Source organism: Vibrio sp. 10N.247.310.98 (genome assembly GCF_041467395.1).
In the GTDB taxonomy this organism is placed as follows: domain Bacteria; phylum Pseudomonadota; class Gammaproteobacteria; order Enterobacterales; family Vibrionaceae; genus Vibrio; species Vibrio crassostreae_C.
In genome coordinates, this window is the sequence record NZ_JBFSUL010000016.1 from 1 (window position 1) to 57,671 (window position 57,671).

At 44.6% G+C, this 57,671-nt stretch carries 47 protein-coding genes, 2 tRNA genes and 1 pseudogene; 22 read left to right on the plus strand and 28 right to left on the minus strand.

The window, feature by feature from the left end; all coding sequences use genetic code 11:
- Positions 1–94: 94 nt before the first annotated feature.
- The 3 genes from AB6E78_RS08595 to yejK all read right to left on the minus strand — a co-directional run bounded on the left by AB6E78_RS08595 (position 95) and on the right by yejK (position 3,863).
- On the minus strand, positions 95–1,273 hold the full coding sequence (locus AB6E78_RS08595) for a chemotaxis protein (protein WP_372051268.1): 1,179 nt from the start codon (positions 1,271–1,273) through the stop codon (positions 95–97).
- Between the two features lie 76 nt (positions 1,274–1,349).
- Positions 1,350–2,753, minus strand: a complete 1,404-nt coding sequence (locus tag AB6E78_RS08600) for an Hpt domain-containing protein (RefSeq protein WP_102398080.1) — start codon at positions 2,751–2,753, stop codon at positions 1,350–1,352.
- A 105-nt stretch (positions 2,754–2,858) separates the two neighbouring features.
- Positions 2,859–3,863: a nucleoid-associated protein YejK gene (yejK, locus tag AB6E78_RS08605; protein ID WP_017061190.1), complete on the minus strand. Its 1,005-nt coding sequence runs from the start codon at positions 3,861–3,863 to the stop codon at positions 2,859–2,861.
- 84 nt (positions 3,864–3,947) lie between these two features.
- Between yejK and AB6E78_RS08610 the strand changes: the two genes are divergently transcribed.
- The 4 genes from AB6E78_RS08610 (at position 3,948) to AB6E78_RS08625 (ending at position 6,747) form a co-directional block, all read left to right on the plus strand.
- Positions 3,948–4,175, plus strand: a complete 228-nt coding sequence (locus AB6E78_RS08610; RefSeq protein ID WP_004734063.1) for a YejL family protein — start codon at positions 3,948–3,950, stop codon at positions 4,173–4,175.
- A 28-nt stretch (positions 4,176–4,203) separates the two neighbouring features.
- Entirely contained in the window at positions 4,204–6,012 is a 1,809-nt protein-coding gene (locus AB6E78_RS08615) for a DUF3413 domain-containing protein (protein WP_017065981.1), read from the plus strand.
- A gap of 137 nt (positions 6,013–6,149) precedes the next feature.
- Positions 6,150–6,240: transfer RNA gene (locus AB6E78_RS08620), tRNA-Ser, on the plus strand.
- A gap of 416 nt (positions 6,241–6,656) precedes the next feature.
- Positions 6,657–6,747 (plus strand) — tRNA-Ser (locus AB6E78_RS08625).
- 75 nt (positions 6,748–6,822) lie between these two features.
- Here AB6E78_RS08625 and AB6E78_RS08630 read toward each other — a convergent pair.
- Together AB6E78_RS08630 and AB6E78_RS08635 are read right to left on the minus strand one after the other, a co-directional pair.
- Complete coding sequence (locus AB6E78_RS08630) at positions 6,823–8,949, minus strand: methyl-accepting chemotaxis protein (RefSeq protein WP_372133136.1); 2,127 nt, start codon at positions 8,947–8,949, stop codon at positions 6,823–6,825.
- A gap of 193 nt (positions 8,950–9,142) precedes the next feature.
- Complete coding sequence (locus AB6E78_RS08635) at positions 9,143–10,063, minus strand: histone deacetylase (RefSeq protein ID WP_136979093.1); 921 nt, start codon at positions 10,061–10,063, stop codon at positions 9,143–9,145.
- Positions 10,064–10,325: 262 nt separating this feature from the next.
- Between AB6E78_RS08635 and AB6E78_RS08640 the strand changes: the two genes are divergently transcribed.
- Positions 10,326–11,012: an SDR family oxidoreductase gene (locus AB6E78_RS08640; protein WP_136979094.1), complete on the plus strand. Its 687-nt coding sequence runs from the start codon at positions 10,326–10,328 to the stop codon at positions 11,010–11,012.
- Entirely contained in the window at positions 10,990–12,021 is a 1,032-nt protein-coding gene (locus AB6E78_RS08645) for a DUF3080 domain-containing protein (protein ID WP_372133133.1), read from the plus strand. The genes AB6E78_RS08640 and AB6E78_RS08645 overlap by 23 nt, the downstream gene beginning before the upstream one ends.
- A gap of 18 nt (positions 12,022–12,039) precedes the next feature.
- On the opposite strand, the gene AB6E78_RS08650 is transcribed toward AB6E78_RS08645, so the two are convergent.
- From AB6E78_RS08650 to AB6E78_RS08660, 3 genes are all read right to left on the minus strand, one after another.
- Positions 12,040–14,034: a DNA topoisomerase III gene (locus AB6E78_RS08650; RefSeq protein ID WP_017063444.1), complete on the minus strand. Its 1,995-nt coding sequence runs from the start codon at positions 14,032–14,034 to the stop codon at positions 12,040–12,042.
- 115 nt (positions 14,035–14,149) lie between these two features.
- On the minus strand, positions 14,150–14,698 hold the full coding sequence (locus AB6E78_RS08655; protein WP_017059376.1) for an NAD(P)H nitroreductase: 549 nt from the start codon (positions 14,696–14,698) through the stop codon (positions 14,150–14,152).
- 207 nt (positions 14,699–14,905) lie between these two features.
- Entirely contained in the window at positions 14,906–16,915 is a 2,010-nt protein-coding gene (locus AB6E78_RS08660; protein ID WP_017070327.1) for an NADPH-dependent 2,4-dienoyl-CoA reductase, read from the minus strand.
- A 279-nt stretch (positions 16,916–17,194) separates the two neighbouring features.
- Here AB6E78_RS08660 and sppA point away from each other — a divergent pair, with 279 nt between their 5' ends.
- Positions 17,195–19,045: a signal peptide peptidase SppA gene (gene sppA, locus AB6E78_RS08665; RefSeq protein WP_372133130.1), complete on the plus strand. Its 1,851-nt coding sequence runs from the start codon at positions 17,195–17,197 to the stop codon at positions 19,043–19,045.
- 118 nt (positions 19,046–19,163) lie between these two features.
- The gene (gene ansA, locus AB6E78_RS08670; protein ID WP_017063439.1) at positions 19,164–20,180 is read left to right on the plus strand and encodes an asparaginase; all 1,017 of its coding nucleotides are present in this window, start codon (positions 19,164–19,166) and stop codon (positions 20,178–20,180) included.
- 143 nt (positions 20,181–20,323) lie between these two features.
- Here the strand turns inward: ansA and AB6E78_RS08675 are convergent, their stop codons facing one another.
- Positions 20,324–20,605 (minus strand): YeaC family protein, encoded by a 282-nt coding sequence (locus AB6E78_RS08675; RefSeq protein WP_010437067.1) that lies wholly within the window; start codon positions 20,603–20,605, stop codon positions 20,324–20,326.
- A 113-nt stretch (positions 20,606–20,718) separates the two neighbouring features.
- On the opposite strand from AB6E78_RS08675, the gene AB6E78_RS08680 reads away from it, so the two are divergent.
- Entirely contained in the window at positions 20,719–21,525 is an 807-nt protein-coding gene (locus AB6E78_RS08680; RefSeq protein ID WP_017059380.1) for a DUF2989 domain-containing protein, read from the plus strand.
- A 175-nt stretch (positions 21,526–21,700) separates the two neighbouring features.
- Here AB6E78_RS08680 and msrB read toward each other — a convergent pair whose 3' ends face one another.
- Positions 21,701–22,138 carry a peptide-methionine (R)-S-oxide reductase MsrB gene (gene msrB, locus AB6E78_RS08685; protein WP_080582205.1) on the minus strand — a complete coding sequence of 146 codons (438 nt, stop codon included), beginning with the start codon at positions 22,136–22,138 and terminating at the stop codon, positions 21,701–21,703.
- Positions 22,139–22,457: 319 nt separating this feature from the next.
- On the opposite strand from msrB, the gene gap reads away from it, so the two are divergent.
- From gap to AB6E78_RS08715, 6 genes are all read left to right on the plus strand, one after another.
- Positions 22,458–23,453: a type I glyceraldehyde-3-phosphate dehydrogenase gene (gene gap / locus AB6E78_RS08690; RefSeq protein WP_017059382.1), complete on the plus strand. Its 996-nt coding sequence runs from the start codon at positions 22,458–22,460 to the stop codon at positions 23,451–23,453.
- 242 nt (positions 23,454–23,695) lie between these two features.
- A complete protein-coding gene (locus tag AB6E78_RS08695) occupies positions 23,696–24,580 on the plus strand; it encodes a D-hexose-6-phosphate mutarotase (protein ID WP_372133127.1) in 885 nt (294 codons plus the stop codon).
- A gap of 111 nt (positions 24,581–24,691) precedes the next feature.
- On the plus strand, positions 24,692–25,507 hold the full coding sequence (rlmA, locus tag AB6E78_RS08700; protein WP_372133124.1) for a 23S rRNA (guanine(745)-N(1))-methyltransferase: 816 nt from the start codon (positions 24,692–24,694) through the stop codon (positions 25,505–25,507).
- Between the two features lie 75 nt (positions 25,508–25,582).
- Positions 25,583–26,536, plus strand: coding sequence for a ChaN family lipoprotein (locus AB6E78_RS08705; RefSeq protein WP_017059385.1), 954 nt, complete (start codon positions 25,583–25,585; stop codon positions 26,534–26,536).
- A 275-nt stretch (positions 26,537–26,811) separates the two neighbouring features.
- Positions 26,812–27,165 (plus strand): hypothetical protein, encoded by a 354-nt coding sequence (locus AB6E78_RS08710; protein ID WP_017070749.1) that lies wholly within the window; start codon positions 26,812–26,814, stop codon positions 27,163–27,165.
- Positions 27,166–27,287: 122 nt separating this feature from the next.
- Positions 27,288–29,174: a BCCT family transporter gene (locus AB6E78_RS08715; RefSeq protein ID WP_017063436.1), complete on the plus strand. Its 1,887-nt coding sequence runs from the start codon at positions 27,288–27,290 to the stop codon at positions 29,172–29,174.
- A 106-nt stretch (positions 29,175–29,280) separates the two neighbouring features.
- On the opposite strand, the gene AB6E78_RS08720 is transcribed toward AB6E78_RS08715, so the two are convergent.
- The gene (locus AB6E78_RS08720) at positions 29,281–29,718 is read right to left on the minus strand and encodes a YcgN family cysteine cluster protein (RefSeq protein WP_017059388.1); all 438 of its coding nucleotides are present in this window, start codon (positions 29,716–29,718) and stop codon (positions 29,281–29,283) included.
- 159 nt (positions 29,719–29,877) lie between these two features.
- Between AB6E78_RS08720 and AB6E78_RS08725 the strand changes: the two genes are divergently transcribed.
- On the plus strand, positions 29,878–30,126 hold the full coding sequence (locus AB6E78_RS08725) for a YkgJ family cysteine cluster protein (protein ID WP_017059389.1): 249 nt from the start codon (positions 29,878–29,880) through the stop codon (positions 30,124–30,126).
- Positions 30,127–30,146: 20 nt separating this feature from the next.
- Here the strand turns inward: AB6E78_RS08725 and AB6E78_RS08730 are convergent.
- Positions 30,147–30,488: pseudogene (locus tag AB6E78_RS08730) on the minus strand (DDE-type integrase/transposase/recombinase); the annotation flags it as partial.
- Between the two features lie 140 nt (positions 30,489–30,628).
- Here AB6E78_RS08730 and AB6E78_RS08735 point away from each other — a divergent pair.
- From AB6E78_RS08735 to aqpZ, 5 genes are all read left to right on the plus strand, one after another.
- Positions 30,629–31,594, plus strand: a complete 966-nt coding sequence (locus AB6E78_RS08735; RefSeq protein ID WP_372133121.1) for a LacI family DNA-binding transcriptional regulator — start codon at positions 30,629–30,631, stop codon at positions 31,592–31,594.
- 68 nt (positions 31,595–31,662) lie between these two features.
- Positions 31,663–33,396: an alpha-glucosidase gene (locus AB6E78_RS08740; protein ID WP_102320046.1), complete on the plus strand. Its 1,734-nt coding sequence runs from the start codon at positions 31,663–31,665 to the stop codon at positions 33,394–33,396.
- Positions 33,397–33,455: 59 nt separating this feature from the next.
- Positions 33,456–35,084 (plus strand): PTS transporter subunit IIBC, encoded by a 1,629-nt coding sequence (locus AB6E78_RS08745; protein WP_017070319.1) that lies wholly within the window; start codon positions 33,456–33,458, stop codon positions 35,082–35,084.
- 79 nt (positions 35,085–35,163) lie between these two features.
- Complete coding sequence (locus AB6E78_RS08750) at positions 35,164–35,970, plus strand: endonuclease/exonuclease/phosphatase family protein (RefSeq protein WP_170962459.1); 807 nt, start codon at positions 35,164–35,166, stop codon at positions 35,968–35,970.
- A 242-nt stretch (positions 35,971–36,212) separates the two neighbouring features.
- Positions 36,213–36,902: an aquaporin Z gene (gene aqpZ, locus AB6E78_RS08755; protein WP_048610468.1), complete on the plus strand. Its 690-nt coding sequence runs from the start codon at positions 36,213–36,215 to the stop codon at positions 36,900–36,902.
- A gap of 66 nt (positions 36,903–36,968) precedes the next feature.
- Here aqpZ and recR read toward each other — a convergent pair whose 3' ends face one another.
- From recR to AB6E78_RS08790, 7 genes are all read right to left on the minus strand, one after another.
- The gene (gene recR / locus AB6E78_RS08760; RefSeq protein WP_019823189.1) at positions 36,969–37,568 is read right to left on the minus strand and encodes a recombination mediator RecR; all 600 of its coding nucleotides are present in this window, start codon (positions 37,566–37,568) and stop codon (positions 36,969–36,971) included.
- Between the two features lie 78 nt (positions 37,569–37,646).
- Complete coding sequence (locus AB6E78_RS08765) at positions 37,647–37,976, minus strand: YbaB/EbfC family nucleoid-associated protein (RefSeq protein ID WP_017062338.1); 330 nt, start codon at positions 37,974–37,976, stop codon at positions 37,647–37,649.
- 152 nt (positions 37,977–38,128) lie between these two features.
- Positions 38,129–40,345, minus strand: a complete 2,217-nt coding sequence (gene dnaX / locus AB6E78_RS08770) for a DNA polymerase III subunit gamma/tau (RefSeq protein ID WP_372133116.1) — start codon at positions 40,343–40,345, stop codon at positions 38,129–38,131.
- An 18-nt stretch (positions 40,346–40,363) separates the two neighbouring features.
- On the minus strand, positions 40,364–40,909 hold the full coding sequence (gene apt / locus AB6E78_RS08775; protein ID WP_017062340.1) for an adenine phosphoribosyltransferase: 546 nt from the start codon (positions 40,907–40,909) through the stop codon (positions 40,364–40,366).
- 161 nt (positions 40,910–41,070) lie between these two features.
- Entirely contained in the window at positions 41,071–41,442 is a 372-nt protein-coding gene (locus tag AB6E78_RS08780) for a YbaN family protein (RefSeq protein ID WP_029225617.1), read from the minus strand.
- Positions 41,443–41,516: 74 nt separating this feature from the next.
- Positions 41,517–41,654: a hypothetical protein gene (locus tag AB6E78_RS08785; protein ID WP_017067606.1), complete on the minus strand. Its 138-nt coding sequence runs from the start codon at positions 41,652–41,654 to the stop codon at positions 41,517–41,519.
- A gap of 148 nt (positions 41,655–41,802) precedes the next feature.
- Positions 41,803–42,906, minus strand: a complete 1,104-nt coding sequence (locus AB6E78_RS08790; protein ID WP_372133114.1) for a response regulator — start codon at positions 42,904–42,906, stop codon at positions 41,803–41,805.
- Between the two features lie 228 nt (positions 42,907–43,134).
- Between AB6E78_RS08790 and AB6E78_RS08795 the strand changes: the two genes are divergently transcribed.
- Positions 43,135–44,010, plus strand: coding sequence for a LysR family transcriptional regulator (locus AB6E78_RS08795; protein ID WP_017062344.1), 876 nt, complete (start codon positions 43,135–43,137; stop codon positions 44,008–44,010).
- Between the two features lie 100 nt (positions 44,011–44,110).
- On the opposite strand, the gene purF is transcribed toward AB6E78_RS08795, so the two are convergent.
- The 9 genes from purF to AB6E78_RS08840 all read right to left on the minus strand — a co-directional run bounded on the left by purF (position 44,111) and on the right by AB6E78_RS08840 (position 57,391).
- Positions 44,111–45,625 (minus strand): amidophosphoribosyltransferase, encoded by a 1,515-nt coding sequence (purF, locus tag AB6E78_RS08800; protein ID WP_017062345.1) that lies wholly within the window; start codon positions 45,623–45,625, stop codon positions 44,111–44,113.
- 34 nt (positions 45,626–45,659) lie between these two features.
- Positions 45,660–46,151 carry a CvpA family protein gene (locus AB6E78_RS08805; RefSeq protein ID WP_009848678.1) on the minus strand — a complete coding sequence of 164 codons (492 nt, stop codon included), beginning with the start codon at positions 46,149–46,151 and terminating at the stop codon, positions 45,660–45,662.
- A gap of 61 nt (positions 46,152–46,212) precedes the next feature.
- On the minus strand, positions 46,213–46,788 hold the full coding sequence (locus AB6E78_RS08810; RefSeq protein WP_017070741.1) for an SPOR domain-containing protein: 576 nt from the start codon (positions 46,786–46,788) through the stop codon (positions 46,213–46,215).
- Complete coding sequence (folC, locus tag AB6E78_RS08815; RefSeq protein WP_017062347.1) at positions 46,789–48,051, minus strand: bifunctional tetrahydrofolate synthase/dihydrofolate synthase; 1,263 nt, start codon at positions 48,049–48,051, stop codon at positions 46,789–46,791.
- A gap of 42 nt (positions 48,052–48,093) precedes the next feature.
- Positions 48,094–49,020: an acetyl-CoA carboxylase, carboxyltransferase subunit beta gene (accD, locus tag AB6E78_RS08820; protein WP_017062348.1), complete on the minus strand. Its 927-nt coding sequence runs from the start codon at positions 49,018–49,020 to the stop codon at positions 48,094–48,096.
- Between the two features lie 176 nt (positions 49,021–49,196).
- On the minus strand, positions 49,197–49,991 hold the full coding sequence (gene truA / locus AB6E78_RS08825) for a tRNA pseudouridine(38-40) synthase TruA (protein WP_004734161.1): 795 nt from the start codon (positions 49,989–49,991) through the stop codon (positions 49,197–49,199).
- Between the two features lie 194 nt (positions 49,992–50,185).
- Entirely contained in the window at positions 50,186–55,024 is a 4,839-nt protein-coding gene (locus AB6E78_RS08830; protein WP_372133110.1) for a FimV/HubP family polar landmark protein, read from the minus strand.
- 207 nt (positions 55,025–55,231) lie between these two features.
- The gene (locus tag AB6E78_RS08835; RefSeq protein ID WP_017062350.1) at positions 55,232–56,245 is read right to left on the minus strand and encodes an aspartate-semialdehyde dehydrogenase; all 1,014 of its coding nucleotides are present in this window, start codon (positions 56,243–56,245) and stop codon (positions 55,232–55,234) included.
- A gap of 12 nt (positions 56,246–56,257) precedes the next feature.
- Entirely contained in the window at positions 56,258–57,391 is a 1,134-nt protein-coding gene (locus AB6E78_RS08840; RefSeq protein ID WP_017066628.1) for a 4-phosphoerythronate dehydrogenase, read from the minus strand.
- Positions 57,392–57,671: the final 280 nt, after the last annotated feature.

The window sequence follows — 57,671 nt, forward strand, 5'->3', positions numbered from 1 at the left end:
AACGGTATGCTAAGAACAAAAATGCCGTTCACTCTTAAGTGAACGGCATTAGCCCTAGAGCGCTCTTTTTTGATCTGCTGATTTACTTATTTATCTATTTATTGGCGGTTCGTTTACCCAACCAGTAACCGATGCCTAACGGTGCAAAGAACACTACTAAGATAAACAGGATGAAGTAGATAATCACACCTTTGATTAACTCCATTAGCTTATCAATCGCCAGTACCACCACCTCTTGAGAGACGCGATCAAGGTCTTGCGTGAACAGTTCTCTTTCTGAAGTCACAATGCCGGCAATCTCGATGCGCTCTTTCGCAATCATCTCTACAAGTGCTTCTCTCTCACGTGTCACCATTTTTTCTAAAGCCACACGTTCATCGCTCAACATCGCCAGTTTTTGGTCTGTTTTGTCACTAAGATCATTGAGCAATGGCTGCATTTCTGTCGACATAATAGAGGCTAGCGTTTGCATGTATTCTGGGTTGTTCTCAATAAAGTCTTGCATGCTTGCTGATGTTTGACGAAGGCTTTCTAGCGTCATCGATAGGTCTTCACCCGTTAGCGAGCTATTCAATGCAACCAACTCAGCTTTCCACGTCATCAGTTTCGGTGTCTGGTCAGCCATTAAGCTTAAGCGGTCTGATGCATCGCTCATTGCTTCTGGCATGGTGCCTAAACTCTGGACGATTTGCGACTCGTCTTTACCAAGGTAACTTAGCCATTCACGGTAAGCAGGCGTGCTTCTGAATGTGAGATCTTTAAATGGGTGGCTAGCGGCAAACTGAGCAACGAACGCTTTGCTTTTTTTGAAATCACTGGAGTTCAATACACCCTTTGCCAATTTCTCTGCTTCTTGGTCAAGAAAACGAGCAGCCTCTACCGCATCATCCGTCGCGAATAGGTCCGCGCCATCGCCTTGGCTATAAAACTGATTCATTTGGGCAGTGAAAACCCACGAGTCAATTAACGCAGACATTGGGGAAGTTTGGTAAGCCGCTTGTTGTAATCCCTGCTCTGCATGGATCTTCCAAAGCAACACATAAGATTGATGTAAAGTGTCATCAGCAGGATAAAATTGCGCGATTAAATCAGCCGAGTCTTCTACTCGTGTAAAAAACATCTTGGCGTATTCACGCGTCATGAGCCGAGCATTTAACTCTTGTTGAGTGAGAGGCGTCGTTTGACTATCTAACTTAACTTCTAAGAGAGAACAACCACTTAGCACAATGCTAAGCACCAACACCATCCAACTTCGACTCGAAACTCGTAACATATAAACCTCTGACAAAGACTAAGGGCGCTGATTGTATGAGCGCTTCGTCAGAGTATTGTCAAAAATCCTGTAAAAGTTAACGCTGACTGTCTAAATATTCATGAGCAGAATCCACAGAGGCTTTTATAGCCTGCTCTAGTTCAGCTAAATCATGTTCACTGATCGCTCTGGACTGCTTCATTGTCATTTCAATGGTTGCGGCAATGATGGCTAACCGAGACGCTTTAATACTGCCAGCCACGCCTTTTAAGCTATGTACAATGCGAGCCGCGGAGGTTTCATCTTTGGTCAACAAAGACTTAAACTTCTCGTAGTCACCTGCGTGGTCTTGTACAAACACACCAAGCAAGAGTTCGACAGACTCAGCATCACCATCGAGCGTTTCTAACATGTCTTCGATATCAATCGCAGGCTTTGAATCTGTGACACTGGCAACGTGTTTCTCTACTACTGGCGCCTGTTCAGGGACTTGCTGAATAGAGTATTGCGGTACAACGGGTTGGCTTGTAACGTTAACGCTCTGCGGAGGTTGAGAGTCGGAAGACTGGCGCGTTGGCCTGTTCTCGGATACATAAGCGTCACTATCTGCTTGTTTCACTGCTGAGGAAACAACATCGCTATAAGAAGCGTCTTCCTTACTTGAATTAATTTCTAGTTCAGAGCTGAGTTCTTGGTCTGCTTCTTTCATCGTTTTTGTGGACCTAACGCCCCAAAACACTATCCCGCTCATCGCCACCAAGCTTAAGCCTAGCATCACCAACAATAGGTTGAATTGACGATCATGGAACTCAGCTTCGAGTTTTATGATCTGTTCATTTACTGAGTTTTTCTTAATCTTATCAACCAAATAGTTAAGCTGAGCGTAATCACTCAACAATGCTGACGCATCAGCCAGTAGTTGTTGGAGTGCATCTTGTTCTTCGTTTTCTAAGGAATAAGATTTTTCTAGAATGGAATCAAAGGCGCGATAAGTCGCTGACGAACTTTGATTTTCAGAATACATGGCTTCAAATACCACAACACCGAATTCGTTGAGGAGCGGTTTTAGCTGAGGGGAAAGCTCTTTATCAGCACGCAAGATCTTAATGTTATCAACGATGTCTTGAACTTGGCTTTCTATTGGAATGAACTCATCGAACTTTTCTAGGAACTGATCAGCTACGTACAACAGTTGGTTGACATCAGGACGAAACAAGGCGTGTTGGAAATCAGATTCAATCTGCAGTCGGATCGAATAAACCAACTGAGCATCGAGTGCGAGATCATTGATACGAGAGACTCGAAGCGGTTCTGAGAAATAAAGCGATTGCCTCAATTCGTTGACTCGAATACCGAGCTCTTCGATTTGAGCTAGAGAATTGGTGTAGGAACGGCTTAGATTAAGAAGAGCCAATGAAGGAAGTAACCACAGAGCCAAGAGCACAACCAAAAAGGTGGCTGGTTTTTTAAAGCGTTTGGGCTTTGCTACTGATTGTTCCATCTATATTCCTTGTGCGTGTTAACTTGAAGCCATGACCGTAGCTAAAAGATTAAGCACAAAATAAGCGACAACGTCCTGCTGCCGCTTTTATCCGTTAACTTCGGACTATGACTTATTGCGAGTCAGTTGGTCACGTAAGTTCGGTGGAGTGCCTTTAATCGTTAGCGTGTCTGTCTCCGGATCGTAAAAGATACGTTCGCCTAGAAGCAGACTATCAAAACTAACATTCAAACCGCCACCAGCACCAACAAATTTTGTTAGTTTACGCATAGTTGCGCGATCGGCTGGGAAGCTGTCTTCTAACTCGTAGCCTTGCTCACTAGTATAGTCAAAGAAGCTTGTGCCATCTGTGCTTGCTGGCAACTCACCAGAAAGTTCACGAACTTGTACTTCATCGCCCGCTTTAAGCTGCTCGTTACAGTAATCCGCAACCTGCTTTTTGTAGCTGATCGCTTCTTCTTTCTCTAATTTAGAGTCAGAAACGAAGTCTTCTACCGCTTGCATCAGTACTTGGTTCTGCTGTTTCGCATCCAAACCGACTTCAGCTTGTAAGAAATCTAAGAAGAAATCCGCGACTTTACGGCCAACACGTCCTTTAATATAAGTTAAGTAACGGTTTGACTCTTTATCAGTCTCATAAGTAGAAAGGTCTAGGCGAGCCGCGATATCCATTTTTGAGATATCAAGGTAGTCAGTCGCACTAATATCAAGCCCTTCAGTTACCTTTAGGCTTTGGTTTGAAGGCAATAAACCAATGAAAAGGTAATCTGTTGCAAGTGACTGATATTCAGCCATTACCAAGATACCTTCGTCAGCGAATGGGTACTTTGATAGTTCGTCTTTTAGACGTTGCGCACTCTTTTGAGAAAAATCGTAAAAGTTTGTCTCACCAGCACGAAGTTGATGCAACCACTGCTGGAATTCGCTGTCAGATTTGAAAGAACCAAACCCTTTGCCTGCTTTTGAATTAAAAACACGGTGAAGTTCAGCAACTAGGCTTTCAGATGAAGCATCGTTTTCTAGAGATTCAGCACGATAGTTAACAATCAGCTCATCCTGATCGTTCTTGCTCAGCTGGTGTAAAATTACGTTGGAAAGGTGAAGGCTCATAGTGAAAATATTACCGTTCAGGTTTCAGTTGTCGTGCATAGTAGGTTATCATAAGCCGCTTTTACTATCATTATTAGAGTCCTTATGCCGATTATATCTAAATACACAGATGATCAAGTTGAAAAAATCCTAGCTGAAGTAGGTGCTGTACTAACTAAGCACAAAGCTTCGCCAGAACTTTCACTGATGATCGCTGGAAATATCGCAACCAATGTCTTAAATCAGAATGTTGCTGCTTCACAACGCAAAGGAATTGCTGAAAAATTTGCCGAGGCTTTAATTTCTTCTCTTGAAGATAAAAAGTCTCACTAAATTTGATTGACGGATAAAAGAATTATAAATGGTAGACAGCGCAAACTCATATAGCGATCGTGTATCTCGACTGGTTGGTTGGGGTCACTGGTTTGCATTTTTCAACATCATTGCTGCGATGTTGATTGGTACTCGTTATATTACTCAATCTGCTTGGCCAGAAACCTTGCTAGGCCAATTCTATTTGGCTGCATCGTGGGTTGGTCATTTTGGCTTTTTAGTGTTCGCGCTCTATCTATTAGTGCTGTTCCCGCTCACTTTTATTCTTCCGTCGAGGAAGTTATTACGTTTGGTTGCCGTTATCTTCGCGACCATAGGTTTAACTGTCCTACTGATTGATACCCAAACGTATCAAAATATAAACCTCCACCTGACGCCTGTCGTGTGGGAGGTTTTATTCAGTGGAGAGGAATCTGCATTCACGTCTGATTTGCAGCACCTCTTCATTGTTATGCCGCTTATCTTCTTGCTGCAACTCGGTCTATCTGAGTGGGTTTGGCGTAAGCAGCGTAAACTGTCTCATAAACACATTGGACGTCCGATTACTGCCGTCTTCTTCTTGTGTTTCATCAGCAGCCACTTGACCTACATGTGGGCTGATGCGTACTTCTATAACCCAATTACTAGCCAGAAAGCGAACTTCCCACTGTCTTACCCAATGACAGCGAAAAGCTTTATGGAAAAACATGGCCTATTAGACCGTGAAGAGTACCTTGAGCGTTTAGAAGCGAACAAAGAGAATGTAAACCTAGTTAGCTACCCGCTAGAAAAAATTCAATACAACCGCCGCAGTGATGATCTTAATATCCTGATGGTGAGTGTGAACAACCTTCGCTCTGACGCTCTTAATGCGACAGCGATGCCAAACAGCTATGCCTACGCACAACAGTCGATCAACTTCACCAACCACTACAGTTCAAGTAACGATATGTTTGGTATTTTTGGCTTGTTCTACGGCCTACCGAGCAGCTACGCAAGCAGCATTGAAGCTCAGGGGTCAAGCGCAGTATTGCTCGATGTTTTAGAGAATCACGATTACAAGTTCGCTGCTTTCAGTGGCGACAACTTTAGTGATGCACTGTACTCGGATATCATCTTCCGAGGCCGTGATGTGATGCCAGAGCAAGCAACTTATGATGACCAGAGTGCCATAAAAGCTTGGTCTAACTGGATTCAATCACCGCAAGCTAAACGCCCTTGGTTTAACTTTATTGAATTAACCACACTGGATAACTTCGCCAGCTACGATTCAAGTTCAGAGTCGGACTCTACGCTAACGACAGCAGAGCGTTTTGCAGCAGACTATCAAAAGTCGGCGACAGCGGCCGATGCTCAGCTAGCAACTATCTACGCTGAACTGGAACGCTTAGAGCTTGCCGATAACACGGTGGTTATCATTACCTCTAACCACGGTACTGAGTTTAACGAAACCAAAACCAACAGCTGGGGTGCAAACTCCAACTACAGTCGTTATCAGTTACAAGTACCACTGTTTATCAGCTGGCCTGGCAAGTCTGCTTCTGAATACACCCACCGTTCTAGTCATCTAGACGTGTCAGTAACACTGATGCAAGAGCTATTGGGTGTATCTTCGAACCCAACAGATTTCAGTAGTGGTCGCAGCCTGTTTAATGAACGTAACAGAAAGTGGATTCTCGCGGGCGACTCTCGTGAACTTGCTCTTGTTACTGACCAGCAAACAACGGTGTTGGATAAATTTGGTAACTACAAATTGTACGACCAAAATTACAAGCGCCTGAAAAACGTAAGCCCTCGCTTACCTGTGTTGATGCAAGGCCTGACAGAGCTACAGCGTTTCTACACAAAAAATGACTAAATAATCAGCAAACAGCAAAGGGAAGCCAATGGCTTCCCTTTTTATTGCCGTGAATGATTAGAAAACAAGCAACAAAACAAAATTATGAAAATTAAGGGTTTACAAGATCCTCCACCCCTTATATTATTCACGCCACTGGAGGGATGGCTGAGTGGTCGAAAGCACCGGTCTTGAAAACCGGCAACCGTTAATAGCGGTTCTAGGGTTCAAATCCCTATCCCTCCACCACTTTAAAGAAAGCCGCTGAGAAATCAGCGGCTTTTTTGCATCTGAAGCTTTTTAAAATATAAAGCTCATCTAACAAAACTCTCTACAGTCCCAGTTTCAAACCCATTCACTTTATACCTAGTTTTAAATTCCGATCTCACCGTTCTAAACTAAAAGTTCATGCGCCTAAGCCACTCCCCTCATAACTTTACCTGCAAGCCAATTAGATACTTTTTTTTAATAGCACAGAAACACTTCACGTATAACAAAAGTTGGGAATACTTGGCTTATTGAATATTAGATTTTGTCGGCTTCTTAATAAACCGAACAATAAATAATCATTCAGAACAAAAACACCAAAAAGCGTTCATAAAAAAAGCAGTCAGTTAATAAGGGTATTTACAAGCGAAAGCCACCCTTATATTATACGCGCCATTGGAGGGATGGCTGAGTGGTCGAAAGCACCGGTCTTGAAAACCGGCAACCGTTAATAGCGGTTCTAGGGTTCAAATCCCTATCCCTCCACCACATTAAAGAAAGCCGCTGAGAAATCAGCGGCTTTTTTGTATCTGGCGTTTGCGTAAAGAACTTACGTATTTTCCACTACGCCACCTTTCGGCTCACTTCAAAACGCCCAATCAATTGGTCTAAACGGCTCAATGCATTGCCCATCAAGGACACTCGACGTGCGAGTTGCTTAGTAGACAGTTGTAAGTCAGATATTGAACGTTGGGCTTTATCTGCCGTTTGTCCATTTTTCTGACTGTTTTCATCTAAGTTAGACATCGTGGTAAAGAGGTCACTCACCGCTGATTGAATTTGCTCACTGCGAGCATTTGAGTCGACTGTTAAGTTTCCTTTACTCACATTCTCGACACCTCGCTCCATGGACTCAACAGCACTGCGAGACTTACTATGCAGCTCTTTCATTAGGTCACTAATATGGTTAGCAGCTTGTGAAGTTCGGTCAGCCAGAGTTCTTACTTCAGAAGCGACGACAGAGAACCCTCTCCCGTGTTCACCTGCTCTTGCCGACTCAATGGCGGCATTCAAGGCCAAAAGGTTAGTCTGCGCGGTAATGTCAGTAATGATATCTATAATGTCAGACACCTTAGTCATTTCATTATTCACCTCATTCACGCTATGCGCCGAGCTTTCTACGATATTGCGAACAATCTCCATGCCTTCGACGGACTGATTGTATTCCTTCTCCGCACTCAGAACGGCTTGTTTCATCACCGTGTCCATTTGCGTTGCTGAGACACTCGCATGAGTAATTTCGCTCTGTTGATACTGACTCAACTGAAGCATATTGCTTAACGCTTGTGATGCATCATCACTGGTTTGCTTCATCACGACACTGCGACGAAACATCGATTCCGAAACCTCTCTAACTTCGTGACTCGCATGGATCAACTCACTCACCGTGTTATCTAAATTGTCGATAAAACTATTAGTCCAACGCCCTAGGTTGCCAAGTTCATTATGACTGAATGTTGTGGGATCAAGCCTCCGACTTAAGTTGCCATCACCTTCGGCTAAGGTCTGCATTACCCCGGTCATTTCGTGAATCTTCTTCGCTAGTGGTTTGGCGCTAACTAAACGGAATAAGCCCAATGAGATCAACGCGCAAGCGAACATAATGCCACTCTGCATAAAAGGTGTGAGTGTATAAAGGTTGGCAAACAGTAATGGAATAAATAGAGGCAGTAGCATGCAGCTGATGAAGTGTTTAGATAAGGTATAACTTAGGCTTCGGTCTCTGTAGACCTCTTCTAAATCGGACTCACACATCATGCCAAAGGTATCTGGTGAACCATCCAATTGAAAGGTGATACCTTTACCAATAACCGGTATGTGGCGATAGTCGGAATACCCCGGATAACCTATAAACAGGTTACTGCCATTTTTAATGGTTTCTCTTACGCCTGGGTGAAGCTGATTAGTGGCTGGGTCTGTAAAGCGAATCTCAAATTCGGTGTGGTGCTGGATCTTAACCGTTCCCCAATCAGTATGAATCCCTTGCTTTAAGTTCTCGCCGTGTGAAAAGGTATTATCTTCAAAGCGAGAACGAGAGAGCGCAACACCCGGCTGAGTATGAGGATCATGAATGGAGTCGACCATAAAGATATAGTTATCACCCGACTCGCTATAAATATGCCCCGCTTCTCTTTGAATAATGTCACCAATAACATCATTTGGAACACGACCACATAGGAATTGCGGCGCCCCTTCATCCCGAGAAAAGGGGACATAAAACATCAGCGTTACTTGGTCATGAAACGATGAACTCGAAGCCCCTACGTTCAACGTGCGCTGATCCATATACGGCCCATGCAGATAACGCTTTGAAGCCCCTTCAACTAAAGCCTTCTTGTCTCCAAGGTTAACCCCTACATGCTCATGATAACTCGATGCTTGTGCTATCCCCTTAGCATCGACGATCGCCAACTCAGAAAAATCCGTACTGCGTTTAAGAAGGCTAGATAACGTCCCCTGTGCTTGCTCTTCCGTTCGACTTGCCAAATAAACAGCAGAGTCTTCTAAAAAGTCCCATTGATTCTTGACCCAGTTATGCAGAAGTTGAACTCGCGTGTGAGCAATACTTTCAAAAGCTTGTTCAAGCTCCTCCGTCCTACTTCGATTGAGGAAACAAGCTCTGCGCATAGCCAGTTTTCCTGTTGCGCCAAACCAATTAAGCCAACTACGTTCCTTGTCCGTCAGGTTCATTTTTATCCCTTGTGTTTTTATAGACACATGGGTAAAGCAATTTACAGACCACAATTAATCACACAAATACGTAACTAATTAATAAAAAAGCACTTTATATGAATCACAATGGTGCAACCGTGTCTTTTATGGTGCAAGATACGCTTATTTCACACCATCATTTCAATGAGCTATCAGGCGCTAATTTGAGAGGTTAACCGTAAACATGATAAGCCGCTTTTAACAGCTGCATGTGAATCGGCACCAAATCTTGATGTTGAGTTCGATATCCGCCACCGACTACGCAGGCCATCGGAACAGACTCTGATTTCGCTAATTCAATCATGAAACAGTCGCGCTCAAATATCCCTTGTGTCGAGACATTCAAATAACCCAATTCATCGTCTTGATGGATATCGATCCCCGCATCATAAATAATCAGATCAGGTTGATGGTGAGCAATCGCTAACTTAGTGACTTGTTCAAAACAACGTAGGAACTCTTCATCTTCTGTTTCACGACTTAATGGCACATCTAAATCGGATAGCGGCTTTCGTGCAGGGAAGTTTTTATCGCAGTGGAACGACAGAGTAATGATGTCGTCGTTGTCTTGGCAAAGAGTTGCTGTGCCATCACCATGATGAACGTCGCTATCAACGATCAGCACTTTATCGATATGTTCAAAGGTCAGCGCGTGTTTTGCCGCTAAAACCAAATCGTTCAACAAACAAAAGCCACTTCCAAAATCATGATGCGCATGATGATAACCACCACTCAAATGAATCGCTAAACCAGTCTCTATTGCCATTTCAGCGGCCAAGCAGGTTCCACCACTTGAGTAGAGTGTTCTTTCGATAAGTTGCTCGCTCCACGGGAAACCGATACGTCTCATCTTTGCTGCAGGTAACTTACCAGACACGAGCAAATCAACATATTCGCTATCATGTACCTGTTTTACTTGCTCAACCGAAACCGGCGTTGGTTGGCACACTTCAAACTTGCACTTCCATCGAGGTTCGCTATTCATCAGCGCCTCAACAGCACTATGCAACAACTGATATTTGTTGATTGGGTAGCGATGACCTTCTGGTAAAGGTAACTGTGAATAGATTGGGTGGTAAATTAAAGGAATCATAATCAGGCTAATTGCGTATCTTTCTCAAAATCATAACAGCCTCAAACTTGGCGACAACCTTAATTAATGATAATGGTTATCATTGTTATTAATTATAAAGTAGAGACCATAATGAAAAACGTAATACTCATCTTTGGGGTGATCTGCGGCTCAGCGGCAGCAGTAATGATTTTTGTAGGAATGCTAATGGCCAGTTGGTGGAGCGTTGATTTTCTCGTGTTAAGCCATCAAACTTAACTAATTGAACTTAAAAGGAATCACCATGAGCGTTATTTTTATTACTGGAGCGAACCGCGGCATTGGCTTAAGCCTGACTCGACAATACTTGGAAAGTAATCACAAGGTGTACGCGACTTATCGTGATGACAATTCAGCAAAAGAACTGCTCTCACTCGCAGACCACAACACCAACCTTACCTGTATTCAATTAGAGATAACCGATTACCAAGCAGTAAGCCAACTCCCTTCGCAAATAGAGTCGATTGATATCTTGATCAACAACGCTGGCTACTATGGCCCTAAAGGCTACGGGCTGGGTAATACCGATGTTGAAGAGTGGCGTCGTGTATTCGAAGTCAACACCATCGCTCCACTAAAGCTTGTCGAAACGCTATTGCCTCTACTAGAAGGCAGCGATATCAAAAAGGTCGCTTGTTTATCCTCTAGAGTCGGCAGTATGTCAGAGAACACCTCAGGCGGCGGTTACATCTATCGCTCCTCTAAAGCCGCTCTAAACTCCGTGGTGAAGAGCCTAAGCAACGACTTAACCGATGATGGCTTTACGGTGTTAGCACTGCATCCAGGTTGGGTGCAGACTGAAATGGGTGGCCCTAATGCTCTGATCGACACCGACACTTCAGCTTCCGGCCTGATTGAAGTCATCGAGTCAGCGAATACCGAAGTGAGTGGTCACTTCTTCAATTTCGATGGCAGCGAAATTGACTGGTAATCCACAGATGAATGCAGGGCATCTCTCAAACCTAGTTAAGCACTCAACGCTGTTTTGTCTAACAGTGATGCTAGCTGGCTGTTTCAGTGATGGCCCCAGCGACTTGTTCGACGACTATCAAACAAAGATAGCCAGAGTACAAGATGCTGACGAGATAATAGAGGAATGGGAATTTGAAAGCCTACCGAGAAAACGAGAACTGCTGCTTGACGTGCCCTCACTCTCTATCGGCCTCATCGACAGCTACCAGCTTCGTCAGTGTGGATTGTTCAATCTGATTGCAGAAAGAAATTCGGTTCTGGGCAAGGTCGCGGATGAGTTTCGTAATTACGATTATCAAGTCGCGCTACTTGAAGGCGTGGGCAAGTGTTTATCCAGTAATGAATTAGACCCAGAGATCGTAGAATTACTAAGACAAATTGAGCAACAGAAACTCGCACAGTTTCCACTGCATCAATGGAATCTCATCTATGCCAGCGATGCTATGCAGTCACAAATGCGGGGTAGTCAGTGGTTACGCGCTGATATAGGCGATCAGGTACGACAAACCAGTGATGCGTTAGAACACATCAATCAAGCGTTAAACACATCGCTCGTTTCCGGCAAAACCACTGAGGTTCAAGAAGTATTAGAGAAGAGTTCGACCCTTGGGGATTTATACTACTCGCTCGCTCGGGCGTCAGTTGAGCTTGATACCATCACCAAACAGCTGACAACTTTTGATGACAAGATCATCTGTGGTAAACAACGAGACACCACTAAGTTCCGCTATCTCAACAATGTGTTCGAGCAACAATACATAGGTAAGGTTCAGCCTTACATGGCGCAACTGGATGGCTACTATCAGCACATAGCCCCGCAACTAGGAATGTTTGACGCGCAACCTGAACTGCACAGTTATTACTTTCCCATCCAAGATGCACATCAAGCCTTTCGATCATCCACTCGTCGCCATGTTGACTATTGGCAGCAACTGTTTAAACGTTGTGGCCGTAAAGTCGGTCGCTAATCCTAACCTCAATAAGTCTTAGCTTTTAGTGCTCTTTTTAGCGGAAGTACCTTTCTTAGCATACGTACCTGTCTTGGCGTAAGACTTCTTCGCCCCACCGCCTTTACGGCGTTTGAAGGCAGGTCTCTCGACTTTAGGAAGGTGGCGGAGTGATTCAGGAACTTCTCCCGTTTTTACTTTACCCATTAAACCATCAATCTTGCTTTCTAACGCTTGCATGAAAGGCTGATACGCTTGATTTCGTTCTGCCATGCCTTGCAGCTGGTGCTCCCAATGTGCCGTCATGTCTGGGAAGGTAGAATCCTCAGGTAAGGCATGAATCAAGCCTCTGCCCGCAGGGCTACTGTGAATACTCTTACCTTGGCGCGTTAGCAGCTGCCTTTTGAATAGAGTATCTAGAATACCCGCACGGGTTGCTTCTGTGCCAAGGCCATCGGTTTCTTTCAAAATGGCTTTGAGATCTTTGTTCGCAACAAAACGCGCGATACCTGTCATCGCTTGAAGCAATGTCGCTTCCGTGAAGTGTTTTGGTGGCTCAGTTTTCTTATCACCAATCACGCCTTCACGGCACGTCAACACCGTACCTTTATCCAATGGAGGAACCGTATCCGTGCCATCCCCTTTTTCTTCGGTATCCGTTTTACCCATCAACACCTTCCAACCCGGGTTGATAAGCTGACGCCCTTTTGCGATGAACACGCCACCAGCGATATCAAAGACCAGCTTAGCATCAGCAAAAACCGCAGGTGGGTAAAACTGCATTAGATACTGACGAGCGATTTGCTGATAGATTTTCATCTCGTTGGCAGACAGGCCGTTCACCGATGACTTCTTCGGAGTAGGAATAATCGCGTGGTGAGCATCGACCTTACTGTCGTTCCATGCTTTTGATTTAAGAGAAAGGTCCGCACCTTGAGCGCCACTTTGCAGCTCTTTCGCATTGTTAGCGATAGCATCAACGATCGATTCTCGCTGCGAGTAGTGCTCTTTAGGTAGATAGCGGCTATCAGAACGTGGGTAAGTGATGAGTTTGTGTTTCTCGTACAATGACTGACACGTATCTAACACCTGTTGAGCACTCATACCAAAACGCTTAGACGCATCAATCTGCAAGGCTGACAGCGAGTAAGGCAGTGGCGCAGCTTGTTTACTTTGCTTTTGCTCTGATTCCGTCACCGTCGCGGGTTGATTCGCAATTCGGTTAGCCACATTCTCAACCAGCTTTCGATTGAGCACGCGCCCTTCTTCATCTTGCCATGGTTTACATGCTTCGCTTGGCTTCCAACGCGCACGAATATCAAAGCTCTGGCCGTGATTTTGATAAGGGATCAAAGCGTGCAAAGTGAAGTAATCTTTCGGAATAAAGTTTTCGATCTCTTCATCGCGCCTTACCACCAAACCAAGTACAGGCGTTTGTACTCGCCCGACCGACAACACACCTTGGTAGCCAGCCTTTTGACCGAGTAAGGTATAAGCACGAGTCATGTTCATGCCATACAGCCAATCGGCTCTAGAGCGCGCTAATGCGGAAATAGAAAGCGGAATAAAGTCACGGTTGCTGCGCATTTGAGAAAGTGCACGTTTTACGGCAGGTAAGTTCAAGTCGCTGATCAGTAGCCTGTCCATCGACTCTTTCTTAGCCTTAGAGACTTTGCAGTAATCAATCACTTCATCAACCAGCAACTGCCCTTCTCTATCCGGGTCTCCGGCGTGAACAATTTGAGTGGCGTCCTTCAATAGCTTTCGGATCACCGTGAGCTGTTTGCTTGAAGTCTTACGCGGTCTTAGCTGCCATTGCTCCGGCACGATAGGAAGATCGGCTAAATTCCACTTCTTATAACGGTCGTCATAAGCATCCGGCTCAACCTGCTCCAATAAGTGTCCAATACACCAAGTCACCACATCCCCATTGCCACATTTGATAAACCCTTGGTCTTTCTTTTGTGGATTAGGTAGTGCAGCGGCGATCGCGCGGCCGAGGCTTGGTTTTTCAGCAATAATAAGGCGAGACATGTTTTTCCAGATGCTACAAACAATTAGAGCCACATTATCTAATGTGGCTCTAATAAATCAAGAAAAACTGGTTGTTTATACAGTTAGCATTCCACTATTCAAGCTTCAGCTTTCTTTATAAAAACTCAACGAACTTAGAGAAGTCGCGCTCTGGCACTTTCATTGGTGTACAGCCTGGAGTGCCTAGGTATAGGAAGCCAACAATTTCATCGTCGCCTTCTAGGCCAAATGCTTGGTGTACTTCTGGGTGGAACATCCATTTACCTGAGCGCCAAAAGCCTTGGAAACCTTGTGCGACTGCGGCCATTTGCATCGCCTGTGCAGCACAACCCGCAGACAGATGTTGTTCGATAGCAGGCACTTTCTCGTGCTCAGTTACTTTGGCAATCACAGTAATCACCATCGGAGCTCGGAACGGCGCTTTTTTTACTTTCTCGATAACCGCTTCTTCGCTGTCATCCGCTTCAGCGGCGCGCACCAAGATGTCTGAAAGCTTTTGTAGGCCTGAACCTTGCGCGATAACAAAGCGCCATGGTGTTAGTGCACCGTGGTCTGGAGCACGCAGCCCTGCTTTGATGATGTTTTCTAACGCCACACCTTCAGGTGCCGGATCAGAGAGTTTTGCGATTGAGCGTCTGTTGAGCAATAGATCCAAAGCATCCATTTGAAGTCCTTACTATTTCTTTATTATTTGTATACTTGAACTTTAGCACAGAATACAAACGATAATAAATCTCAACCGCTGTCCATTTAGGCTAGATTAGAAACAATAAAGGCTCCTAAATCTATGACTTAGGAGCCTTGTTCAAAATCTAACTCAGCAAATTAAGTAACAATATCTACTGATAAGATTACAGTTTGATAGCTGATTCTATAACTTAATCGCTAGCTCAACACCTTGACGAATTGCGCGTACTGCATCCAATTCACCCGCGTAATCGGCGCCGCCTATCACATGCAGTTTGCCACCAAACTCTTGCCACATGTCTTCGAATGGACGAACTGACACCTGACCTGCACATACGATAACCGAGTCAGCATCCAGCACCTGCTCTTTCTTACCAACGCTGATATGCAGACCTTGGTCATCAATCTTGTTGTAGCTCACGCCACCCAGTAGATTAACACCGCGTTTTTCTAGTGTGCGTTTGTGAATCCAGCCTGTAGTTTTGCCCGGACCTTTACCAACACGACCCGCTTTACGCTGCATCACCCACACCGTTTTATCGCTGAATGAATCAGGGTAAGGGTAAAGTCCGCCTGGGTGTTCCATGTTCTTATCGATGCCCCACTCATGCAGCCAATCGTCTAGGCTGTGTGAAGTCGGTTCTGTCAGCATGGTTGCCACATCGACACCAATACCACCAGCACCAACAATCGCGACCTTTTCGCCTACTGGTGTCTTTTCGCGAATCAAGGTTTGGTAATCGACCACGTTTTCTTGGTCAATGCCCTCAATATCGAGCTTTCTTGGCTCTACGCCAGCCGCCATCACGACTTCATCGTACTTCAACAACATCTCAAACGTTGCCTCAGTATCCAGTTTCAGGTTCACGCCTGATGCGTCGATTTGGTTAGCAAAGTAGCGAATCGTTTCTCTGAATTCTTCTTTACCCGGAATCTGCATTGCCAATCTAAACTGACCGCCGATACGGTCATTTTTCTCAATCAAGTCAACCTTATGCCCACGCTGAGCTAAAGTCGTTGCACAGGCTAAACCGGCTGGGCCTGCGCCGACAACCGCAATGGTCTTAGTCGCTTGCGCTGGCTGAACAACAATTTCAGTCTCGTAACAAGCGCGTGGGTTCACCAAACAGCTCGCACGTTTACCTTTAAACACGTTATCAAGGCAAGCTTGGTTACAACCGATACAGGTATTGATGAACTGAGCTTGGTCTTGAGCTGCTTTATTAACAAAATCCGGGTCTGCCAAGAATGGACGCGCCATAGACACCATATCAGCCTGCCCAGAGCTAAGAATACGTTCGGCCTCTTCTGGCGTATTAATTCGGTTACATGTCACCACTGGGATCGACACGTATGGTTTCACTTTTTCCGTCACCCAAGAGAATGCACCACGTGGTACTTGTGTCGCGATAGTCGGAACACGCGCTTCATGCCAACCGATGCCGGTATTGATAATAGTCACGCCTGCTTCTTCCAGCTTTTGAGCCAATAGAACAACATCTTCAAAGGTGCTGCCTTGCTCAACCAAATCCAGCATCGACAGTCGGAAAATAATAATGAAGTCGTCACCCACTGCTTCGCGAATCGATTTAACAATCTCCAGCGGGAAACGCATGCGCTTCTCATAAGAACCGCCCCATTCGTCGTAACGCATATTGGTACGTTTACAGATGAATTGGTTAATCAAGTAACCTTCAGATCCCATAATCTCAATGCCGTCGTAACCCGCGACTTGGGCGAGTTCGGCACTGTTGGCAAAGGCACCAATGGTCTTTTTGATCTGACGAGGGCTCATCTCACTCGGTGCGAACTTAGCGATTGGCGCTTTAATACCCGAAGCACTTTGCGCGAATGGGTGCATGGCATAGCGGCCAGCATGCAGCAACTGAAGGGCAATCTTACCGCCATGCTTGTGCACGGCCTCGGTAACAACTTGGTGAGCTTTTGCATGCTTCACTTTACTGAATTCAGCACTAAATGGGGTTAATCTGCCACGTAAATTAGGAGAGAAACCACCGGTAACAATAAGGCCAACGCCTCCTTTTGCTCGCTCTTCATAAAACGCGGCGAGTTTGTGGAGACCTTCTTTATTTTCTTCTAAACCTGTATGCATTGATCCCATCAATACACGGTTACGTAACTGGGTAAATCCAAGATCGAGTGGTTCAAGTAAATGTGGGTACATGGCAGACATCACTTCTATTATTTTATCCTTGTGGTCTGACCACAGTATAGTTCAATTACCAAAAGTTCAAACAACCGTTTACATTTTTGTAACACCGATCATAATGCTGCACGTATTAATCGTTCAGAAGCCCTTAATTTGACTACACTTAATGAGAATATATATCGATTAACAATTCTTGGTGTAGTTTGAGCTTGGGAATTATCGTAGGATACTAAGCAGTTCATATTATTGAGATTAATGGTACTACGGCTTGTTAAAGCGACGTAATCTCACTGCGGAGACAGAATGAAAAAAATATTCAAATTTATAGGCATGTTCTTTAAAGGGATTTGGAAGCTCATTACGTTTGTACGTCTTGCGCTGGTTAACCTAGTCTTTTTACTCAGTATCGCCATCATCTACTTTGTGTACTTCCATTCAGATACGGCTCAACCGACGGTTCCTCAGGATTCGGCTTTAGTGCTTAATCTGTCTGGCCCTATTGTGGAACAAAGCCGCTATATCAATCCGATGGATTCGGTCACAGGTTCACTACTTGGCAAAGACCTTCCAAAAGAGAACATCCTGTTTGATATCGTTGAAACGATTCGCTACGCAAAAGACGATGACAAGGTTACTGGTATCGTTTTAGCTCTCAAAGAGCTGCCAGAAACCAACCTGACCAAGCTACGCTACATTGCTAAAGCATTGAATGAGTTCAAAGCAACAGGCAAACCGATTTATGCGGTGGGTGACTTTTACAACCAAAGCCAATACTACCTAGCCAGCTACGCAACTAAGGTCTTCCTATCACCAGATGGTGGGGTTCTTCTTAAAGGCTATAGCGCTTACTCGCTTTACTACAAAACGTTGTTAGAGAAACTAGACGTAAACACGCACGTGTTCCGTGTGGGCACTTATAAGTCAGCTATTGAGCCTTTCATTCGTGATGACATGTCAGACGCAGCGAAAGAGTCCGCTTCTCGTTGGTTAAGCCAACTATGGGGTGCGTACGTTGATGACGTCAGCAACAACCGTCAAATAGACGCTAAGACACTGAACCCAAGCATGGACACCTTCTTGAAAGAACTTGAGTCTGTGTACGGTGACATTGCAAAACTGGCCGAGAAACTTGGCTTAGTGGATGAGCTAGCGACACGCCAGCAAGTTCGACTAGAGCTTGCCGATGTTTTCGGCAGTGACGGCCAAGACAGCTACAACGCGTTTGGTTACTACGAATACCGTACAACCATGCTTCCAAACATGACTAGTGAATCACACGACGTTGCCGTGATTGTAGCGAGCGGCGCAATTATGGATGGCAAGCAACCACGTGGCACCGTTGGCGGCGATACCACAGCAGCCCTACTGCGCCAAGCACGTAACGACGATAAAGTGAAAGCGGTTGTACTTCGTGTCGATAGCCCAGGTGGCAGTGCCTTTGCTTCTGAAGTTATCCGTAATGAAATAGAAGCGATCAAGCAAGCGGGTAAACCGGTTGTTGTGTCGATGTCGAGCCTTGCTGCTTCGGGTGGTTACTGGATCTCGATGGGTGCGGATAAGATCCTAGCTCAGCCAACCACACTAACGGGTTCAATTGGTATCTTCAGTGTTATCACCACCTTCGAAAAAGGGTTGAACGATATTGGTGTTTACACTGATGGCGTTGGCACCTCACCTTTCTCAGGTCTTGGTATTACAACTGGACTTAGCGATGGCGCGAAAGACGCGTTCCAAATGGGCATTGAAAACGGATACCGCCGATTCATCAGCCTAGTTGGAGAAAATCGCGGTCTGGAAGTCGATGCTGTCGACAAGATTGCTCAAGGTCGAGTTTGGACAGGTCAAGATGCGATTCAGAAAGGCTTAGTCGATGAGATTGGTGATTTCGATGATGCGGTTGCAGCTGCGGCTTCACTTGCAGAGCTTGAAAGCTACAACATCTACTGGGTAGAAGAGCCACTTTCGGCCACTGAACAATTTATTCAAGAATTTATGAACCAAGTTCAGATGTCGATAGGCCTAGATATTCAATCGATGATACCAAGCAGTTTACAGCCTGTTACTCAGCAGTTAGCTCAAGATAGCCAGCTGTTAGGCAGCTTTAACGACCCACAAGGCCGATACGCTTTCTGCTTAAATTGCCAAGTTCAATAAGTTGAGCCAATAACTCAATGACTAAGGGGTACCTCTGTGTGAGGTGCCTCTTTTTATTGCATGATAATTCGCTATAATCGCCCCCCTGTTCCCTACATCACACTAAGTATTAATCGCCATGGAAAGAAAACACATCTATATCGCGTACACCGGCGGCACAATTGGCATGCAGAAGTCTATTGACCACGGCTATGTTCCAGTCGCAGGTTTCATGGATAAGCAGCTAGCTGGCATGCCTGAATTCCATCGCCCAGAGATGCCTAAGTACACCATTCACGAATACTCTCCATTAATGGACTCTTCAGATATGACGCCACTTGATTGGCAGACTATCGCTGATGACATTCGCGCGAACTACGATAAGTACGATGGTTTCGTTATCCTGCATGGCACAGACACTATGGCTTACACTGCCTCTGCACTGTCTTTCATGCTTGAAAACCTCGGCAAACCTGTGATTGTTACGGGCTCTCAGATCCCACTAGCAGAGCTTCGTTCAGACGGACAAGCAAACCTGCTGAATGCGCTACACATTGCCGCAAACTACCCTATCAACGAAGTGACACTGTTCTTCAACAACAAGTTGATGCGTGGTAACCGCAGCACAAAATCACACGCAGATGGCTTCAATGCGTTTACGTCTCCAAACCTGAATCCATTGCTAGAAGCGGGTATCAATATCCAACTTAGCAATAACGTAAAGGTAAACGAACAACCTAAAGGTGCTTTCAAGGTTCATAACATTACTCCGCAACCTATCGGCGTAATCACAATGTACCCAGGCATCTCACACGAAGTTATCCGTAACACGCTATTACAACCTGTTAACGCGATGATTCTGCTTACTTTCGGTGTGGGTAACGCACCACAAAACCCAGAACTGCTTCAGCACCTGAAAGATGCCTCAGAGCGCGGTGTTATTGTGGTGAACCTAACTCAATGTTTGGCTGGTAAAGTCAACATGGGTGGTTACGCGACAGGTTGTGCACTAGCAGAAGCGGGCGTGGTGAGTGGTTACGATATGACACCAGAAGCGGCACTGGCGAAGTTGCATTATCTATTAAGCCAAAACCTAGGCTACGAAGAAGTGAAGGCTCAGATGCAACAAGTATTGCGCGGTGAGATGAGCTTATAACCTGTTCAAGGATTCACGTTAAAGCCAGTTATTCTATGAAAGTAACGGCGGCTTAACGTGAACTAAATCGTTTTATTGCTTATAAATAAACGAGTTAAACTAAAAGGGGTGGCACATTGCCACCCCTTTGTTGTAATTTAAGCTTAATGATTCGGGTTAACCCTAACAATGTCTTCTTGATCTGACTTAAACTGTTTCTTTAGTTCAGACTTAGATTTAAAGCTAATCTCACCACCAGCTGCAATTGTCATATGTTGAGCTTCAGAGTTATGTTTAGATTGGTATAACATAACCGCTTGCATACACGAGTCGCGCTGTTCTTTTGAGAGCGCCGTACCTTCTGGCCATTTACCCGTTTCAACTGCGTAGGTTAAACGTTCGTAGACCTCGGGTGTCATTGCGCTAAGAAGTTGTTCTGCATCCATGGTAAAGCCTTAGTTTTAACAATTTTCACCAGAAAATAACCCGTAACAGAATTGAGTCAAGAACCTGACCGATAATAAGTGCATCTGATCACAAGTGAAGGAATATGGAAATTATGAAATGGTTGGCGATTAGCCTATTGCCTTTCACTCTGGTTGGGTGTCTTGAAGGGAACAAAAATACCGATCAACTGTGCCAAAGCAATCCGGGTCTTCAGTGTGAACAATTGAACATGAACGATGGGCAATGTCGTGTCGCACGTACCGACCTCATCTGGCATCGATTTGAAGTTCAGAAGCAACCCACCGAAATCAACAAAATTAAAGAATTCGAATTAGTCACTGCCTACAAAAAGTGCCTAGAGCTCGCGGCACAGATCGAAACGATCGATCAATCTAAGCTGCAAGAGCGTCGCTTTACCTCTTTAATGCACAGTATCGAAGAGTCTGAGCGCATTGTTGATGAGCTATCGAAATCTGATACACCGGAAACGCTTTACTTCTTGTGGTCGCAAACTGGGGACACCAATGCCAGACGCAGTTTCCTACAACTAGAAGGCTCTGAAGCGTTAAACACAGCTGAGATGCAATATGCCTTGGCAACCTTCTATACCACCCGCAATCATATAAAGACACTTAAGCTACTCAATAATGCGCTAACGCTTTCTAATGGCTCGGTAGCCAACACTGAAATCTTCAAGTCGATGGCCAGTATCAACCACAGCCTGGGACATATGGAAAAAGCGTACGTTTGGGCAATGGTTGCCAAAGACTTTGACGTGCCGATTGCTTCTGAAGCCGAGCTCACGGTGTTGTACCATTTCGACAAGGCAACCTATAAGAAGCTAAATAAAGACGCAGATAACATCGTCGAAGCGATTGAGGATGGAATTTACAGCCCTTCAATCGTCCCGAGTTACTGATCGCTTCATTTATAGTGTTCTTACTTAAGCTTGTTATTCACCTGCTTTCAAATAAAAACAGCTACCTTTTTAGTAGCTGTTTTTATTTGTACTAGAGTTAAATCTGAAACCTTGGGCGTTTCAGCCTTCCTAAATCGACAAATGCGACCTGTAAGGATTAGACAATAGTTACAAGTTATTTCGTACTTTCGTCATTTTTGTTGAAAATTAACGACACTGAATTAACACAGAACCGTTCACCTGTGGTCTTCGGGCCATCTGGAAAAACGTGACCTAAATGGCTATCACAGGCGGTACAACGGATCTCTACACGCTTCATTCCGTGACTTAGATCTTCTATATAGCGTACTGCTTCATCATTCACTGGGGCATCAAAGCTTGGCCAACCACACCCAGAGTCATATTTGTTATCCGACAGAAACAAAGGGCTTTCACAGCATGTGCAGCTATAGACGCCAGTCTTATGGTTGTGCAGTAACTTGCCGCTATATGGGGCTTCAGTACCACGCTCACGACACACTGAAAATTCGTCGTCCGTTAGGCGCTCACGCCAGTATTCATCAGGCTTTATCATATTTCCTCCCTTTTGAATCACGTTAATATCTCTCCACATTCTCAGTTATTATATTTACTTTTTTCTATAAAGGCTTGCATATGAGTCGTTTTGTAGCACATACTTTCTCACCAGGAAACATTGTACATATACACTCATAAGTGAATCATCATTTAGGGGTATTTTACCCAACTGGAAGGGTACAGAGCCACTTGCAATGGTCAATTTTCAACCACTTACACCCAATTGTTAAGAAAAGCGTCGCTTTTTTTTGACATTAAACAAGTTAAGTCGGATTATCTATTGCAGATGTATACTGGATTCTGTAATTTTACTACCAGTTATCTTTAATCAGAAATTAAGTTGTGGAGCAACTACAATGACTATCAAAGTAGGTATTAACGGTTTTGGCCGTATCGGCCGTTTCGTATTCCGCGCAGCTCAAGAGCGTGCAGACATCGAAGTAGTAGGTATTAACGATCTAATCGACGTAGAGTACATGGCATACATGCTTAAGTACGACTCAACTCACGGCCGTTTCAACGGTACTGTTGAAGTTGAAGGCGGTAACCTAATCGTTAACGGTAAAACTGTACGTGTTACAGCTGAGCGTAACCCAGAAGACCTTAAGTGGGATGCTATCGACGTAGACGTAGTTGCTGAAGCAACTGGTCTTTTCCTAACTGACGAGACTGCACGTAAGCACATCACTGCTGGCGCTAAGAAAGTAGTTCTTACTGGTCCTTCTAAAGATGCAACTCCAATGTTCGTAATGGGCGTTAACCAAGCATCTTACGCTGGTCAAGACATCGTTTCTAACGCTTCTTGTACTACTAACTGTCTTGCACCTATCGCTAAAGTACTTAACGATAAGTGGGGCATTGAGTCTGGTCTTATGACTACAGTTCACGCTACTACAGCAACTCAAAAAACTGTAGATGGCCCTTCTGCTAAAGACTGGCGCGGTGGCCGTGGTGCTTCTCAAAACATCATCCCATCTTCAACTGGTGCTGCTAAAGCTGTAGGCGTTGTTCTTCCAGAACTAAACGGCCTTCTAACTGGTATGGCTTTCCGTGTACCAACTGCTAACGTATCTGTAGTTGACCTAACAGTTAACCTAAAAGAAGCTGCATCTTACGAAGAAATTTGTGCTGCAATGAAAGAAGCTTCTGAAGGCGAAATGGCTGGCGTTCTTGGTTACACTGAAGACCAAGTAGTATCACAAGATTTCATCGGTGAAGTTCAAACTTCAGTATTCGATGCTAAAGCTGGTGTTGCTCTAACTGACAAATTCGTTAAAGTTGTATCTTGGTACGACAACGAAATCGGTTACTCAAACAAAGTTCTAGACCTAATCGCTCACATCTCTAAGTAATTTCTTTTTGGAAATCGCTTTAGATAAGCATTAGCGAAGACTGTTTTGAGCAGACTTTGAAAAAGGCGACCTTAGTGTCGCCTTTTTAATGCCTGCTATCTTTTAAACCGCGTCTGTCTAAGCTCATCAAGATAGCCCAAACGCAAAATTCAATTCTAATACTGACTCTGCTTGTTACTCATGAAAACACAAGCATCACTCTAGTCAGCATTTGAATTCAATTTCCTTAGAAGGATCATGTAATGGATTTATCTACTCTACCTGCACTGGCGGTACTTTCTGACAACGTCACTATCGTTGAACACGAAGGTGTAAAACTGGTTCGCGTTATCCACGATAAAGCAAACGCAGCGATTTCACTGTTTGGCGGCCATGTGGTGTCATTCCAACCGCAAGGTCAAGAAGACCTAATTTGGATGAGCCAACAAGCTAAGTTCGATGGTAAAACGGCTCTGCGTGGTGGTATTCCAGTATGTTGGCCTTGGTTTGGTCGCATTGCAGCACCAACACATGGTTTTGCCCGTTCAAGTGAATGGCAATTGGTTGAACACCGTGAAAGCGAAGCTGGCGTGATTGTTAGCTTAGGTCTGAAGCCAAGCGAAGAGACGCTAGCAGTATGGCCTCATCAGTTTGATGCTCGCTTGAATGTTGAGATCGGCGAACAACTAAAAGTAACGCTGGACGTGAAGAACACTGATTCTCAGCCATGGACTTTCTCTGGTGCACTACACACTTACCTAAACGTTGGCGATATCCACAACACAACCACCACTGGTATGGGTGCTGAGTACATTGATAGCCTGCAAGGTGGCAAGATCTGCCAAGGTGGATCTGAACTGGTACTGACCGACACGATTGACCGCGTTTACACGCAACCAGAAGCGCAAATCTTTGTTGCTGACAAGAAGCTGGATCGCACGCTAACAGTTGAAAACCACGGTCATAACTCTGCAGTACTGTGGAACCCGTGGGCAGAAGGCGCTGCAAGTATGGGCGACATGCAAGACGACGGTTACCTAACCATGCTATGTGTTGAATCAACACTGCACGCACCAAGCCTAGAAGCCGGTAAAACGCTCCGGCCGGGTGAAAACCACCAACTGATCACTGTGATTAGTGCCCAATAACCGTATAAATACAGTTATAAAAAACGATTTTTGAGCGGCTTTATGTCGCTCTTTTACTTTTTGGTTTTAGCTCGTTACACTTGCGCTGTCTATTCTCCTTTAGAGGTCTCCATGACTTACCAATGCCCTTTGTGTCACCAACCTTTATCTCAAAACGATCGTACGTTTAAGTGTGAAAAGAACCATCAGTTCGACCTAGCGAAAGAAGGCTACGTCAATTTGATGCCTGCGCACCACAAACGCTCAAAAGATCCAGGTGACAACAAAGAGATGATGCAGGCACGTCGTCGCTTCCTTGAAGGTAACCACTATGACCCAATGCGCCAAGCGGTGGTGACGTTGTGTTCTCGCTATCTACCAGAAGAGACGCCTAGCCTATTGGATATTGGTTGTGGCGAAGGTTATTACACCAACGAAATTGCTGTGAATCTTCAAGAAAAGAAAGGGGCTACTTTTGGCCTAGACATTTCTAAGATTGCTATCAAATACGCCGCTAAACGCTACCCTACTGTCGACTTCTCAGTTGCATCAAGCCATCGCCTACCCTTTGCTGAAAACAGCTTAGACGGAATTCTACGCATTTACGCGCCTTGCAAGGCTGAAGAGTTACAACGCACCATCAAAGATAATGGTGTGGTGATCACCGTGACACCAGCTAGCCGACACCTGTATCAACTGCGTGATGCAATTTATGATGGCGTTCGCTTGCACGACGAAGATCCAGAAGTGATCGAAGGTTTTACGCTTGAGCATCAAGAGCAACTAAACTATATGATGGAACTATCGGGGTCAGATGCATTCGACCTGCTACAGATGACGCCGTTTGCTTGGAAGGCGAGTGAAGAGTTTAAACTACAACTCACCGAGGCAGAGCAATTCAACTGTGAAGCTGACTTTATGCTGCGAGTGTACCGCAAACAAATTTAATTGATATTGATTATCGTTTGCATTGAAATCTTATCTTGCCTCCTTTAGTATGCGTGTTCTTCAAGGAGGCATTTCATGCAACGTATTATTCTTATCGGATTAGCTACTCTTCTCACGGCTTGTGCTAGTCAACCTGCAAAAGACACTTCTCAAAAAGTGGCTCAAACGGAATCCGTTTCCACATTCTATGACTACCAGTTCGCTTCTCCACAAGGCGAAACACTTTCTCTCGATGCATTACCCGAGCAGCTGATTGACGCTGATGTGGTTCTAATTGGCGAATGGCACACGCATTCTGCCATTCACCGCTTCCAAACCGACTTCTTAAAAGCGCGCCGCAACGCAACATCAAACATTGCGCTTTCAATGGAACAGTTCACTCGAGAGCACCAAGCCACACTTGACCAATACTTAAACGGCGAAATTGGCGAACAAATTCTCATGTCTCAAGCGGCAGCTTGGCCAAATTACGAAAGTGATTACCGCGCGTTAGTTGAGTTCGCAAAAGCCAACGACGTCGATGTTATTGCGGCAAATGCACCAAAGCCATTCGTGCAGTGTATTGGCCGTAAAGGATTGCCTTACCTAGACCAATTATCGACCGAGCAACGCCAATGGATTGCTGCCGAAGTGGATACTGGCGATAGCCCTTACAAAGAAAAGTTCATGGCTTCTATGCATCACGGTACGCCAGAGCAAACAGAAAAGCAGTTTGCCGCTCAGGTTACCTGGGACGAAACCATGGCTGAGTCGATTGTGGATTACCTAGCATCAAACCCTGATAAACAAGTGATTCACGTGGCTGGCAAGTTCCACACCGAGGGTGGTTTAGGGACGGCGGCATCAATTCTACGTCGTAACCCTGATTTAAAAATCGCCATCATCAGCCCGGTTGAAGCGATCTCATCGGATAGCGGTGATTATCAGCTTGAAGTGCTTTCGCCGCCGGCTCGCTTTGTAAAGAAAGAGAACCGAATGAAGGCATACAAGCATCTGTCAAAACGTAGCGCTAGCCTAGAGTGTGAGTAGGATCTGTTGATCCACTCTTCTAAGCTAAAGAGTCGATGGGCTAATCCTAGATAATTAGCCCATCGTCACAACTTGATCACGTTCCCGTCATTCATCCTAACTCTATCTAAAATCAAACATTCTTATCGGCACAAGACTTGCTTAGTAAATAGACGATTTAACCAAGCAGACGAAAATGTAATGTGCGAATAAAAAACATCACTATCGATGATTAATTGCACAAGTTTTTCACACCTCTGCCGATACTATATTTAAGGATAGGTAAGGAGAGCTATATGACGCCAGTAGGAACGAGTAATACTCAGCTGTATTCGCCTTCGCAGATGAACGCTAAGAGTTCAGCTAACGAAGCTGAAAAGCCTACACCGCTTAAGGTTGAGCAAAATACGGTTAAGCTTTCTGATGAAGGCAAAGCACTCTTATCTGCCCTAAAAGAAATTGATAAAGAAGCGAAGAAAGTCGAAGCAGAAAACGCGACAGTTACCGATAAAGTTGAGTCATTCGCTCATGGTGCCTTGGGTATGGATCACCCAGATAAGATTGAAGAAGAAGATGATGGTTCTTATTCAGCGGGGCAATACCTGTCCGCAGCGGCAACCGTAGGCGGTATTCTTCTCGCACTCATTTAGCCTTGCCAACCTATCGCATTCTCTAGAATAAAAGCGATTTATCGTTACGACAATAGACCCGATTAGGTCTAAAAAACGAGTTCATTCCATAATTCCGCTCTCATTTTAATGGAATAATACTCGTGAAAAACACTTTTGAGCTTATCGATAAGCCAACCTTTTTTGGTGCTATAGCACTCCTACTCACGATAGTTTTCCCGCTCATTTTGTTCCCTGCACAGGGCGCAGACTGGATTGCGGTTGCGAAAACATTCATGACTGATCAACTCGGATTCCTGTATCTTGCTCTAGGTCTCGCAGCCTGTGCATTTATGGTGTACGTAGTATTCAGTGATATGGGACAAATTAAACTAGGCGAAGCTGATGAAGAGCCTGAGTTTAAAACTGCATCATGGGCTGCCATGCTATTTTGTGGCGGTATCGGTGCAAGTATCTTGTATTGGGGCTGTATTGAGTGGGCTTACTACTACCAATCACCGCCTTTCCAACTAGAACCTGGCAGTGAAGAAGCAGTACGCTGGGCTGCGACCTACGGCCTATTCCACTGGGGACCAATCGCATGGTCTATCTACCTAATCCCGGCAATTCCTATCGCTTACTTCTTCTACGTACGTAAACAACCTGTTCTAAAGATTTCAAGCGCATTAATGCCTGTTCTTGGTGAACACCGTAGTAAAGGCGTACCAGGAAAGATCGTTGATATCCTATTCATTTTCGGTCTATTAGGCGGCGCTGCAACAACATTAGGTTTAGCCGCTCCTCTGATCACTGAAGGTCTAAATCACCTATTTGGTCTACCTAAAAACAACCTAACGCAAGTGATGGTGCTTTTAGTGTGTACTGCGATTTTTGCTTACTCATCTTATGCTGGATTGGAAAAAGGCATCAAGATCCTAAGTAACATCAACTTCTGGGGTGCGATGGGTCTACTGGCTTTCGTTCTGATCGCGGGTCCAACAATCTTCATGTTAGAAACAGGCTTAGACTCAATTGGTCGTCTACTGTCTAACTTCTTCGTGATGGCAACGTGGGCTGAACCATTTGGTGGTTACGGTACATTCGAAAACACTCACTTCCCACAAGACTGGACGATTTTCTACTGGGCATGGTGGCTAGTATTTGCACCGAGTATGGGTCTGTTTGTTGCGCGTATCTCTCGCGGCAGAACCATCAAACAAATGGTGTCAGGGTCGATCTTCTTTGGTTCTCTAGGTTGTTTCCTGTTCTTCATGATCTTAGGTAACTACGGCCTATCACTGCAGCTTTCTGGTGAGCTAGATGTCGTTGCCATTTTGAATGCGGAAGGCGCAACCAAAGCTATCTTCTCGATGCTTGCACAATTGCCAATGAGCACGCTGGTTATCGCTGTATTTACAATGCTGTGTATCATTTTCACGGCAACAACATTTGACTCTATCTCATACATCCTAGCGTCTGTTGTACAAAACAACGTGACCGAAGAGCCAATGCGCTGGAACCGTATGTTCTGGGCATTTACTCTGTCGTTCTTACCAACGATTCTAATGTTCTTAGGCGGTCTAAGTACGCTACAAACGGCGGCGATTGTTGGTGGCTTACCACTGCTTGCTATCTCTGTGATGCTGATGATTTCAGCGGTTCGTGCGACTAACCTCGACCTACGCCATCAAGATGCGTATATCGAGCCAACGATCAACATCGAAGAACTGCCAGACATGGACCCTTGGTCTGCTGAAGGTATGGCGTTGGCTCAGTTTGAGAAAGAAAGAGATGCAGCACAAGAAGCCGCAGAACTTGAGCGTGTTGCTTACACAGAACTTGCCGCAGTGAAGAAAGAAATTCGCGCTTATGTGTTAGAACAAGGTTCACAAATGGAAACTCACGAGTTACCAGAGAACCTACAACAAGCACTTGAGCAGGCCGAGAGTAATCTTAGTGCCGCACAAGCGAAAAAGATCGAGTTATCTGAGCAAGCTCAGAATGCTCGTATCACGTTCAATCAGGTGGTTGCAGACTTACCGCTTGCTTGACATTAGCCATGACACAGTCCATTGATTTGGACCCTCCTAAATACGACAAAGGCTCACAGAAATGTGAGCCTTTTTTTTATTCGGGTGATTGACTAGTCTTCGTTAACTAGCGGTTCGGGTGGTTCAAGATGTGGTCTTCCCAATCGACAACATCGATTTCGTATACCACTTTGTTACGAACGCTTTCACCTGCTGCATGCATCTCTGTTTTTGATCCGGTGATCAACGGGTGCCATTCAGGAATCGGCTTAGATTCTGATAAAAGGCGGTAAGCACAAGTGTCTGGTAGCCAGTGAAACTCATCGATCTTGTCACGAGTCAGCTTCAAACACTCTTCACCTGAAGTGAAGCGGTTCGGGTAATCTTTACACGAACATGTTTTGTCGTTTAACCAGCTACACGCCACATTGGTGTAGTAAACTTCATCGCTATCTTCATCCATTAGTTTATGTAGGCAGCACTTACCACAACCGTCGCAAAGTGATTCCCACTCATTCTCGGTCATCTGTTCTAGTGTCTTTTCTTGCCAAAATGGATTCGTCATAGGATTACTTCTTACTCTTTTACTGGGGTGCGTGTTATACCGCTAGCCCATAAAAAGTTCAAGGATAATAATTGTTCATTCTTTGATTCAATCAACAGCTGTCACTCTCATCATTTTTTGCTACTATCGCGCACCCTGTTATTTAGTGAGTTTAATTTGATGGAATGTCGCCTAGGTTGTGGAGCATGCTGTATCGCTCCAAGTATTACATCTGCTATTCCTGGAATGCCTAATGGTAAGCCTGCTGGGGTACGCTGCATCCAATTAAATGAGCAAGATCTCTGCAAATTATTTGGTCAACCTTCACGCCCGAAGGTATGTCACCAATTCAAAGCTTGCCCTGTCATTTGTGGTAAAACCGACCAAGAAGCCCTTGATAACCTGATCGAGTTAGAAGCTATTACCTAAGCGTATTAGCCCTTTTCTATATCCCAGCAATTTCTTTTCCTACTCATACTTTGCTTTAGGTTATAGGTGCTTATGAGGCCTCAATAGTCTTTCAAACAATACTGACTACCTCGCTATGAGTAATAACCGTTTCAGGAAACTCTCGGCGAAATAAAGCCATCGATAAGACATCACAGATCAATGAGGCCTTTATTCTCGTACCCATAAACCAACCAATAACTTGCCTTGAATAAAGGTCAATAATGGCAACTAATTATAGCCAATATTTGTTTGTAGCTACGTCGGTGATATCTCCTGCCCATTTTTAAATTAGCAGTCGTTGCACTGAAGACCTGAGCGAGCAAGGCCGTAACTACGGGTATTCAGTTCAGGTCAAGAAGTGGACAATATCTTATAAACTTGAAGTACTATGTGTATATCATCAGGTAGCGTTTTTATTTACTTTGTTGTCAGCCAATATATTGGATAATATGGCAATAATACATTATGGAAGGAAAATGTGATGAGTAAAAAAATGACCATGGCGGAGATTTCAAGACAGCTTGGAATTTCAACAATGACCGTGTCACGTTACTTTAATGACGGTTATGTCTCGGCTGAAAATCGCCTTAAAATTGATGCTATCGTCAAAGAAAATCATTATACCCCTAATATATTTGCTCGTTCCATTCGTAGCCAATCTAATATTATTGGTTTCGTTGCTCCTCGCATTGAGTCATATACAACTAGTTTAGTAATCAAAGGGGCACTGGCGGCTGCCAATGAATCAAAAGTACGAATGCTTTTTCATGCCTCAGGGTTTAACCATGAGTCAGAATGCCAAGCTGTGAGAGAGTTTAATGGCTTAAATGCATTGGGCACTATTATTATTGCTTCAAAGCACAGTGTCGAAGAGACGTTTTATCAAACCTTAGACAATGTGTTATTTATTGGTAAAAACACCCCCCACCATTGCTGTTTATATTACCCCGACCATGCTGCAATTAAAGCACTCGTTTCCCAAACCATCACTCAGTTAAAACAACAGCAGGCACCGCTGGCAGCCGTACATTATATTTATGATGAGCGTATGCTTTCCAGCCGTACTAAGTTGATGCAAGCCACCATTACTGACACCGTCCCTGAGTTGAATTTTTCACTACAAGCTCTAGCCAACTCGGAGGACAAAGCCGGCTACCAGGCAATTCAATTACAGCCTAATCATGTCTACTTTTGTGCCACCGATAATATTGCTATTCGTTTATATCGTCGCGCCAAAGAACAGCAACTCAAGATTGGTCATAACTTATGGATTGTAGGTATGGGTGACTATGACTACAGCGATTTGTTAGTCCCAAGCCTGACTACTGTCGCTTTTAACTACTATCAAGTGGGCTACCAAGCTGTCAAAAAATTGCTCAAGCGCGATTTCAGTTCCGTTGAAGGCACATTCGACATAAGAATGAGAGAAAGTTCACAGTTTCTCTGAAATTGTATTGAGTCCAAATAGGTTCCATTTAACACTATGTGTTAACGATAACACACATAGTATAACCGATGACACTCGCTAATAATCTACACTCAAAACCACTCGCGTGGTGGAAGAAAGCAACTGCCTACCAAATTTATCCCCGTAGTTTTTATGATACAAACCAGGACGGTATTGGTGACATCAATGGGATCATTGCTAAGCTAGATTATCTTGCTGATTTGGGCATTGATTTAATATGGATCTGCCCATTCTACGCATCACCGAATGATGATAACGGTTACGATATCAGTGACTATCAAGCGATTCATCCTGACTTTGGAACCCTTGAGGATGTGGATAAATTAATCACTGCTGCTCATGAACGTGGCATTCGCATTATTATGGATTTAGTGATAAACCACACTAGCGATGAGCATCCATGGTTCATCGAATCGCGAGATAACAAAGATAGCCCTAAGCGTGATTGGTATATTTGGCGTGATGGTTGTGAGCCTACAGCTGAAAAGCCGACTTGCGAACCAAATAACTGGGAAAGTATTTTTCATGGTAGTGCATGGGAATATGATGACAAAACTGCACAATATTATTTGCACCTATTTTCTAAAAAACAGCCAGATCTTAATTGGGAAAACCCTGAAGTTAAACAAGCACTATTTAAAATGATTCATTGGTGGTTGGAACGAGGTATTGATGGTTTCCGTGTCGATGCAATTAGCCATATTCAAAAACAAGCTGGTTTACCCTCTTTACCCAATCCAAAGGGTGAAAACTATGTCTCTTCATTCGATTATCATATGAATGTGGCAGGGATTGAAAAACATCTGTATGAGTTAAAAGAGCAGGCGTTTTCGCCTTTTGATATCGTGACCGTTGGTGAGGCCAATGGGGTGACGGCTGACAACGCATTGCCTTGGGTTGCTGAAGCGACCGAGCACGATCAAGGTGGTGTTTTTAACATGATTTTTCAGTTTGAACACATGAAGCTATGGTCGGAAGAACAAAGCAACGAGAATTTCGATCTCGTGGCGTTCAAACGCATTTTATCGCGTTGGCAAGATGCCTTAGAAGGTAAAGGCTGGAATGCGCTTTATTTAGAAAACCACGATCAAGCTCGTAGTATTGATACTTTTGCCGATCCTAACTCTAGGTATGCCAGTGCTACCGCGTTAGCGAGTTGTTATTTCTTGATGAAAGGAACTCCATTTATTTATCAGGGCCAAGAGATTGGTATGGTAAATCATCAGTTTACTTCTCTTGACGAATTTAACGATGTGTCTGCGAGAAATTTAATTCAAAAGCTATCGCAACAAGGTCAGAGCGATGCCGATATCTTAGCCTTGTTAAATCAAGTATCCCGCGACCACAGTCGCTTGCCAATGCAATGGAATGACCAGGATTTTGCCGGTTTTTCTGAGGTGCAACCTTGGTTCTCGGTGAATCAACAGTATGCAGATATCAATGTTGAGCAACAACAGCAAGATCCAAATTCGATCTTAGGTTTCTATAAGCAGTTGATTGCTTTGCGTAAGTCACATGAAAGCTTAGTGGTTGGCCGTTATCAATTACTGCTAGCTAACGATCCTAATATCTATGTTTATCAACGTGTTGCTCAAGATATGACATGGACCATTATTACCAATTTAAGTCCACAAGAGAGCGTTGTTGATATCGACTGCACCCAATTAGGCGAGTTAATGCTTGATAATCAGAATATTAACAATGAACACGTTCGCTCAGATTTTATAACAACGCAAATAGCCCCCGCTTATGCCGCGTATATATTTGCAAGAAAGCACTAAATTATATTTATGGCTAGGCGCTGATAACGTTAGCCTGTATTTAAATCAAGGAACTATTTATGAGTAAGTTACTATCGTTTGATTTTTGGCAACGATTTGGGAAGTCCCTTATCGTTGTTATCGCGGTGATGCCTGCCGCTGGTATCATGATATCACTAGGTAAAGTGGTCGCAATGTATGCGGGTGGGTTTGGTGCCATTGAAACACTAGGCGCTATAATGGAAAACATAGGTTGGGGGATCATTGTTAACCTTCACCTATTATTTGCGGTCGCGATTGGTGGTTCGTGGGCAAAAGAGCGTGCAGGTGGCGCATTTGCCGCGCTAATTGCCTTCATCTTAATCAACCGTATCACTGGGGTTATATTGGGCGTGGATAACGCTATGCTCAGTGACCCAGAAGCGGTTGTGATGAGCCTATTTGGTTCTGAGTTACCTGTCTCTCAATTCTTCACGAATATTTTGGGTGCTCCTGCCCTAAATATGGGTGTGTTTATCGGTATTATGTCTGGCTATTTAGGTGCCAACTTATTTAACCGCTATCATGACTTCGCTCGCTTACCTCAGGCATTAGCATTTTTCAACGGTAAGCGTTTTGTACCTTTTGTTGTTATTTTCTATTCGCTGATTATTGCGTTTGGTTTATCTGTAATATGGCCTTTAATTCAAGGTGCGCTTAATGATTTTGGTCAATGGATTGCTACCTCTAAAGACACTGCGCCGATCACTGCTCCTTTCTTGTATGGTACGTTAGAGCGTTTATTACTGCCATTTGGTTTACACCACACTTTAACTATTCCAATGAATTACACCGAGTTGGGTGGTACTTATGAGCTTTTGACTGGGATGAATGCGGGCTCAAGTGTTTATGGTCAAGATCCATTATGGCTTGCTTGGGTCAGCGATTTAAATAATCTTAAATTAAGCGATCCGACAACTTACCAACACCTGTTAGATACGGTGCACCCAGCACGCTTTAAAGCAGGCCAAGTTATTATCGCAGCCTCTTCATTGATTGGTATTGGACTTGCGATGTATCACTGTGTTGATAGTGATAAGCGCGCACAATATAAGCCAATGTTCTTATCTGCCTGTCTTGCTGTGTTATTAACCGGTGTGACTGAGCCTATTGAATTCATGTTTATGTTTATCGCTCCCGTTTTGTATGTTGCACATGCTGTGTTAACAGGAGTTGCATTTGCGTTGGTCGATGTGATGGACCTACGTGTACATGCCTTTGGTTTGATTGAGTTACTCACTCGTATACCTATGATGGTTTCAGCGGGCATCGGTGGTGATCTGGTTCGCTTTGCATTAGTTTCTATTGTTTTCTTTGTGGTTAACTATGGATTGTTCCGCTTCCTAATCGTGAAATTGAAGTTACCAACACCGGGTCGTATGGGTAACTACCTGGATGAAAGCTCAGAATCGATGTCAGAAGATGAGAAGATGAACATTATTATTCAGAATTTAGGTGGCCGTGCCAATATTGCTGAGATTGATGCTTGTATGACTCGCTTGCGTATTACAGTTAATGATCCGAAGTTGGTTGCTGAATATGCGTCATGGAAGCCGACAGGGGCTCTTGGTGCTGTGATTAAAGAACAGGGTGTACAAGTTATTTATGGCCCTGGGGTGGATGTTATTAAATCTAAGTTAATAGAGAAATATTCAGCACAACCTGCGTAATTCTTTTTAGATCAAATAACCTCGAGAAACGCAGCCTTGCGCTGCGTTTTATCTCACTAGAATAAATAAGTGAATAATAATGAAGTTAATGACACTAAATACCCACAGTTGGCAAGAAGAAAAACAGCTAGAAAAGTTAGATGTGGTCGCGCAAGCCATTATCGAGCAAGGGTGCGATGTGGTTGCATTACAGGAAGTGAATCAACATCAAGATAGCCCGGCCGTTGATGCCAATATATTAACCAATCACACTGTGTTGGCGAATAACTATGGTTATTTATTACAGAAAAAACTCATGGAATACGGTCATCACTACCAACTTACGTGGGATTTCGTTCATCAAAGTTATGAAGTATATCAAGAGGGGCTCTCATTTTTAACGCGACTACCGATTGTCGAACATGAGGTCATTGATTTAAGTGATAACTATGATGTGAGCTTTTGGAAACATCGGCGAGCAGTGCGTATTAAAGTGACCTCTCAACAGGGTGATTTTAATCTTTATAATTGTCATTGTGGCTGGTGGAATGACTCAGAGAACTCATTTGAGGATCAGTTCGACCGAATCAAGGCAACTTTACCAACAGAGTTGAGCTTTCTATTAGGCGATTTCAACAACCCAAGCCATATACGTAATGAAGGCTATGATTACGTATTACAACGCGGTTTGATGGATTGTTATGAAGTTGCTGAAATCAAAGATGATGGAACCACTGTCATTAAAAACATTGATGGTTGGGAGCAAAATAGCCAAGCGTTACGCATTGATTTAGTACTTAGTAATCAGCCTGTAGTGGTAAAGCAGCATAAGGTGATTTTTAATCACGATTTTTTTCCGGTTGTATCAGATCACTTTGGGGTGTTGGTAGAAGTAGAACTTACTTAATTTTTATCAACTCATCGTAGTTTAAATAAAAAGAATACTGACACAAATACGGCTAATTATCAGGTCACTCTTACTTGCTAAAATAGCGATAGAATACGACTGACCTTAACGATCTTTAGTGCGAGTTCGAAGTGATTACATAAGATTCTCTGTTCTTTCTTTCAACTATATACACAAGATTTCACACTTCTGCGAAATCTAAACTATCTTGTTGATACTGGTACAGATTAATAAGGATCGTTATGAATAGGTATATTGCAGAAATGTTCGGTACATTTTGGTTGGTGTTAGGGGGTTGTGGTAGTGCCGTCTTGGCCGCTGCTTTTCCCGATGTAGGTATCGGCTTACTCGGGGTTTCCCTCGCGTTTGGTTTAACCGTACTCACCATGGCTTTTGCTATTGGCCATATATCCGGCTGTCATCTCAACCCTGCTGTTACAATAGGTCTTTGGAGCGGTGGTCGCTTTGATGCCAAAGACGTCGCACCTTATATTATTGCCCAGGTCATTGGCGGTATTATCGCGGGTGGTGTGTTATTCGTGATTGCTTCAGGCCAAGCAGGCTTTGACGCTGCGGCATCTGGCTTTGCTTCAAATGGTTACGGTGAACACTCACCGGGCGGCTATTCACTTACCGCTGCACTGGTCTGTGAAGTGGTCATGACCATGGTGTTCCTGTTCGTGATCATGGGCGCGACTGATTCGAAAGCCCCTGCTGGGTTTGCACCCATTGCGATTGGTCTCTGTTTGACCTTGATTCACCTTATCAGTATTCCTGTAACCAACACCTCTGTGAACCCTGCTCGAAGTACCGGCGTGGCTGTATTTGTCGGTGATTGGGCCGTTTCGCAATTGTGGCTATTCTGGGTTGCACCGATTATTGGTGCCGTGATTGGCGCGATGATATACAAAGCGGTAAGAGGTTCAGATTAAGCGCTGAAAAACGTCTAAAGCAATAAAAGAAAAAGCCGCTTAGTGATGATTCACCAAGCGGCTTTTTTAGATCTTATGACGACCGAGTAAGGAGTGCGAAAGCGTGGTGCCATCCACCAGCTCTAGCTCACCACCAACAGGAACACCATGAGCGATACGGCTTGCGTTCACTTCATGGGCATTACATAGCTCAGCAATGTAATGCGCTGTGGCTTCCCCTTCAACTGTTGGGTTAGTCGCTAGGATTACTTCCGAGATATCACCACGACGCAGGCGGTAGTCCAAAACATCGAGACCGATGTCACTTGGACCAATACCATCAAGTGGTGAAAGGTGACCCATCAATACAAAGTAACGGCCTGAATATTGTCCTGTCGCTTCTATTGCTGCAATGTCTGCTGGGCTCTCTACTACACAGATTTGACCATTTTCCTGACGTTTAGGATTGGTACAAATGTGGCAAGTATCTTCTTCAGTAAAAGTACGGCACTCATTACAGTGACCAATTTCGGTCATTGCTTGGCTAAGAGCTTCAGCCAACTGTAGGCCGCCTTTTCTATCGCGCTGTAACAAATGAAAGGCCATACGCTGCGCCGACTTGGGGCCAACCCCAGGTAGACAACGTAAGGCCTCCATCAAATGCTCCAGCATATGACTGGTACGCATATTTAACCGTTCTAATGTTCAGGTAATAGCCTGTTCAACACAAACCACCACCTGAATTAACCTTTAAGAATAAGTTACTTAGAAAGGCATCTTCATACCTGGTGGAAGTTGCATTCCGCCAGTTACGCTAGCCATTTTCTCTTTTTGAGTTTCTTCAACGCGACGAGCCGCATCGTTGAAAGCAGCAGCGATAAGATCTTCAAGCATCTCTTTATCGTCTTCCATTAGGCTTTCATCGATATCAACACGGCGAACGCTGTGGCTACCAGTGATCGTTACTTTTACAAGGCCAGCACCTGACTCACCTGTAACTTCCATATTTGCGATTTCTTCTTGAAGCTTTTGCATGCGCTCTTGCATTTGCTGGGCTTGCTTCATCATGTTGCCCATACCGCCTTTACCAAACATGTTAATACTCTCTGGTCTAATTGGTTTATTAAAATTAATTAAGCTATACGAGCTTAAATGGGGGTTAAAACAGTGTGATTCAACCCCTCGATGTTCAGTTCTCAGATTTGCTTATCTGGGATGATATGCCGGTCACTAAACAAGAAAACGTTCTAGATAGGACGAACGCTGTCTCTGTCGAGTTCAGCGGCAAAACGTCTTTCAATGAACTGTACGTTGGCATCGTTTTCTAAAGCGGTAAACGCGTCTTTCAACTTACCTTGATACAGTCGTTCTCGTAATTCTAGCGGCGTTTCTCCACCATCACCGATTTCAACACTCAAATGACACTCTTCTCCAAGCACAGTATTGAGAGACTGCAATAGCTCACTCTGCGCACGGTCGGTATTCAAATGAGCTTGGCTCGCTCTTAACGTTAAAGTGATTGATGTGTCGTTTTTAGCAAACACTGAGTTCAATGCTAACTGTTCAACAAGCTTGGCTGTCTCTAGCTTTTGAATCGTGGCTGACCATTCATCTTGAGCAATCGACTCTTGAAGCAATTTATCGACCATTTCTGGTGTCTTAATATGCTCCAACGCACGCTTGATCTGAGTAGGTGTAAGCTCTTTGCTCACCTCTTTCACTACAGGTTTAGACGGTTTCCAGCGATAAGGTTCATTATCGTTGGTCACATTTTCTGTCGAAGAGGATGATAAAGAAGCTGGCGACACCCGCTCAGAACCACCGTGTTGCTGAGCAACTCGATCAAGAACTGAAGTTTTAGCTGGTGTCGCTTTAGCCTTTTTTGGCGCCGAGCCTTTGTTTTCTGTTGCCGAACTGCCTCTACGTTGAGAACGTAATTGGTGGCGTAAACCACTCACAGGCGAAGTTGCACGCGCTGGCTGCTCTTGCGGAGCAGAAGGTGCAACGCTTGGCTGTTGAACCGGACTCTGGTTTTGATAATTCGTTTGTTGCTGCTGAGGCTGCTCTGCACCGTAGCTTGGACGCTCATCATAAGCAGGAGGCGCGTCATACTGGCTATGCGGGTAATCCTGCTCAGGATAACCTTGGTTGCCTGAATGTTCAGCGTAACCTTGCGAATCTGAATACTGTGCTGGAGTCTGTTGCACGGGTGGCTGCTGCATAGCTTGCTGTTGAGGCGCCTGTTGTTGCATCTGAGGCTGTCTCGGAGCTGCCATTGGCGCAGGTTGACTCACTGACTGAGCAACGTTCTGAGCTTGAGCTGCTGGAACTGGCGCTGGGCTTGCCGACTGAGTCGAGATTGCCGTAGCAACCGCTTGTTCAGCTGGTCTAAATGCCAACATGCGTAAAACCACCATCTCAATACCAACGCGAGCGGTTGGCGACAATGGTAAGTCTTCACGACCTTTCAATACGATCTGGTAGTAGAGTTGAATGTCTTGTGGGCTAAGCGCTTTGCTCAGTAGTTCAAGCTTCTCAGCGTCAGGCTGTGCCTTATCTAATGTAGATGGCAAAGCTTGGAACATCGCAAGACGATGCAGTTGGGCCGCAAGCTGATTCAGCAAACCATCCCACTCAACACCGTTCTCAGCAAGGATTTGGATACACGCCATCGCTTGCTGTGGCTGCTTACTGCTAATCGCTTCAAGCAAGTGGATAGCTTGGTCGGTATCCAGTGTTCCGAGCATGTGAGCAACAGTATCTGTTACGACATTGCCATTACCCAATGCGATAGCTTGGTCTGTAAGGCTTAGCGCATCACGCATACTGCCATCAGCAGCATGAGCAATCATTCCAAGCGCACGAGATTCAGACGTCACATCTTCTTGTTCAAGAATATGATCGAGCTGCTCGTGAATATTATCAACGCTGATCGGCTTAAGATGGAACTGCAAACAACGCGACAAGATCGTTACTGGAAGCTTCTGTGGATCCGTTGTTGCGAGCAAGAATTTCACATACTCAGGCGGCTCTTCTAAGGTCTTTAGAAGCGCGTTAAAGCTGTGCCTGGAAAGCATGTGGACTTCATCGATTAGGTAAACCTTGAAGCGACCACGTGCAGGCTTGTACTGAACATTGTCCAGAAGCTCGCGGGTATCTTCTACCTTAGTTCGTGATGCCGCATCGATCTCGAGCAGGTCAACAAAGCGACCTTCATCGATTTCTTTACAGGTTGCACATTCACCACAAGGTGTTGAGGTAATGCCTGTTTCACAGTTGAGTCCCTTAGCAAACAAACGACCGATGGTTGTTTTACCAACACCTCGTGTACCGCTGAACAGGTATGCGTGGTGCAACCTATTCTGGCTAAGGGCATTCTCTAATGCTGTTAAAACATGGGCTTGACCAACCACTTCTTTGAATTTGGTTGGTCGCCATTTTCGCGCTAACGCAAGATAGCTCATGAATAATTCCGAAAAGGATTAATGACCGTCGAATTCGCAGATGCTAAACACTTCTAGACCTAAGCCTTGTAAGCGCTTGTCACCACCGATTTCTGGAAGGTTAATAACAAATGCAGCGTGTTCTACCACACCACCAAGCTGACGAATCAACTTTGTTGTTGCTTCAATCGTACCGCCCGTTGCTAGCAAGTCATCAACCATAAGCACTTTATCGCCTTCAACGATAGCATCAGTATGGATTTCTAGAGTGTCGGTGCCGTACTCAAGCTCATAAGATTGTGCCACAGTTTGACGAGGCAGCTTGCCCGGCTTACGAACAGGAATGAAGCCAACACCTAGCTCAAGTGCCAAAGGCGCACCAAATAGGAAACCACGAGCTTCAGTACCAACGATCTTAGTAAAGCCCATGTCCTTGTATGTTTCCGCTAGCAGGTCGATAGTCGCTTTGTAAGCTACTGGATCTTCCATCAAGCTTGTTACGTCACGGAACAAAATACCCGCTTTAGGGTAATCAGGAATGCTTTTGATGCTTGCTTTGATCAGAGAGATTTTTTCTGTGTTCATAATCTTATGCACTTCATTAGGCCGCTTTCCAAACTCTCGTTAACGAATCAAACATCAACGCTCGGAATTAAGGAAAGGTACGATTGGTATTCATTGCAACGAGAGTCATAACTCTGATTGCTGAAATAATAAACGCCCGCTATACAAGCAGGCACACTGGCTTAATGGTAGTGATTTTCTTTGCTGTCAGCAACCAACTCATGGGTTGGAAGTCGCATAAACCATGTGAGAAGAATAACAAGTACACAAATTAGGAAAGCCTTGACCCAAATGATAGGGGCAAAGTAGATGGATAACGCAAAACTCAACAAGATAAAGAATACGCCACGCGTTTTAACTTGTTTGGTGACGGCACCGTGTTGATACCAATTGTTCAGCAAAGGACCCAGCGTTTTGTGCTCATGCATCCATTTATGAACTTTCGGATTGCTTCGCATGAAGCATGCGCTGGCAAGAAGGAGAAAAGGAGTGGTTGGCAGAACGGGCAAAACTATCCCTAGAACTGCGAGAAATATACAAAGGCCACCAGCAATATTGAGGCTTAAAACTCGAACGCTAATTGTGGCCTCCTTGAGTTAGCTATCACCAATCGGCGACGACAGCTTAACTAGAATGTTGCGTAACCATTGAATACGCGGATCAACGTAAGTGTTGCTGGTAGCAATGGAATCATTAAAAATGCGGCTAAAAATCCTAAAAAGTAGAATACATTAAACGGGTCTTGAAAGTCTTTGTTATCTGCCATGATTGCTTCTTGTTTTTGTTAGTGAAGGTAAGTATCCGGCGAACCAAACCCGCTTTGCTAAATCGACATTTAACAAAAAAGGCATAGCCACACCATTTGCGCAACTATACCTTAATCAATTATTCACAAAAACCGAGGAAATATAGGGTTAATCAGTAGACCCTTGGTGTATGTCTAAACTAAAACTTGCCGCTCCAAGTAGGCTCAACGACAGTTGGCAGCCCTGTTCGATCGGAAGGTCCCGCGTAATAAAGTTCTTCTTGCAGTTCTCACCCAAGCGCTCACCTGCTGCAATATATTGATTCAATTCACCATTCGACCATTGCCCGTCTAGACCCGCAGGCAAAATGGAGATGGTTCCCTCGGCAAGGTCAGCAACACCAAACAAGGCATTCACTGGGGTGGAGCATTTAGAGCAACGAATCCCCTTCTCTAAGATTTCAGCAATATCTTTGAGATCAACATTAAAATCTTTTCTGTTTCTTATGTAATCGTGGAACAGCGCTCTCACTAACAATGTTGTCGCGGAGCCGCCATTATCAGACGACGATGAATCGACGAGGTAAAAAGCAAACTGCCCGTTCATCATCCACGCATAGTCAAACACAAGTGGCATCATCTCTGTTGATTGCAGTAACCGGTAACTGCAACGCCATGAGCCTTGTCGCGTATCTTTCTCTGGAAGCAGCGCATGCAGTAAGTCTTTTGCTGCGCTTGGGTTATCTTGAAGGTAATTCAGGTGCCAATGCAGTTCTTGGTCTTCAGGGATCTCTCCCCCATCATCCACACAGAACCATTGGCTCGAAAAATCTCGTTGGTCTGAAATGTTATCGAACGAATCTGTCAATGTATTCGCAATCGCACTTCCTAGGTGACGGTGATCCTCTAATGGCTTCGCCAAGAAGTCTTTAATACCAAATCGCAAGGCTTTCGCCACGTCAGACATGTCATCAGTGCCAGACACAACGATCATAGGCAGTGACGGGTACTCTAAACTGAGCTCTTCCACAAGCTCTATGCCATCAAGTATTGGCATTGATAAGTCAAACACAATTAAATCTGGCGCTGAGTCTCTAAGTTTCTGCAAAGCGTCCAGTCCATTTTCAGCCTCAACCACTTTATAACCGACCTTGTCTAGGTACGCGCTGGTTATACGGCGAAAAATAGGATCATCATCAACCAACATCACGCATTTTTGGTTAATTACTTCCTGAGCCGAGGTCATTACTGGCTGACTGTGAGTTTTGTACATAATCTATAACCTCACAAAACTAAGTCGAATTATTATTGTTATCTGTTCTAAGAACTAATATAAAACTTAGTAATAAAATGCTAAATACACAAATTTGCACTCTTTACTGGTAATTCGTGACGAGGGTTGGAATACTTGTAAACAGTGCAACGAGTTGACGTAACGCAAACATTGATCTCACTGTTACGTATAAATTAGATGAGATTGTAAACAAATGTGTCTGGATTTATGAAATTAGATGATTTAAACCTCTTTCGACTCGTCGTTGAAAATGGGAGCTACACCGCAACATCGCGCAAGACTATGATTCCGGTTGCGACCATCACACGACGCATCCAAGCCTTAGAAGATTCTTTGAACCTTAGGCTTCTCAATAGACACGCGCGTAAACTTTCTTTAACAGAGGCAGGCGAACGTTTCTTCAATGAATGCTCTCCGCTGTTGCAACGTCTCTCTTCTACTGCAGAAGAGTTAACTGACGTGTGCAAAGGCGCTTCCGGTAAGATTCGTATTACGGCACCCTCAAACCTGACCAAGCGCATGATGATGCCAATGTTCAGTGAATTCATGATTCAATACCCTGATATCAATATTGAGCTGATGATGAACAACCAAGCGGATCAGCTGGATCCAACGGAGTGGGACGTAATTTTCCGAGTCGGCCCTCAGCGTGATTCAAGCCTAATCGCTCGAAAAATCAGTGAAGTCAAAGATATTCTTATCGCGAGCCCTGAGTACTTAGCGAAGAACCCAGCTCCAAGCCATGCTGAAGAGCTAGCGAACCATTCGCTACTCAAAGGCTACCCGCTGATTAAGTGGCAGCTGAGTAATTCGAATGAAGAGACGGTGGTGAATAGCGAGAAAGGCCGTTTCAACGCCAATGCGCTTAATGTCGTGAGACAAGCGTGCTCAGAAGGCCTAGGTATCACCCTAATGCCTGACGTGATGATTCGTGAATACATTGAAGATGGCAGCTTAGTGCAAGTCTTAGAAGACTGGAGCGCTAACCCTCGTGATATTTACATGCTTTATAACCACAAAGACCATCTACCAGAGAAAGTGAGATTGTTTATTGATTTTGTGATCGCATACCACATTCATTAAGGTCAATCCCCTTCTCTATAAACAAAAAACCAGAGCCGATGCTCTGGTTTTTTATTTTCTGTATCGCTAGCGAAACTCTGTATGACTAACGAAACGCTAGTTAAGCGCCTTCGTTGTGTAACTCTAAGTTAGCAAGATCTTGTTGAATCTCACGCTGAACCTTTGAGTCGTCATTACGCAAAGAGTCTAGGAAATCTAGGTACACTTGGTCGATATCGCCCGTTACATACTCGCCGTTAAATACAGAAGTATCAAAACGAGAGATGTCTTGATTGCCCATGCCCACTGCAGAAATCAGATCTGGTAGCGTTTGGAAAATCAAGGCGTCTGCGCCAATCTGCTTACAAATCGTTTCGTTATCACGACCATGAGCAATCAACTCTGTCGCGCTCGGCATATCAATGCCGTAAACGTTAGGGAAGCGAACCTCTGGAGCAGCTGAAACCATGAAGACCTTATTTGCGCCAGAATCACGAGCCATCTCAATGATCTGCTCTGATGTTGTGCCGCGAACGATAGAATCGTCAACCAGAAGAACGTTCTTACCTTTAAACTCAGAGCGAATTGCGTTGAGCTTACGGCGAACCGACTTCTTACGTTGTTGCTGACCTGGCATGATGAATGTGCGGCCAACATAGCGGTTTTTCACGAAACCTTGACGGTATGGCTTATTGATCGCTTGAGCGATTCGTAGCGCAATATCGTTTGATGTTTCAGGGATTGGAATAACTACATCAATGTCTAAGTCTGCGTACTCTTCTTTAATACGCATACCAAGCATCTCACCCATCTCAACGCGTGCGCTGTAAACCGAGATTTTGTCGATGAATGAATCTGGGCGTGCAAAGTATACAAACTCAAAGATACATGGGTTTAGTTGTGGGTTGTCTGCACATTGCTTAGTGAAAAGCTCACCGTCAAACGTTGCGTAGATAGCTTCACCTGGTGCTACGTCGCGCATGAAGTCGAAACCAACAGCATCGAGTGCTACCGATTCAGACGCAACCATGTACTCTGTTTTACCTTGAACTTCACGCTTACCAAGACACAATGGACGAATACCATGTGGGTCACGGAATGCGATCATACCGTGGCCGATGATCATCGCCGTTACGGCGTAAGCACCACGAATTGTACGATGCACATTTGCCACAGCGCGGAAAACGTCATCTGAAGTTACGTTACCTTTAACAGTATCGATCTCATGAGCTAATACGTTCAGTAGAACTTCAGAGTCAGAGGTTGTGTTTACATGACGACGGTCTTTTTCGAACAACTTCTCACGAACTTCGTTTGCGTTCGTCAGGTTACCGTTGTGCGCCAACGTAATGCCAAAAGGAGAGTTTACGTAGAAAGGCTGAGCTTCAGACGCACTTGAACTACCCGCAGTAGGATAACGAACATGGCCAATACCAACTTCACCTTGTAGGCGCTGCATGTGTTTTGCTTCAAAAACATCTTTTACTAAACCGTTCGCCTTACGCAGACGGAAACGATTGCTTTCTATGGTACAAATACCAGCGGCATCTTGGCCACGATGCTGCAATACCGTTAAAGCGTCATAAATAGACTGGTTTACAGGTGTTGAACCCACGATTCCAACAATACCACACATGTCCTAATCCTCGATTTTTCGACATTAACTGGCGCTAGAGCGCGCCAGATAAGAAACTAGATGTTGCTTGTAAATGCTCGAAGAACGGCGCAATGATTCGACTAAATTCTGGAACCAATTGCGAATTCTTCCACCACTCAGAACTTGGGAATGCAGTAAACGCATCCATGAAAAACAACACTGCAGAAACAATCAAAACACCACGTAAGCCACCAAAGACGACACCGAGGATTCTGTCTGTACCTGACAGGCCTGTTTTCTGAACTAGTTGACCGATGACATAGTTAACTAAGGCACCCACAACTAACGTTGCAACAAACAATGCTGCTATCGCAGTTCCGTTTCGAAACATCTCATCTTCGATATTGGTGAAGTACATCGCTAATTTAGCGTAGTACTGGCTAGCAATAAAAAATGCTCCAAACCAAATAACGAGTGACAAGGCTTCTTTAGCGAAACCACGAACTAAACTGATCACGGCAGAGAAGCCGATCACGCCTAAAATGACAAAATCTAACCAATTCATGAATTCTTCATCTTAAGTTGGCGCGCATTTTAACAGAAAAAATGCTGACGCAAACGTTTTCTTATGGATTTAACGGTTTAAATTTGAGCAACTGGCCTTTTGAACCCGTAATTTTTTCTAATTCCTTAATTTGTCGCTCAAGTTTGGATTTAGAGACATCCGGGCCAATAATTACTCGCGTAAAAGTTTTTTCTTGCTTGGTGTGAGCCTGATAACCGCGCTTTTGCAGATCCTTAACAACGTTTTTTGCGTTGTCAGCATTCTTCAAAGCCATCAATTGAATAATCCAAGCACTGTCTTGGTATTCATTTTTTTCAGGTATCGGCTTAACCACAACTGCCACTTTGTCTGCTTCTTTATCATTAGAAGAAGACGCGGTTTGCGTGTTTGAATTATCAGTACGACCACTTTCAACCACTTGCTCAACCGGAGAATCCGGTAGCGCTATCTGATCTTCAACGGGATCGAGTACTTCAAACACTTCAACATTACTATCAAGCTCAGGCTTAATTGGAATGCTTGCAAACTCTTCTTTGTAGTGGAGCTTCTTACCATCTAGTACATCGGGCAATACAATCACGCCAATGGCCACTAAAATGATGGTGCCGACTAACCGGCTTTGGAATTTACTTGCCATTTAGTTTCCTTTTTTCTGCCAATGCTCCAACACTTCACCCACTGTATGGAAAGAACCGACAACCAACACAACATCGTCACCTTTAACAGAAGCTAAAGCCGCTTCAAACGCTACAACAGGGTTTGAATACCGCTCTACACCTTCAGGTAAGCTTTGACACAATTCAGCGGCTGTTGCGGCTCGTGGGCCGTTCAGCGAAGCTGGGTACCAATGTGTTGTTATTGGAGCTAATACTTCCAATGTCGCGGGGATATCTTTGTCATGAAGCATGGCGACTACAACGTGTAAATTTTTGCCTGCATACTTCTTCGCGACTTGCTGCGCAAAGTACTCAGCAGAATGCGGGTTGTGTGCTACATCAAGCACAATCACCGGTTGTTCGCTAATTTGCTGCATACGCCCAGGAAGCTGCGCATTCTTCATGCCGTTAACCACGTTCACGTCGCTAATACTAAGCTCTGATGTGCCCAATGCCATCAACGCTGTTGCAGCGTTAGGTAACGGCAGGCTTGGAATAGGTAGCGATTCTAGTTGGAATGCACCACTGCGCCAGTTCCACGTATCACCGTCAACATCATAAGTGTATTGAATACCGACTTGGTAGAACTCAGCCTTAATGTCATCAGCGTGCGCTGCAACCGTAGCCGGTGGCTTGGGTTGACCACAGATAGCGGGTTTACCGCTACGATAAATGCCCGCTTTCTCAAAACCAATCACATTGATGTCATCACCTAGCCAGTCAACATGGTCGACAGCCAAACTAGTAATCACAGAAACATCATGCTCAACGATATTGGTCGCGTCTAAACGCCCGCCTAAACCCACTTCTAAAAGCACAACATCAACCGCTTCAGTTTGAAATGCACGTAACGCCGCTAAAGTGCCATATTCGAAAAAACTCAGGCTGATTTCGCCACGCTCTTTCTCAATGAAATCGAAAGACTGAACCATCTTTTCATCAGATAGATCTTGGCCGTTGATACGAACACGTTCGTTATAGCGAATTAAGTGAGGAGAGCTGTAGACACCAACTGAGTAACCAGCGTCCAATAGAATCGCTTCCATCAGTGCACATGTTGAGCCTTTGCCATTGGTTCCGGCAACAGTAATAACATGTTGAGCAGGTTTGGTGAGGTTTGCCTTAGAGGCGACGGCCTGAACTCGGTCTAATCCAAGATCAATAGCGCTTGTGTGGATGTTTGATAAATAATCAAGCCACATCTCCAAAGAGGATGTGGCTTGAGGAATAGGTTGTTGACTCATCTAACTCATAACCATAATTAAGTTGGTTTGTTAGAAGGTACTTTACCCTTTTTCTGGCGCTTCTGGTACTTCATAAGTAGCTTCATTCGGTGAATCGTTCACAGAAACTACTAATGGTGAAGGCTGGTTGGTCATTTTAGCAACAAGGCTTGCAACGCGCTGACGCATCTCACGACGGTCAACAATCATGTCGATAGCACCGTGGTCTAGTAGGAACTCACTGCGTTGGAAACCTTCAGGAAGGTCTTCACGTACCGTTTGTTCGATTACACGACGTCCAGCAAAACCGATCAGTGCTTTTGGTTCACCAATATTGATATCGCCAAGCATTGCCAAACTTGCAGAAACACCACCCATTGTTGGATCAGTCATGACTGAAACAAACGGTAGGCCTTTCGCAGATAAACGCTCAAGCGCAGCACTGGTTTTCGCCATTTGCATTAGAGACATCAATGCCTCTTGCATACGAGCACCACCACTTGCAGAGAAACACACTAAACCACAGTTGTTCTCGATAGCAGCATCTACCGCTTTCACGAAACGAGCACCAACAACAGAACCCATTGAGCCGCCCATGAATGAGAATTCAAAAGCACACGCTACGATAGGTAAACCCAATAGTTCGCCTTTCATTGCAACTAATGCGTCTGTTTCACCACTGTTCTTTTGAGCAGCAGAGATACGTTCTTTGTAACGCTTAGAGTCTTTAAACTTCAGCTTGTCTTGTGGCTCAAGATCAGCACCTAGTTCAACACGCTCACCTTTGTCTAGGAATGTATCCAGACGACGACGTGCTTTCATGCGCATGTGATGGTCACATTTTGGACATACTTCTAGGTTACGCTCTAGTTCAGCATGGTACAGAACCTGCTCACAAGAAGTACATTTCGTCCAAACACCCTCAGGGATAGACGCTTTACGAGATGTTACGATGTTGCTTTTTTCTAAAATCTTTTCAAGCCAACTCATGGAAGACCTTTTTGTTTCGATTCTTCCGCTTGATTGCGAAAGAAATAAATTTGGGAATTATGCGTGGGAATTAAAGCACATAAAACAGCGACTGTAGATAAAAAACTGGTTGTACCTATTTTCTGGGACTATCCTACGCACTAAACCGTAATAATTTTTGAACCTAAGTCTCACATTTAGTTCAAATTATCCGGTAAAAATAGAGGACCAATTGGCTCTCGTGGTAGCTCAAAATGTTCAGGATAATCAACATCCACCAGATACAAACCTTCCGCTTTTGCAGTTGCGCCGGCTACTTTTCGATCTTTAGCTTCTAAAAGCCACTGGATCCACTCTGGTTTCTGCTCACCTTTACCTACGGCAATAAGGCTACCCGTAATATTCCTCACCATGTGGTGAACAAACGCATTCGCTTTAATATCGATCACAATGTAGTGTCCATGACGAGTCACGTTCAAGTGAATCATGTTTCTCCATGGGCTACGAGATTGACAGTGTGTTGCCCTGAACGAAGTGAAGTCATTCTCACCAAGTAAGTACTGACCCGCTTCATGCATTTTTTTCTCATCAAGATGACCATGATAATGGCTCACACCTGAATTCAAAATGCCTGGGCGTAGTGCATGGTTAAAGATAATGTAGCGATAACGGCGGGCAGTAGCCGAGAAACGAGCATGGAAATCCTCATTCACTTCTGTCGCCCAACGAACCGCAATATCTTTTGGCATGTTGGCATTCGCGCCCATTGTCCATGCCACCATTTTACGATCGACATTAGTTTCAAAGTGAACGACTTGTCCCGTACCGTGAACACCGGCATCTGTACGACCTGCGCACATAACTTCTACAGGGTGATTCGCGACAACTGAAAGAGCCTTTTCCAATTCTTCTTGGACACTTTTCACGTCTCGTTGGCGCTGCCAACCAAAGTAGTGGGTACCGTTATATTCAATACCTAAAGCAATTTTCATGTTCTTGTTCTCTTTGAAAATGGGCGAGAAGTATATACGGAAATCAGTGCTAGCCCAAATAGGATGGGGCTAAAACTTCAATAAACAATCAGCATCGACCGAGACGATGCTGTTGAAAAACCAAATGAAACGATAGCGCTCTGTATCGCCTTAAAATAAAGGGTAGCCAACGCTACCCTTTCTGATTTGTAAATTTATCGACCGTTTAACGTATCGATAAGATTTTTTGCCTCTCGACGAATATCATCGCTGCCGTCAACGATTGCCTCTTCTAGAAGCTTAATTGCCCCTTGCGAGTCACTCATCTCGATGTAGATTTTGGCCAAATCAAGCTTACCCGCAGCTTCTGCATTGCTGTCGACATCATAATTGCCAATATCACCGATAACATCAGGGAATTCGTTAAGACCCACATCCAGTTTAAGCTCTTCATCGTCTGGATTAATGACTTCTTCACCTTCTTGCTCGACTTGAGCCATTAGCTCATCAATCGTCATGTACTGCTTATCACGACTGTTGCCTGATTCGGTTAGATTGTCTTGTTCAGCCCAATTCTCTTCTTTGATTTTCGGTTCAGCTTGCTGTTCAGCCGATGCCCAAATCTCTTGTTGGTCATCAGGCACATCATTATGCATGCTCGATTGTTGTTCTGGCGCTAGGTTAAAGCCTTTCCAGTCTTCGCCGCCGACTTCAAGCATGGCGTCAATATCTAACCCTGCGCTATCAATCGAAGTTGCGTCCAATGGCTTATCGAACATGTTGTCGACAGAGTCTTGAACATCTTCAGAAAGCAACTCAGCTAATGCTGTCTCATCAAAGTCATCAAAGCCTTCTAGTGGCTCGTCTTGAACCGCTGCAGGCGTTGAGTTTGGCTCTGAAGCCGCGCTCAGTGATTGTTCTGGCTGTGCAAAACCAGCCGGTTCAGAGTCTTCAGCATTCGAGAAATCATCAGCCTGACTATAGCTCTGCGGATTTGAGAACAGATCATGCAACGCATCTTGCTCTTCGCCTTGTGGGCTGAAAGAAGTCAGTGGTGTTGGCTTCTCAGCAAACGCATCAGAGATGGCTTCATCTTCACCATATTCAGGTAAATCAAACTCATCGAACTCTACGCCTTGGGCTTCCGCCACCGGCTCGGCATTGCTTTGCTCAATATCATCTAAAACAGAGTCTGCTTTTGCGCTTTCTTCATCGTACTCCGGAAGATCAAGGTCATCGAACTCGAACTTCTCTGTGTCAGGCGCTAAGTCTTGCTCTAACTGTGCTTCATCTGGTTCACTCACCACTTCCGCTAACGCATCGTCTTCACCAAACTCTGGTAGTTCGAAGTCATCAAGCGAGAATTCTTCTTCGCTTTCTGGTTTCGCAGTTTCAACTTGTGGTGCAGCATCTAACTGAGGCTCAGCGGTAGGTTGCGATTCAACACTTGATTGAGAGTCTATAGCAGGCGTTGCTGGCTCTGTTGTTGATTCAGCATCAGCTTCCGCTAGTGCGTCTTCTTCACTAAACTCTGGTAAGTCGAAATCATCAAACGAAAACTCTTCGTCGTCTTGCGCCTGAGCTATAACTTGGGCTTCAGTTTGAGGCTCAACACTTGGTTGAGCATCAATAGCTGGCGTTACTGGTTCTGGTGTTGATTCAGCATCAGCTTCCGCTAGTGCATCTTCTTCATTAAACTCTGGCAATTCGAAGTCATCAAACGAGAATTCTTCTTCGCCTTCTTGTCCTAGAACTTCAGCTTGTTCTGCTACTTCCGCTTGTGGTGTAGCTTCAACTTTCGGTTCAGCGACAGGTGTCACTAGCTCTGGTGTTACGTCAGTTTCCGCTAATGCTTCTGGTTCAGACGCCTCATCTTCAATCAGCCAATCATCGTCTTCTGGCACACCAAATTCATTTGGAATGATCTCTGGCATGTTTGCAGCACGAACTGGCTCTGGCTCTGGCTCTGGCTCTGGCTCTGGCTCTGGCTCTGGCTCTGGCTCTGGCAAGGATTCAACGACATCTTCAAGCTGATCGCTACCTTGGATTTTCGGTTCAAAGTCAAAATCAGAGTCAATGTTCGCTGGCGACTCTACATCGTCGATGGCTTCAGCTAACCAGTCTTCAACCGTTTCTTCTTCATCTTCAGAGATATCGTTCAAAGACGATGGCGAAGCTTGCTCTTGTACGTCGGCTTCTTTCGGCTCTGGTTCTTGTTGTGCGGTTTCTTCTTTAACTCGCTCTTCAAAATCTGGTTTGTCAAAATCAGAATTCTCAGATAACAGCGAGTCGATATCCAGTTCATCATCTTCAACCGATGATGCGGTTTCTTGCGCTGATACTTCGTCGCTGTCTAAAAGAGACGCTTGCTCTGGTTCAACCGTATTGTCAATTGATGGTTCAACAGGCTCTTCTATTGCTGGCAACAAATCATTGTCATCAGAAGTCATTAACTCATCAATCAACGCTTCGTCTGTTGTTTCTAGCGAGTCATCAAGCAAAGCATCCGTTGCCGGTGCGACACCGAACAAATCATCGATAAAACCATCACGATTAAAGGCTTCATCATTTTCTGGCTTAATGTCAGAACTTTCTTGAGTCATTTCAGAATCTAACGATTCATCAGTAACGACTTCAGGTTGTGGTGTTTCACTAATGTCCGGATCTTGCTCAGGCTCACCTTCAGAGGTTAACGGAGTAAGCTCAACGTCTGAGTCCTTTTCAGGCTCCTCATTGGCGTTGTCCAAACCAAAGGCTGCGTCTAACTCTTTATCAAACGTCTTATCTTCAGATTCAAGCTCGTCTTCAATGCCACTTGTCAGTAAGTCATCAAATGGGTCTAGAGATTCTGATTTTGATGCATCCGCTAAAAGCTCATCATCTGACAATTCACTATCAAGGAAATCATCCAATAAGTCGGTACTTTCGGCGTCGAGTTCGAAATCATCCTCGTCAGAGTCACCTATTAATTCATCCAAGGTTTCCGTGCTGTCTTCTGCGATGTTGAGGTCATCATCGGTCGATAAACCAGAAAGCTCTTCAAGCTCAGACAGAGAATCAAAGCCAAGAGGTTCGCTTTCAGACTCATCATCCGAATCGTCCCCTAGCATCTCATCAAGAAGGTCTGTCGAGTTACTTAGGTCTACGTCATCGCCTGCCAGTTGCTCATCAAGCAGATCAACGCTGTCTTGAGGTTCTTCATTTACGATGGGCTTATCGAACTGAGACAGAATGTTTTCGATATCATCATCAGACGCCAAACCACTGTTTAGGTTAGTGGCAATCTCATCGTCGCTATCGAGGTTGAAAGGGTCATTCGCTTGATCGTTCTGAGCAGCAACTTGGGCAAAGATGTCATCAATATCATCATTCGCTGTCGGTGAAGCTGGCTCAGGGGACTGTTGTTCAGAGATTAGAGCATCAATATCAAAATCGTCATTGCTCAAATCAACAGGCTTAGTCTCACTTTGTTGCTCAGAGGTAAGCGCATCGATGTCAAAATCATCGCTTGCTGGTGTTTCAGTGCTAGAAGGCGAATCACTTTGCTCTTCCGAAATCAGAGCATCAATATCGAAGCTGTCGTCATCTTCGTCATCAAGAGCAAACAGATCATCTAATAAAGATTGGTCTAGCTCGTTGGAACCGAGATCTTCAGTTTCAGACTCTTGAGATAGTAAAGCTTCAATGTCATCAGCAGACATTGCGTTATCATCAGAAAGATCAAAGTCGACATCATCAGTATCGACGGCGCTTTCCGCTGTTTTGTCTAGCGCACGTTCCATCTCTTCAAGGCCAAGCGCTTTCTCTTCGCCATTAACACTAATGCCGTTGCTGCTGTCTAAATCTAGATCGTCGAAGTTGGTGTCTAAATCACCGTTTTCGCCAATGCTAGCAAATGGGTCATCGTCTTCACCATCTAGATTGAAATCGAGATCAGATTCATCTAAACCGGCAAAGACATCGTCTTCTTCAGCTAGCGCTTGATCGTCAAACAACTTGTTGGCGTCATCTTCCGTACCAAACAAATCATCGTCTAACGACAGCTCGTTAAGGTCGTCCATCTCGTCGCCCAATGTAATAGGTGCAACGGTACTTGGTTCTGGCTGGAGCGGTTGTTCTTGAGTCGTCTGCTGTTGCTCATCATTTTTAGAACGACGGCCTAACAGCATCACAATGATCAAACCAAGTAGCAGACCTGGAATAATCGCAAGAGCCGCCACTAACCAACCATTCGATAACAATTCGTCCATGGCACTTGGTGCCATCTTTTCAATTTCGGCGTTCTTTCTGCGCTCTTCATCAAGCAGCTTTTCCACTTCGCTACGAATGCGGTCTTCATCACTGAGCTCTGTTTTTAGCTCATCCACTTCCGATTGAACATTCGATAACATCAAACGAAGTTGGTGATTTTTCTCTTCAAGTGACAGCAGTTCAGTTTCTGAAAGCTCTAGCTGCTTCTCTAACTTGTTCATCTCTTGGGTTGGTGCAGATTGAGCTAGAGATGATTGAGTTGGAGACAATGGCTTTTTAGCAGTTTCAGTAGTGCTTACTTGCTTAGCAGGAGTAACATTTTTTGCATCAGAACTCGGCGCTTTGGGTTTTGAAGCGACAGGCTTACTTGCAGGAGCATCAAGCTTAGCAAGATGTGAGTTCATGATGTTGATAGCTTGCTGCGTCGAGCTTGCACGTGCTTGCTCTAAAGAAGGCACGCGTAGATTGCTCGCAGGCAGCAGGCTATGGATATTCTGGTTTTCAAACGCTTGTGGGTTTAAGCGATAAATAGCCAACAGAGTTTGTTGGACTGAAACGGAGTTATCAGGGCGTAACTTTGAGGCAATAGACCACAATGTTTCTGAGCCGCGAGTTGGACCATAGAAACGTGAAGGCTCAGCGCTATTTGATTGCGCTCTTTGAAGTGGTTCTGAAAACGTAGGCGCTGATTGTATCTGGCCATTAGGCCCTACAACTCGAATGGAATCTGCACGAACAACGGAAATCTGAGTCGCAATGATAAAGGCAAAAGGCATTAACCACGGCTTGAAAATTTGAAACATAAAAGGCTCAGCTAGGTGCTTAAATTCGGAAAAGTGATGATCTATTAAATATATCGGATAAATGACGTAAAACTATAGAGATGAAAACAAAAAATGTGTTGCAGCAACAATATTCGCAGCAATTTCACACAATTTGACTAACAATATTTTTAATCGATTAAAAAAGCCCCACTAAAGAGTGAGGCTTTTTTATCAAAGCAATAAAGCTTAGAAGTAATCGCGAATCAGAACTTCAGCGATTTGAACTGCGTTTGTTGCTGCGCCTTTACGAACGTTATCAGCGACAACCCACATGTTTACGCCACTGTGATGGCTGATGTCGTTACGAATACGACCAACCATTACGTGGTCTTTACCACCTGCATCACGAACTTGAGTTGGGAAGTCTAGCGCTTGGAATACTTCAACACCTTCTGTGTTCTCTAGAAGCTGAACCACTTGCTCTGCACCGATTGGTGCGCGAGTTTCAATGTGTAGAGATTCTGCGTGACCGTAAAATACTGGTACGCGGACACAAGTCGGGTTCACTGTGATTGAAGAGTCAGCAAAGATTTTTTGAGTTTCCCAAACCATCTTCATCTCTTCACGCGTGTAGCCGTTCTCTGTAAATTCATCGATTTGAGGAATACAGTTGAAAGCGATTTGTTGTGAGAACGCTGAGTTTTCAGCTGGCATACCGTTAAGAAGCTTAGCCGTTTGACCCGCTAGCTCATCGATACCTGGCTTACCTGCACCAGACACAGATTGGTAAGTTGAAACGTTAATACGCTCAAGGCCCACTTCATCGTGAATTGGTTTTAGCGCTACTACCATTTGGATAGTCGAGCAGTTAGGGTTCGCGATGATGTTACGGTTACGGAACTCAGCAATCGCTTCAGGGTTCACTTCAGGCACAACCAGAGGAACATCGTATTCGTAACGGAAGCGTGATGTGTTATCGATGACAACCACACCTTCATCAGCCGCAATTGGAGCCCAACGCTCTGAAAGCTCGCTACCTGCAGAGAAAAACGCAATATGTACTTGAGACCAATCGAAGTCTTCTACGTTTTGTACTTGTATTGTTTTGCCGTTAAAACGGGAAGTTTTGCCTTCACTACGTTCACTTGCTAGTAAGTGCATTTCACCGACAGGGAATTTACGCTCTTTAAGTACTTCAAGAATGGTTTCACCAACCGCACCAGTCGCACCTAAAATAGCAATATTAAATTCTTGGCTCATTGTTTCTCTCTTTTATAAAGTTGGCTTTACCATAAAACCGAGTTTAGATAACGGCGTTAAATTACAAGATTCGTCGCCCGTTAACTCGACTGCACTGTACTCTCTGCGGTCCCAATATTCTTTACGCATCTTGTCAAAAGAACCCGGCGTAACGATATTGCGACGGAATAAGGCGTCGTCTTTGCGCACATCATAGATCAACTGAGTCAAATTGTGCAGTGTTGCTTCATCCCAAGCTCTATCTAATTTCATTTGAGGTACAGGCGCTGTCGGCAATAAGTCGCTTGCATACGCACGCTGTTCAGTACCTAAAAATTCACAATAACTGTTGAAGATCATCGTGGTACCACGCGCTTTACCTTCTAAACCGTAGCCCGCTACGTGAGGCGTTGCAAAAGCGAGTAACGGAAGAAGCTCAAAGTCGACTTCAGGTTCAAACTCAAACACATCAAGCACTGCAGTGAAACCATCGGCTTTTTGCAGGCGAGCTTTTAGCGCTTGGTTATCAACCACAGGACCGCGAGCTGCATTAATCAGGATTTGATCAGCACGTAAGTTGTTCAGCACTTGCTCACTGATCAAGTGATGCGTTGGATACTGACCCGTCTTAGTGATTGGCGTGTGTAATGTAATAACGTCTGATTGTTCAAGCAAAGTCTCTAACTCAGTAAATTCGCGAGTATCACCCTCTTGCTGTTTTAGAGGGTCGTTCAGCAGAACTTTGATACCAATACCTTCAAGGCACTTCGCTAAGTAACTGCCCACTTGACCACAGCCGATAATACCAACCGTTTTATCAAAAACAGAAAAGCCTTGTTGCTGCGCAAGCACCATCATCGCACTGAACGCGTACTCAGCAACACCCACCTTGTTACAACCAGGTGCCGCAGTAAAGAAAATGCCACGCTCTTTCATCAACTCTTGGTCAACGTGATCCATGCCAGCCGTCGCAGTACCAACAAACTTCAGCTTATTGGCTTTGCTGATCAATGACTCGTTTACCTTGGTAACAGAGCGAATCATCAATGCGTCTACGTCAACTAGGTCGTCAGCTGTTAATGTGCGACCAGACTTCATTGTCACTTCCCCTAGCTGGCTAAAAAGCGCTTCAGCGTAAGGCATATTTTCGTCGATTAAGATTTTCATTTGGCGAGTACTTTTGTTGGGGTCTATCGACCTAAATGTGAATTGAAATGATTGTGCAAAATTCCACACACGGTGTCGAGTAGCAATTGGAATACATTATAAATAAAGGGCTGAATCACCTAACCTTGGCAGACAAGAACCGAAACCAGAGTGAACACCCAAGATCAAACGGCTAAAACGAAAAATGCCCGATTGAATAAACAATCGGGCAAACATCCAGAACAAAAGGATCCTATCTCGCTCTCCAGGAGACAGAGTCTTGCGTCTGTTCAACCAGTAC

Excerpts from the sequence above, each read along its gene's own strand:
- AB6E78_RS08595 (WP_372051268.1), bottom strand. The coding sequence starts at position 1,273 with ATGTTACGAGTTTCGAGTCGAAGTTGGATGGTGTTGGTGCTTAGCATT.
- AB6E78_RS08615 (WP_017065981.1), top strand. The coding sequence starts at position 4,204 with ATGGTAGACAGCGCAAACTCATATAGCGATCGTGTATCTCGACTGGTT.
- rlmA (WP_372133124.1), top strand. The coding sequence starts at position 24,692 with ATGACTTACCAATGCCCTTTGTGTCACCAACCTTTATCTCAAAACGAT.
- AB6E78_RS08830 (WP_372133110.1), bottom strand. The coding sequence starts at position 55,024 with ATGTTTCAAATTTTCAAGCCGTGGTTAATGCCTTTTGCCTTTATCATT.
- gap (WP_017059382.1), top strand. The coding sequence starts at position 22,458 with ATGACTATCAAAGTAGGTATTAACGGTTTTGGCCGTATCGGCCGTTTC.
- msrB (WP_080582205.1), bottom strand. The coding sequence starts at position 22,138 with ATGTGGAGAGATATTAACGTGATTCAAAAGGGAGGAAATATGATAAAG.
- AB6E78_RS08765 (WP_017062338.1), bottom strand. The coding sequence starts at position 37,976 with ATGTTTGGTAAAGGCGGTATGGGCAACATGATGAAGCAAGCCCAGCAA.
- AB6E78_RS08835 (WP_017062350.1), bottom strand. The coding sequence starts at position 56,245 with ATGAGCCAAGAATTTAATATTGCTATTTTAGGTGCGACTGGTGCGGTT.
- AB6E78_RS08630 (WP_372133136.1), bottom strand. The coding sequence starts at position 8,949 with ATGAACCTGACGGACAAGGAACGTAGTTGGCTTAATTGGTTTGGCGCA.
- AB6E78_RS08795 (WP_017062344.1), top strand. The coding sequence starts at position 43,135 with ATGAAATTAGATGATTTAAACCTCTTTCGACTCGTCGTTGAAAATGGG.
- AB6E78_RS08810 (WP_017070741.1), bottom strand. The coding sequence starts at position 46,788 with ATGGCAAGTAAATTCCAAAGCCGGTTAGTCGGCACCATCATTTTAGTG.
- dnaX (WP_372133116.1), bottom strand. The coding sequence starts at position 40,345 with ATGAGCTATCTTGCGTTAGCGCGAAAATGGCGACCAACCAAATTCAAA.
- purF (WP_017062345.1), bottom strand. The coding sequence starts at position 45,625 with ATGTGTGGTATTGTTGGAATCGTGGGTTCAACACCTGTAAACCAGTCT.
- AB6E78_RS08720 (WP_017059388.1), bottom strand. The coding sequence starts at position 29,718 with ATGACGAATCCATTTTGGCAAGAAAAGACACTAGAACAGATGACCGAG.
- AB6E78_RS08680 (WP_017059380.1), top strand. The coding sequence starts at position 20,719 with ATGAAATGGTTGGCGATTAGCCTATTGCCTTTCACTCTGGTTGGGTGT.
- AB6E78_RS08695 (WP_372133127.1), top strand. The coding sequence starts at position 23,696 with ATGGATTTATCTACTCTACCTGCACTGGCGGTACTTTCTGACAACGTC.
- AB6E78_RS08790 (WP_372133114.1), bottom strand. The coding sequence starts at position 42,906 with ATGTACAAAACTCACAGTCAGCCAGTAATGACCTCGGCTCAGGAAGTA.
- AB6E78_RS08785 (WP_017067606.1), bottom strand. The coding sequence starts at position 41,654 with ATGGCAGATAACAAAGACTTTCAAGACCCGTTTAATGTATTCTACTTT.
- AB6E78_RS08655 (WP_017059376.1), bottom strand. The coding sequence starts at position 14,698 with ATGGATGCTTTGGATCTATTGCTCAACAGACGCTCAATCGCAAAACTC.
- yejK (WP_017061190.1), bottom strand. The coding sequence starts at position 3,863 with ATGAGCCTTCACCTTTCCAACGTAATTTTACACCAGCTGAGCAAGAAC.
- AB6E78_RS08745 (WP_017070319.1), top strand. The coding sequence starts at position 33,456 with ATGAGTAAGTTACTATCGTTTGATTTTTGGCAACGATTTGGGAAGTCC.
- AB6E78_RS08650 (WP_017063444.1), bottom strand. The coding sequence starts at position 14,034 with ATGTCTCGCCTTATTATTGCTGAAAAACCAAGCCTCGGCCGCGCGATC.
- AB6E78_RS08740 (WP_102320046.1), top strand. The coding sequence starts at position 31,663 with ATGACACTCGCTAATAATCTACACTCAAAACCACTCGCGTGGTGGAAG.
- truA (WP_004734161.1), bottom strand. The coding sequence starts at position 49,991 with ATGAAAATTGCTTTAGGTATTGAATATAACGGTACCCACTACTTTGGT.
- folC (WP_017062347.1), bottom strand. The coding sequence starts at position 48,051 with ATGAGTCAACAACCTATTCCTCAAGCCACATCCTCTTTGGAGATGTGG.
- AB6E78_RS08805 (WP_009848678.1), bottom strand. The coding sequence starts at position 46,151 with ATGAATTGGTTAGATTTTGTCATTTTAGGCGTGATCGGCTTCTCTGCC.
- AB6E78_RS08840 (WP_017066628.1), bottom strand. The coding sequence starts at position 57,391 with ATGAAAATCTTAATCGACGAAAATATGCCTTACGCTGAAGCGCTTTTT.
- recR (WP_019823189.1), bottom strand. The coding sequence starts at position 37,568 with ATGCGTACCAGTCATATGCTGGAGCATTTGATGGAGGCCTTACGTTGT.
- AB6E78_RS08710 (WP_017070749.1), top strand. The coding sequence starts at position 26,812 with ATGACGCCAGTAGGAACGAGTAATACTCAGCTGTATTCGCCTTCGCAG.
- AB6E78_RS08750 (WP_170962459.1), top strand. The coding sequence starts at position 35,164 with ATGAAGTTAATGACACTAAATACCCACAGTTGGCAAGAAGAAAAACAG.
- AB6E78_RS08640 (WP_136979094.1), top strand. The coding sequence starts at position 10,326 with ATGAGCGTTATTTTTATTACTGGAGCGAACCGCGGCATTGGCTTAAGC.
- AB6E78_RS08600 (WP_102398080.1), bottom strand. The coding sequence starts at position 2,753 with ATGGAACAATCAGTAGCAAAGCCCAAACGCTTTAAAAAACCAGCCACC.
- AB6E78_RS08675 (WP_010437067.1), bottom strand. The coding sequence starts at position 20,605 with ATGGATGCAGAACAACTTCTTAGCGCAATGACACCCGAGGTCTACGAA.
- ansA (WP_017063439.1), top strand. The coding sequence starts at position 19,164 with ATGGAAAGAAAACACATCTATATCGCGTACACCGGCGGCACAATTGGC.
- AB6E78_RS08660 (WP_017070327.1), bottom strand. The coding sequence starts at position 16,915 with ATGTCTGCCATGTACCCACATTTACTTGAACCACTCGATCTTGGATTT.
- aqpZ (WP_048610468.1), top strand. The coding sequence starts at position 36,213 with ATGAATAGGTATATTGCAGAAATGTTCGGTACATTTTGGTTGGTGTTA.
- AB6E78_RS08635 (WP_136979093.1), bottom strand. The coding sequence starts at position 10,063 with ATGATTCCTTTAATTTACCACCCAATCTATTCACAGTTACCTTTACCA.
- AB6E78_RS08735 (WP_372133121.1), top strand. The coding sequence starts at position 30,629 with ATGAGTAAAAAAATGACCATGGCGGAGATTTCAAGACAGCTTGGAATT.
- apt (WP_017062340.1), bottom strand. The coding sequence starts at position 40,909 with ATGAACACAGAAAAAATCTCTCTGATCAAAGCAAGCATCAAAAGCATT.
- AB6E78_RS08645 (WP_372133133.1), top strand. The coding sequence starts at position 10,990 with ATGGCAGCGAAATTGACTGGTAATCCACAGATGAATGCAGGGCATCTC.
- AB6E78_RS08705 (WP_017059385.1), top strand. The coding sequence starts at position 25,583 with ATGCAACGTATTATTCTTATCGGATTAGCTACTCTTCTCACGGCTTGT.
- accD (WP_017062348.1), bottom strand. The coding sequence starts at position 49,020 with ATGAGTTGGCTTGAAAAGATTTTAGAAAAAAGCAACATCGTAACATCT.
- sppA (WP_372133130.1), top strand. The coding sequence starts at position 17,195 with ATGAAAAAAATATTCAAATTTATAGGCATGTTCTTTAAAGGGATTTGG.
- AB6E78_RS08725 (WP_017059389.1), top strand. The coding sequence starts at position 29,878 with ATGGAATGTCGCCTAGGTTGTGGAGCATGCTGTATCGCTCCAAGTATT.
- AB6E78_RS08610 (WP_004734063.1), top strand. The coding sequence starts at position 3,948 with ATGCCGATTATATCTAAATACACAGATGATCAAGTTGAAAAAATCCTA.